General features: G+C 39.6%; 46 protein-coding genes and 1 tRNA gene. 27 read left to right on the top strand and 20 right to left on the bottom strand.

Annotated features, from left to right (window positions below; all coding sequences use genetic code 11):
• The 4 genes from ACRCA4_RS13285 to ACRCA4_RS13270 all read left to right on the top strand — a co-directional run.
• A partial coding sequence (locus ACRCA4_RS13285) for a TIGR04063 family PEP-CTERM/XrtA system glycosyltransferase (protein WP_433189489.1) occupies nt 1-1,056 on the top strand: 1,056 nt, incomplete at its 5' end.
• Entirely contained in the window at nt 1,046-2,146 is a 1,101-nt protein-coding gene (locus ACRCA4_RS13280) for a glycosyltransferase family 4 protein (RefSeq protein ID WP_433189486.1), read from the top strand. The genes ACRCA4_RS13285 and ACRCA4_RS13280, both read left to right, overlap by 11 nt.
• Nucleotides 2,146-3,501 (top strand): phenylacetate--CoA ligase family protein, encoded by a 1,356-nt coding sequence (locus ACRCA4_RS13275; protein WP_433189483.1) that lies wholly within the window; start codon nt 2,146-2,148, stop codon nt 3,499-3,501. Before ACRCA4_RS13280 ends, ACRCA4_RS13275 begins: the two co-directional genes overlap by 1 nt.
• 79 nt (nt 3,502-3,580) lie before the next feature.
• Entirely contained in the window at nt 3,581-4,870 is a 1,290-nt protein-coding gene (locus ACRCA4_RS13270; protein ID WP_433189480.1) for a putative O-glycosylation ligase, exosortase A system-associated, read from the top strand.
• 17 nt (nt 4,871-4,887) lie between these two features.
• Here ACRCA4_RS13270 and ACRCA4_RS13265 read toward each other — a convergent pair whose 3' ends face one another.
• Nucleotides 4,888-5,604, bottom strand: a complete 717-nt coding sequence (locus tag ACRCA4_RS13265) for a tetratricopeptide repeat protein (protein WP_433189477.1) — start codon at nt 5,602-5,604, stop codon at nt 4,888-4,890.
• Nucleotides 5,605-5,752: 148 nt separating this feature from the next.
• On the opposite strand from ACRCA4_RS13265, the gene ACRCA4_RS13260 reads away from it, so the two are divergent.
• Genes ACRCA4_RS13260 through ACRCA4_RS13235 form a run of 6 tightly spaced genes read left to right on the top strand, consistent with a single transcriptional unit; the run spans nt 5,753 to nt 12,602 of the window.
• Nucleotides 5,753-7,186 carry a lipopolysaccharide biosynthesis protein gene (locus ACRCA4_RS13260; RefSeq protein WP_433189474.1) on the top strand — a complete coding sequence of 478 codons (1,434 nt, stop codon included), beginning with the start codon at nt 5,753-5,755 and terminating at the stop codon, nt 7,184-7,186.
• Nucleotides 7,187-7,198: 12 nt separating this feature from the next.
• Entirely contained in the window at nt 7,199-8,104 is a 906-nt protein-coding gene (locus tag ACRCA4_RS13255) for a polysaccharide pyruvyl transferase family protein (RefSeq protein WP_433189471.1), read from the top strand.
• 1 nt (nt 8,105) lies between these two features.
• Nucleotides 8,106-9,056 (top strand): glycosyltransferase family 2 protein, encoded by a 951-nt coding sequence (locus ACRCA4_RS13250; RefSeq protein WP_433189469.1) that lies wholly within the window; start codon nt 8,106-8,108, stop codon nt 9,054-9,056.
• Between the two features lie 53 nt (nt 9,057-9,109).
• Nucleotides 9,110-10,825, top strand: coding sequence for an asparagine synthetase B family protein (locus tag ACRCA4_RS13245; protein WP_433189466.1), 1,716 nt, complete (start codon nt 9,110-9,112; stop codon nt 10,823-10,825).
• Nucleotides 10,818-11,747 carry a polysaccharide deacetylase family protein gene (locus ACRCA4_RS13240; RefSeq protein ID WP_433189463.1) on the top strand — a complete coding sequence of 310 codons (930 nt, stop codon included), beginning with the start codon at nt 10,818-10,820 and terminating at the stop codon, nt 11,745-11,747. The genes ACRCA4_RS13245 and ACRCA4_RS13240 overlap by 8 nt, the downstream gene beginning before the upstream one ends.
• Before the next feature lie 24 nt (nt 11,748-11,771).
• A complete protein-coding gene (locus ACRCA4_RS13235; protein ID WP_433189460.1) occupies nt 11,772-12,602 on the top strand; it encodes a polysaccharide pyruvyl transferase family protein in 831 nt (276 codons plus the stop codon).
• On the opposite strand, the gene ACRCA4_RS13230 is transcribed toward ACRCA4_RS13235, so the two are convergent.
• From ACRCA4_RS13230 to ACRCA4_RS13210, 5 genes are read right to left on the bottom strand one after another with little or no spacing between them, the layout of a single operon-like run.
• Nucleotides 12,595-13,404, bottom strand: coding sequence for an SGNH hydrolase domain-containing protein (locus ACRCA4_RS13230; protein ID WP_433189457.1), 810 nt, complete (start codon nt 13,402-13,404; stop codon nt 12,595-12,597). The two genes, ACRCA4_RS13235 and ACRCA4_RS13230, sit on opposite strands and share 8 nt — an antisense overlap.
• The gene (locus tag ACRCA4_RS13225) at nt 13,397-14,557 is read right to left on the bottom strand and encodes an acyltransferase family protein (RefSeq protein WP_433189454.1); all 1,161 of its coding nucleotides are present in this window, start codon (nt 14,555-14,557) and stop codon (nt 13,397-13,399) included. The genes ACRCA4_RS13230 and ACRCA4_RS13225 overlap by 8 nt, the downstream gene beginning before the upstream one ends.
• Nucleotides 14,558-14,579: 22 nt before the next feature.
• Complete coding sequence (locus ACRCA4_RS13220; protein ID WP_433189451.1) at nt 14,580-15,530, bottom strand: glycosyltransferase family A protein; 951 nt, start codon at nt 15,528-15,530, stop codon at nt 14,580-14,582.
• The gene (locus ACRCA4_RS13215; RefSeq protein ID WP_433189448.1) at nt 15,527-16,558 is read right to left on the bottom strand and encodes a GNAT family N-acetyltransferase; all 1,032 of its coding nucleotides are present in this window, start codon (nt 16,556-16,558) and stop codon (nt 15,527-15,529) included. Before ACRCA4_RS13215 ends, ACRCA4_RS13220 begins: the two co-directional genes overlap by 4 nt.
• Nucleotides 16,555-17,676 carry a DegT/DnrJ/EryC1/StrS family aminotransferase gene (locus tag ACRCA4_RS13210; RefSeq protein ID WP_433189445.1) on the bottom strand — a complete coding sequence of 374 codons (1,122 nt, stop codon included), beginning with the start codon at nt 17,674-17,676 and terminating at the stop codon, nt 16,555-16,557. The genes ACRCA4_RS13215 and ACRCA4_RS13210 overlap by 4 nt, the downstream gene beginning before the upstream one ends.
• Nucleotides 17,677-17,849: 173 nt before the next feature.
• On the opposite strand from ACRCA4_RS13210, the gene ACRCA4_RS13205 reads away from it, so the two are divergent.
• The 5 genes from ACRCA4_RS13205 (at nt 17,850) to ACRCA4_RS13185 (ending at nt 24,360) form a co-directional block, all read left to right on the top strand.
• Nucleotides 17,850-18,848, top strand: a complete 999-nt coding sequence (locus ACRCA4_RS13205; RefSeq protein ID WP_433189501.1) for an acyltransferase family protein — start codon at nt 17,850-17,852, stop codon at nt 18,846-18,848.
• 3 nt (nt 18,849-18,851) lie between these two features.
• Entirely contained in the window at nt 18,852-19,691 is an 840-nt protein-coding gene (locus tag ACRCA4_RS13200) for a glycosyl transferase (RefSeq protein ID WP_433189442.1), read from the top strand.
• 1 nt (nt 19,692) lies between these two features.
• Nucleotides 19,693-20,538, top strand: coding sequence for a hydrolase 1, exosortase A system-associated (locus tag ACRCA4_RS13195; protein WP_433189439.1), 846 nt, complete (start codon nt 19,693-19,695; stop codon nt 20,536-20,538).
• A 118-nt stretch (nt 20,539-20,656) separates the two neighbouring features.
• On the top strand, nt 20,657-23,065 hold the full coding sequence (locus tag ACRCA4_RS13190; protein ID WP_433189436.1) for a VanZ family protein: 2,409 nt from the start codon (nt 20,657-20,659) through the stop codon (nt 23,063-23,065).
• A 14-nt stretch (nt 23,066-23,079) separates the two neighbouring features.
• The gene (locus ACRCA4_RS13185) at nt 23,080-24,360 is read left to right on the top strand and encodes a hypothetical protein (protein ID WP_433189433.1); all 1,281 of its coding nucleotides are present in this window, start codon (nt 23,080-23,082) and stop codon (nt 24,358-24,360) included.
• A 15-nt stretch (nt 24,361-24,375) separates the two neighbouring features.
• Here the strand turns inward: ACRCA4_RS13185 and ACRCA4_RS13180 are convergent, their stop codons facing one another.
• The 4 genes from ACRCA4_RS13180 to ACRCA4_RS13165 are packed head-to-tail and all read right to left on the bottom strand — an operon-like array spanning nt 24,376 to nt 29,741.
• The gene (locus ACRCA4_RS13180; protein WP_433189430.1) at nt 24,376-25,767 is read right to left on the bottom strand and encodes an MBOAT family O-acyltransferase; all 1,392 of its coding nucleotides are present in this window, start codon (nt 25,765-25,767) and stop codon (nt 24,376-24,378) included.
• Entirely contained in the window at nt 25,764-26,810 is a 1,047-nt protein-coding gene (locus ACRCA4_RS13175) for an SGNH/GDSL hydrolase family protein (protein WP_433189427.1), read from the bottom strand. Before ACRCA4_RS13175 ends, ACRCA4_RS13180 begins: the two co-directional genes overlap by 4 nt.
• 56 nt (nt 26,811-26,866) lie before the next feature.
• Nucleotides 26,867-28,105: a pyridoxal-dependent decarboxylase, exosortase A system-associated gene (locus tag ACRCA4_RS13170; RefSeq protein ID WP_433189424.1), complete on the bottom strand. Its 1,239-nt coding sequence runs from the start codon at nt 28,103-28,105 to the stop codon at nt 26,867-26,869.
• On the bottom strand, nt 28,095-29,741 hold the full coding sequence (locus ACRCA4_RS13165; RefSeq protein WP_433189498.1) for an acyl-CoA ligase (AMP-forming), exosortase A system-associated: 1,647 nt from the start codon (nt 29,739-29,741) through the stop codon (nt 28,095-28,097). The genes ACRCA4_RS13170 and ACRCA4_RS13165 overlap by 11 nt, the downstream gene beginning before the upstream one ends.
• A 159-nt stretch (nt 29,742-29,900) precedes the next feature.
• On the opposite strand from ACRCA4_RS13165, the gene ACRCA4_RS13160 reads away from it, so the two are divergent.
• The 4 genes from ACRCA4_RS13160 (at nt 29,901) to pepA (ending at nt 35,252) form a co-directional block, all read left to right on the top strand.
• A complete protein-coding gene (locus ACRCA4_RS13160) occupies nt 29,901-30,143 on the top strand; it encodes an acyl carrier protein (protein WP_433189421.1) in 243 nt (80 codons plus the stop codon).
• A 59-nt stretch (nt 30,144-30,202) separates the two neighbouring features.
• Nucleotides 30,203-31,447 (top strand): UDP-N-acetyl-D-mannosamine dehydrogenase, encoded by a 1,245-nt coding sequence (wecC, locus tag ACRCA4_RS13155; RefSeq protein WP_433189418.1) that lies wholly within the window; start codon nt 30,203-30,205, stop codon nt 31,445-31,447.
• A 56-nt stretch (nt 31,448-31,503) separates the two neighbouring features.
• Nucleotides 31,504-34,266, top strand: a complete 2,763-nt coding sequence (gene prsT, locus ACRCA4_RS13150; protein ID WP_433189415.1) for an XrtA/PEP-CTERM system TPR-repeat protein PrsT — start codon at nt 31,504-31,506, stop codon at nt 34,264-34,266.
• Between the two features lie 230 nt (nt 34,267-34,496).
• The gene (gene pepA, locus ACRCA4_RS13145) at nt 34,497-35,252 is read left to right on the top strand and encodes a flocculation-associated PEP-CTERM protein PepA (protein WP_433189412.1); all 756 of its coding nucleotides are present in this window, start codon (nt 34,497-34,499) and stop codon (nt 35,250-35,252) included.
• A gap of 67 nt (nt 35,253-35,319) precedes the next feature.
• Here the strand turns inward: pepA and ACRCA4_RS13140 are convergent, their stop codons facing one another.
• The 5 genes from ACRCA4_RS13140 to ACRCA4_RS13120 all read right to left on the bottom strand — a co-directional run bounded on the left by ACRCA4_RS13140 (nt 35,320) and on the right by ACRCA4_RS13120 (nt 43,537).
• A complete protein-coding gene (locus ACRCA4_RS13140; RefSeq protein WP_433189409.1) occupies nt 35,320-37,284 on the bottom strand; it encodes a ThiF family adenylyltransferase in 1,965 nt (654 codons plus the stop codon).
• Between the two features lie 11 nt (nt 37,285-37,295).
• The gene (locus ACRCA4_RS13135) at nt 37,296-38,060 is read right to left on the bottom strand and encodes a PEP-CTERM/exosortase system-associated acyltransferase (protein WP_433189407.1); all 765 of its coding nucleotides are present in this window, start codon (nt 38,058-38,060) and stop codon (nt 37,296-37,298) included.
• A gap of 179 nt (nt 38,061-38,239) precedes the next feature.
• Nucleotides 38,240-40,543, bottom strand: coding sequence for an acyl-CoA dehydrogenase (locus tag ACRCA4_RS13130; RefSeq protein WP_433189404.1), 2,304 nt, complete (start codon nt 40,541-40,543; stop codon nt 38,240-38,242).
• A gap of 1 nt (nt 40,544) precedes the next feature.
• Nucleotides 40,545-41,231 carry a TetR/AcrR family transcriptional regulator gene (locus ACRCA4_RS13125; protein ID WP_433189401.1) on the bottom strand — a complete coding sequence of 229 codons (687 nt, stop codon included), beginning with the start codon at nt 41,229-41,231 and terminating at the stop codon, nt 40,545-40,547.
• 140 nt (nt 41,232-41,371) lie between these two features.
• On the bottom strand, nt 41,372-43,537 hold the full coding sequence (locus ACRCA4_RS13120; RefSeq protein WP_433189398.1) for a S9 family peptidase: 2,166 nt from the start codon (nt 43,535-43,537) through the stop codon (nt 41,372-41,374).
• Nucleotides 43,538-43,760: 223 nt separating this feature from the next.
• Here ACRCA4_RS13120 and upp point away from each other — a divergent pair, with 223 nt between their 5' ends.
• The 3 genes from upp (at nt 43,761) to ACRCA4_RS13105 (ending at nt 46,542) form a co-directional block, all read left to right on the top strand.
• Nucleotides 43,761-44,387 carry a uracil phosphoribosyltransferase gene (upp, locus tag ACRCA4_RS13115; protein WP_433189396.1) on the top strand — a complete coding sequence of 209 codons (627 nt, stop codon included), beginning with the start codon at nt 43,761-43,763 and terminating at the stop codon, nt 44,385-44,387.
• Between the two features lie 86 nt (nt 44,388-44,473).
• Complete coding sequence (locus ACRCA4_RS13110; protein ID WP_433189495.1) at nt 44,474-45,355, top strand: alpha/beta hydrolase; 882 nt, start codon at nt 44,474-44,476, stop codon at nt 45,353-45,355.
• A 68-nt stretch (nt 45,356-45,423) separates the two neighbouring features.
• Entirely contained in the window at nt 45,424-46,542 is a 1,119-nt protein-coding gene (locus ACRCA4_RS13105; RefSeq protein WP_433189393.1) for an META domain-containing protein, read from the top strand.
• A gap of 65 nt (nt 46,543-46,607) precedes the next feature.
• Here the strand turns inward: ACRCA4_RS13105 and rplT are convergent, their stop codons facing one another.
• The 4 genes from rplT to thrS all read right to left on the bottom strand — a co-directional run bounded on the left by rplT (nt 46,608) and on the right by thrS (nt 49,784).
• On the bottom strand, nt 46,608-46,964 hold the full coding sequence (rplT, locus tag ACRCA4_RS13100; RefSeq protein WP_433189390.1) for a 50S ribosomal protein L20: 357 nt from the start codon (nt 46,962-46,964) through the stop codon (nt 46,608-46,610).
• 16 nt (nt 46,965-46,980) lie between these two features.
• Nucleotides 46,981-47,178, bottom strand: a complete 198-nt coding sequence (rpmI, locus tag ACRCA4_RS13095; RefSeq protein WP_433189387.1) for a 50S ribosomal protein L35 — start codon at nt 47,176-47,178, stop codon at nt 46,981-46,983.
• Between the two features lie 110 nt (nt 47,179-47,288).
• Nucleotides 47,289-47,831 carry a translation initiation factor IF-3 gene (infC, locus tag ACRCA4_RS13090; protein WP_433189492.1) on the bottom strand — a complete coding sequence of 181 codons (543 nt, stop codon included), beginning with the start codon at nt 47,829-47,831 and terminating at the stop codon, nt 47,289-47,291.
• A 42-nt stretch (nt 47,832-47,873) separates the two neighbouring features.
• Complete coding sequence (gene thrS / locus ACRCA4_RS13085) at nt 47,874-49,784, bottom strand: threonine--tRNA ligase (protein ID WP_433189384.1); 1,911 nt, start codon at nt 49,782-49,784, stop codon at nt 47,874-47,876.
• A 311-nt stretch (nt 49,785-50,095) separates the two neighbouring features.
• On the opposite strand from thrS, the gene ACRCA4_RS13080 reads away from it, so the two are divergent.
• Together ACRCA4_RS13080 and ACRCA4_RS13075 are read left to right on the top strand one after the other, a co-directional pair.
• Nucleotides 50,096-50,857, top strand: a complete 762-nt coding sequence (locus tag ACRCA4_RS13080; protein WP_433189382.1) for a pteridine reductase — start codon at nt 50,096-50,098, stop codon at nt 50,855-50,857.
• Nucleotides 50,858-50,876: 19 nt separating this feature from the next.
• Entirely contained in the window at nt 50,877-51,071 is a 195-nt protein-coding gene (locus ACRCA4_RS13075; protein ID WP_433189380.1) for a CPXCG motif-containing cysteine-rich protein, read from the top strand.
• Nucleotides 51,072-51,073: 2 nt separating this feature from the next.
• Here ACRCA4_RS13075 and ACRCA4_RS13070 read toward each other — a convergent pair whose 3' ends face one another.
• The gene (locus ACRCA4_RS13070; RefSeq protein WP_433189377.1) at nt 51,074-51,697 is read right to left on the bottom strand and encodes a riboflavin synthase subunit alpha; all 624 of its coding nucleotides are present in this window, start codon (nt 51,695-51,697) and stop codon (nt 51,074-51,076) included.
• A gap of 49 nt (nt 51,698-51,746) precedes the next feature.
• On the opposite strand from ACRCA4_RS13070, the gene ACRCA4_RS13065 reads away from it, so the two are divergent.
• The 3 genes from ACRCA4_RS13065 to ACRCA4_RS13055 all read left to right on the top strand — a co-directional run bounded on the left by ACRCA4_RS13065 (nt 51,747) and on the right by ACRCA4_RS13055 (nt 54,310).
• On the top strand, nt 51,747-53,132 hold the full coding sequence (locus ACRCA4_RS13065; RefSeq protein WP_433189375.1) for an MATE family efflux transporter: 1,386 nt from the start codon (nt 51,747-51,749) through the stop codon (nt 53,130-53,132).
• Complete coding sequence (locus ACRCA4_RS13060) at nt 53,098-54,108, top strand: DUF3080 family protein (RefSeq protein ID WP_433189372.1); 1,011 nt, start codon at nt 53,098-53,100, stop codon at nt 54,106-54,108. The genes ACRCA4_RS13065 and ACRCA4_RS13060 overlap by 35 nt, the downstream gene beginning before the upstream one ends.
• A gap of 125 nt (nt 54,109-54,233) precedes the next feature.
• Nucleotides 54,234-54,310, top strand: a tRNA-Val gene (locus ACRCA4_RS13055).
• The last annotated feature ends 771 nt before the right edge of the window (nt 54,311-55,081 follow it).

The raw sequence follows: 55,081 nt of genomic DNA, 5'->3' as shown, positions 1-55,081 counted from the left end.
CAAGCTGAAGACTTTTTATTTTACCGCACTCAGCCTTGGCTAGCTAAATTTTGGCAACTACCGGTATTAAAGGAAATTGCGACGGTATTAGCGCTAAAAAAACGCATTTTAGAGGTAGTTTCAAAAGAGAAGCCCGATGTTATTCATGCTCACTCCCCTGCTCTAAATGGCTTAGCGGCCTTATTAGCCGCTAAAAATTGCAAACTACCTGTTGTGTATGAAATAAGAGCATTTTGGGAAGATGCCGCTGTAGATCATGGCAGCTGCAAAGAGCATGACTTACGTTATACCTTAACTAAAAAGCTTGAAACTTACGTAGTTAAAAAAGTAGATGCGGTAACGACTATCTGTGAAGGTTTACGCCAAGACTTACTGAGCAGAGGCATAGCCGAGTCAAAAATTACGGTGATCCCAAATGCAGTTAACCCTAAGCAGTTTCAAGTTATTGAGCATAAAAACCCCGCTTTATTGGCCAAGTTTAATTTACAACACAAAACCGTATTGGGCTTTTTAGGCTCTTTCTACGCTTATGAAGGCTTAGATTTACTGATTAAAGCCTTACCTATAATTCATAAAAAACTGCCTCATACCTGTTTATTATTAGTCGGCGGCGGCCCACAACAAGCGGCTTTAGAGAGCTTAGTTCAACAACTTGGCTTAACAGACAGCGTTATTATGCCAGGGCGTGTACCCCATGCTGACGTTAATCAATATTACAGCTTAGTAGATTTACTTGTTTATCCTCGAAAATCAATGCGACTAACAGAGCTAGTGACCCCTTTAAAACCGCTAGAAGCAATGGCTCAGGGAATGACTCAGCTAGCATCAGATGTTGGCGGCCATAATGAATTAATAGAACATGGTAAAACGGGCTGGTTATTTCAAAAAGATAATATTCAAGATCTTGCCGAACAAGCCATTCGCCATTTACAGAAGCTATCATCACAACAAGAGATTAAACAAAATGGCTTAGCTTTTGTTAACGAGCAACGTACTTGGCAGCTCAGTGTTGCGCGTTATCAGCCCATTTACGAGTCATTGCGTAATGAGCGCTGATTTTAGCTCTATTAAGGTCGCCTTAGTTGGACCTAAGGCGCCGCCTGCTGGTGGTATGGCCAATCAAACGGCACAATTAAAGCAACTGCTAGAATCTAGTGGTGCCCAGGTTTATTTTATCGCGGTAAACCCTGACTATAAACCGGCTTTTATCGGTAAGATCCCTGGCATCAGAGCCCTATTTCGACTACCTCAGTATTGCCTGTCGTTATTTCAAGGATACCGCAAAGTAGATGTAGTGCATTTAATGGCAAATTCTGGCTGGTCTTGGCATTTGTTTGCAGCACCTGCTATTTGGATAGCTAAATTACGCAGCAAACCTATTTTAGTTAACTATCGTGGTGGCCATGCCTTCGATTTCTTTAGCAAATCTTGGTCCCTTGTATCTGCTTCTATAAAGCAAAGTGCTGGCGTTATTGTTCCTTCAGTGTATTTACAACAAGTATTTAGTCAGTTTAAACAAGCTAGCACTATCGTTGCCAACACCTTAGATCCACAGTTATTTAAGCCAACAACAAAACAGGTTAACTCGGCGCAGTTGCATATTATCGTTACCCGAAACCTAGAAGCTATTTATGATGTGGCAACGGCGATCCGTGCTTTTGCCCTTATTTCACAATCTCACCCAACTGCTAAATTAACACTAGCTGGCGAAGGTCCTGAATTAGCGCAGCTTCAACAGCTAGTGACAGAGCTGCAACTTAATGCTGCAGTAAACTTTGTCGGCCGTTTAAACCGCAAAGACATGGCAGCCTTATACCAAAGTGCCGATATTATGCTAAATACCAGTTTAGTTGATAATAATCCAAACTCATTAATAGAGGCTATGGCTTCGGGCGTTGCTATTATCAGCAGCAATGTTGGCGGGATCCCATTTTTGGTTAAGCACGAATATGATGCCTTATTAACAGCGCCTAAGCAGCCAGAGCTTATTTATCAACAGCTCAAGCGCTTACTTAATAACCCCGCGCTAAAACAGCAACTTATTACTAATGGCCTAACCAGTAGTCAAAGATTTCATTGGTCTAATGTTAGTAAGATCTTGCTAGAGCAATACCAGCGAGCAATAACAGATAAAGGAATAAACTAATGGCATCATGGTATACCGCTTTTATTGCCAAGTGTATTTTCCCATTGCAAGAAAAGCTTAAAAAACACACTACCCTTGCGGTATTTAAACAGCTTGAGCAAAGTCAGTGGCAAGACGCAGCCTTATTAGCACAACAACAAGCAGATAAACTGCATCGTTTTATGACCAAGGTATACCAAAATGTGCCTTATTATCGCCAACTTATGCAGCAGCACAGTTTAACGCCTGAACACTTTAAGCACCCTAGTGATCTAAGCCAATTGCCTTTTTTAACCAAGCCAGTAATTAGCGATAACTTCGCTGCGCTTAAAGCCAGTAACGCGACAGAGCTAAAGCGCTTTAACACTGGCGGCTCAAGCGGCCAACCCCTTATCTTTTTGCTAGGTAATGAACGTGTCTCTTATGATGTTGCTCAAAAATGGCGTGCTACCCGTTGGTGGGGAGTGGATATTGGCGATAAAGAAATAGTGGCATGGGGCTCACCTATAGAATTAAACGCTCAAGATAAAGTGCGTATTTGGCGTGATAAGTTATTTCGCTCAACCTTAATCCCCGCTTTTGATATGACAGAGCAAAAGCTACTGGGCTTTTTAAATACCATAAAAAAAATCAAGCCTAAAATGCTGTTTGGTTACCCCTCGGTTTACCATCTTTTAGCCAAAACCGCTAAGCAACATAATATTGATATGTCGGCTTTGGGCATAAAAGTGATTTTTGTTACCTCAGAGCGATTATACCCCTATCAACGCGAGCTGATATCTGAAGTCTTTGCTGCCCCTGTCGCTAATGGTTATGGTGGCCGCGATGCGGGCTTTATTGCCCATGAATGCCCTCATGGCAGCATGCATTTATCCTACGAAGATATTATTGTAGAAATTATAGATCCCAACGGTCAGGTTTTACCTAATGGCCAATCGGGTGAAATTGTCGTCACTCATTTAGCTACCTCAGAGTTTCCATTTATTCGTTACCGCACTGGCGATATTGGTACCTTAGCAACAAAACCCTGCTCGTGCGGTCGCGGTTTACCGGTTTTAGAGGCCATTGAAGGTCGCAGTACCGATTTTGTCGTCGCAAGCGATGGCACCATGATGCATGGCTTGTCTTTAATCTATATTTTACGAGAAATACCGGGCGTAGAAGCTTTTCGCATCGAGCAACAAAGTTTAGCGCTTACCCAAGTTCAGGTTGTTTGGCCACAAGGTACTTTGCCAAATGAGATTAAATCTAAAATAGTCTCAGGTTTTAAAGCACGACTGGGTCAAGATGTGCAAATTGTCATCCAACATGTCGATACTATTGCTGCGGAAAAATCAGGTAAGTTTCGTTATGTTATTAGCAAGGTTGTAACATGATAGATAGTTTATATTTATTAGTAGATATCGCTGCTATTTGTATTTTATTTTATTGGTCGTCTTCTCAGGATGAGAAATAATGCGTGATATTTTATTAGTTCTATTTTTATTTGTTGCTATTTTTTATGCATTTAAGCGCCCCTATCTGGGTGTCGCTGCATGGGCTTGGATAGCGTTAACAGCTCCAGCAAACTGGGCCTTCGGCTTTTCTACCAGCTTTAGATTAAATTTAACTATAGTTTTAGTTACTGTACTCGCTTATATTTTTGCAGCTAAAAATAAAAAGTTTTCATTTAACATCGTTAGCTTTTGGGTACTTATGCTCGTAATTTGGACCCTATTATCGACGATAAACACCTTAAATATTATGCCTTCTCAGGTTTGGTATTATTGGAATCAATTTACAAAAGTATTATTACTGTATTTCTTTATTACTATAGTACTGCAAAAGCGCCTACATATAGACACCTTAATTTGGGCTATAGTGTTATCTATTTCATCTTATGCTGCTATGGAAGCTGTAAAGTTTATTATATCTGCGGGCGGCCACCGAATTGTTGGGCGTGCAGGAGCCATAGCCGATAGAAATGATCTCGCCGTAGCAATTAATATGTGCATCCCACTCATTGTCTATCTGATCCAAACAGTAAAGCATAAGTGGCTTACAATAGGTTTATGGGGACTACTCGCCCTTAATATTTTGTCAATTATTGGTACTTATTCACGAGGCGGCTTTATTGGCCTAGCTATTTTAGCCATCGCATTTTGGCTTAAATCTAAACGTAAGCTAGTATGGGCATTAGTTGCAGTGTTAATGCTTCCGGTAGCAATAAACCAAGCACCTGAAGATTGGAAAGAGCGACAAAATACAGTAGCAACGGCAACCACCAGTGATAGCTCATTTATTGGTCGTTTATGGGCATGGAAAATATCCATGATGATAGCTCGCGATAACCCATTAACAGGTGGAGGATTTAAAGCCGTAACTGATCCTGTGCAGTGGCACAAATACGCACCCTATACAGATAACTATTGGATTTTTCCAACACCTCCTATTCCTGCAAATTTGCAGCCAAAAGCGGCACATAATATTTATTTGCAAGTTTTAGGAGACCACGGTTATGCCGGACTGTTTATTTATTTATCATTTCTACTTAGCTGTTGGTTAGTTAATTATAAAAACAGAAAATTAGCCAAACAACATCAATCAGATTGGTGCTACAAGCTAAGTAATGCACTAGTATTATCCATGGTAGGTTATGGCATCACTGGCGCCAATGTAAGTCTAGCTTACTTTGAATTAGTGTTTGCCTTGGCTGGTATTGTTTCAGTTATTGCCATTAATAAGCTCTATTTAAATAATAACTAACTCTACTTTTAGTCTCATTAATGTACAGTTTGGCCGGCTGCTTTTAATCGCTGTTTTAAGGTGGGTACAGGATAACCTAACTCATACGCTTTAGCGGCGTATGAAGCAGCATCAGCCAAATTGCCTTGCTCCATTAAGTACCAGCCCAGAAAATAGTTTAGCTCGGCTGATTGTTGTTTTACTTCTAAAGGCGCCGATTGTAGCGTTAAAATAGCGTCATTTAATTGGCCATTTTGTTTTAAATAATATGCTAAAGCACTATAGGGTAATGAATTGATAGGATTATTTTTTATTAAACTTTGTAAAAGAGCGATAGCTTGAGATTTATCGCCACTTAAATAATACGCTTTTGCCATATTAACTTGAATTTCTGTATACCAACTATGTTCAGAATCTATATTTCTTGAGGTGAAATTAATCTCTGAAACCGCCCTTTTTAAAAAGCCTTCTCGTGTTCGACCTATACTAGACTGAGCACGGGACAGGTAAATCAACCCCATACAGTAGTGCCAAGCTCCCCCTGCGGCTTCACCAAAAGCTAGAGCTTGTGCACTTTCTGTTTTAGATAAAGCCTCATAAACACCTGGCACACCTTGAGGTTTAGCTGCGGTAAACGCTAATTTACATCGCGCATCCCATGACTGAAATTCTACTGGCGTTGGCGAAAATTTTTGGCCATAAACAAAGGTAGAAAACAGTAAAAATATAACATTGAAGATAAGTGTTTTTGTCATAACTTCATCCTTGTAAGTTGTATGAACTAAAGCAATCTTAGCATAATTATTGTTTTACCGTCAGTATCGTTAAAGCATGACTTTCTCTTTGTTCTAATAGAGGTTAGACTAGGGTCAGACGATAGTCTAAGAAGATTATGAGGAATGCATGGATAGCATATCCAGTCAGGCCAGAACGGCCTTCAAATGGACAGTTTATTTACGTTTACTATCACAAACTTTTACATGGTTTGTGTCATTATTTGTTATTCGTTTTTTAACTCCAGCTGATTACGGTATTGTTGCACTAAGTGAAATTATCTTTATGCTGGCGCTACAGTTTAGTAGCGCAGGTTTAGGTGATGCTCTTATACGCAGGCAAAACTTAGACAATGCTTATACCCGTAAAATACTTACCCTACTGATCATATTAAATGCAGCTGTTGCATTAATTCAGCTATCAAGTGCCAGCTATCTTGCTAATTATTATAATCAACCAGCGCTGGAATATGTGTTATATGCTACAGCCAGTATATTTTTAGTTAGCCCTTGGATTGTAATAGCATCAAGTCTGCTAGCAAAAGAGTTAAACTTTAAAAGTCGCTCGAAAGTAGACTTTTTTGCCGCTCTTTTAGGTAGTGTTATTGCACTTACTCTTGCAATTAAAGGTCTGGGTTTTTGGTCATTAGTTATTGCTAATTTAAGTGTGGTTTTTTTTCGTGCTTTTGGCTACAACATCGCGGTTAAAAAGCTTCACTTCCCCCTATGGCAATTTAATGAAATGCTTCCTTCTTTAAAGTTTGGTTTAACCTTAATGGCTACTGGAATCGTCTTTACGCTGTTTATGAAGGTAGATATTATTATCGCCGGTAAGGTAATCAACGCCTCAGAATTAGGTTATTATGCCTTAGCTATGCATTTAGCTTTAATGCCTATGGCAAAAGCTATGCCGTTGATTAATGAAGTGGCTTATCCAATGTATGCCGCCATACAACAAGATAAAGCCAGATATAGTGATGTATTTAACTATATTTTACGTATAGCAACCTTATTTTCATTTCCTGTGTTTTTTGGTTTTGCAGCTATTGCCGAAGAGTTAGTGTTACTGTTACTTGGCGACCAGTGGCAGCAAGCCATACTCCCGTTACAAATAGTCTTATTGACAATCCCATTACGAATGATTTCAAACCTGTTTACCCCATTGTTAAAAGCTTTAGGCTTCCCATCTACGGGCTTAATTCATATTATTTTTTCATTAGGCTTAATTTCTGCACTTATTTACATTGCTGCTCCTTATGGCATAAATGCTATTGCTATTGCATGGTTAATTGCAACACCACTTTTTTTCTTCTTTGCTGTTTACTTGTGTACTAGCCGCTCAGGCATTTTATTAAGCAGCATTATGCAAGCTGTTGCCCCCCCGTTATTATTATCAAGCTTAATGCTATTAGCTTTATTTTTAATTAAGTATTACTGGCTATCTCAGACACATCTTGTTTTTAATTTAATTTGCACAGTGTTATTAGGCGTTATTTTTTACGCTTTACCCTTAAAGTTGTTTTTTAGTACGCGTTTTAATGAAGCGCTTAAATTTAGAATATAGTAAGGATGCTAAGTGAAACTGTACTATTTTAAAGATCCAGAAGGTAATTTTGGTGACGATTTAAATCCATGGTTATGGCAGAATTTATTGGGTGATGTTTTTGACCAAAATACAGATGAGCTGTTTGTTGGTGTAGGCACCTTACTTAACCATCGAATTCCTAAAGCTAAAAAAGTGACCGTCTTTGGCTCAGGGCATGGTTATGGCGATATACCTCCGGTTAATACTCACTGGCAGTTTTATTCGGTAAGAGGCCCTTTAACAGCCCAGGCACTTGGCTTAGATCTCAGTTTAGCGATTACCGATCCTGCTATATTAGCGCCACTTTTCACTAAGCAACAAACAAATAAAAAATACCCAATTAGCTATATGCCTCATTGCGTTAGTGCACGTAATGGTGATTGGCAAAAAGTTTGTCAAATAGCAGGCATTCATTATATCGATCCAAGAAAACCTTATTTAGACGTTTTCAAAGCGATCCAGCAAACCGAACTATTACTAACTGAAGCTATGCATGGTGCTATTTTAGCGGATGCTTTTCGGGTTCATTGGCTACCGGTTAAAGCTTATAAACATATTTCAGAATATAAATGGCAAGATTGGCTGCAATCAGTAAAGGTTGAGGCGAAATTTAACCATATTAAGCCTGTTTGGCGAGGTGATAGCTTATATCCTATTAATACTAAGCTAAAACATAAATTAAAGCGTGTTTTGCATCAAACCCCACTATGGCAAACAAGTTGGCAATCTGCTCCTCCGGCTAAAAGCAGCATCCAACAGTTAGAGCAAACGGCAAGCCAGCTTAAAGTATTAGCAACATCAGCCACGCCACAGTTAAGCAATCAAACTCTGTTCTTAAATAACCAAGAAAAGTTATTAGATAAAGTCAGACAATTTAAACGCGATCATGGTATTTAATATGAGTATGCCCTTAGTAAGTGTCATTATGCCATGCTATAACAATCAAGATTTTGTTGTAGCTTCGGTGCAAAGTGTATTAAGCCAAGACTACCCAAATATTGAAGTTATTGTTGTAGACGACGGTTCAACTGATTTAAGCCTAGAAAAACTAGCTCAATTTGGTGATAAAATCACTATTATAAGTCAGGCTAATCAAGGCCCCGCTGCAGCAAGAAATACAGGTATGTTAGCAGCTAAAGGAGAATACATTGCTTTTAATGACAGCGATGATTTATGGTTGCCTGGTAAGCTAAAAGCACAAATTTCTTATATGCAAAAGCAGCCTGAGATAGGGTTATGCTTCACCGACTGGAGAGTGTGGAACGGATTAACCCCAATAGAAGAGGTGATTAAACAACGTCACAAAGATAAAATTCGTGTGGAAGTTGATCCCAATCAAACAGGTTGGCTGTATATTAAGCTGTTAGAAGACTCCTTAGTGCATACCACAACTGCCATTATAAAAGCAGAGATAATTAAAACGGTGGGGGTTTTCAATACCGATTATCGGGTCGGTGAAGATTACGATTATTGGCTTCGCATATCACGGCAATATCAAATGGCAAAATTAACCAATATTTATTCTTTATATCGTGATAATCCTACAAGCATTACTAAAAAAGTTCACCCTCATAACTTTAGCTTACTCGTTTTAGAGTCGACTATTGCTAATTTTGGTCTACAGTGTCCTTCAGGAGATGTTATTAGCCAACAAAAAATTGATTATTATCGGGGCATTCGTAATTTTAACTACGGCTTTCAATGTTTTTATGCCGGCCATAGAGAGAAGGCCTATCGTGCATTTAGAAACTGTGTTGGTTTACAGTATCGCACCTTTAAATCGAGTTTATATGCCTTACTAAGCAGCAATAACTTTCTATATAACCAATTTAAAGATAGAAAAAGTTGATAGCCTTAAAGAGCAATATTTACACATTCATATTTTAGTAAGAGGCACATGCCATGGAAAACACTATTACCTTAACCACTAAGCATTTAAAGCTAGTGGCAGATGACTCTGGTATTCTTCTTCATCAACAACAAGACGCAGCTTTAGCCTATAAAGGCGCATTATATTATGACAATCAAAGCTGCTCAGCCGAATTTCTACTACAACAATACTTACAAAGCCCCTGTGATGCAGACTTTTACCAGCACTTAAGTGGGCGATTCTGGCTAGCAATTTTAGGCGGTCGACATCACGCATTTATAGTAAATGATATTATGGGTATAGAGCCCTGCTACTATACCTTACAGCAAGGCACACTCTATATAAGTAGCCATTTAAAACAATTAAAGCGCCAACCTATAGCTTTGTCGCTTTCAAAACAGGCTATATATAACTATATATATTTTCATTGCATACCAGCCCCCACAACAATTTACCAACAAGTGAGCAAACTTGAACCGGCTAAAGCGGTCTACTTTGATAACCCAAACAAAGCAAATTCCGCTTTACTTTACAGCCCTGACTTCGTGCAACAAACCGGCGATCAAAGGCTACATTCTCAATGTATTGAGCATATTGAACAAGCCGTTAAACAGCATACTGGCGATAAAGTTGCTGCATTTCTAAGCGGTGGTTTAGATAGCTCCACAGTAGCCGGCATGCTGGCGAAACAGCAAACACCCGCGGCTACCTTTTCAGTTGGCTTTGAAGCCAAAGGCTATGATGAAACACCCTATGCGATGATCACCGCTAAGCACTTTAATACGAAACATAAAGTGCTTTACCTTAAACCAGAGCAAGCTGCCGAGGCCTTTGTTAAAGTTGCCCAATATTTTGATGAGCCCTTTGGTAACTCGTCAGCCATGGCCGCTTATTTTTGCGCCCAAGATGCAAAGGCACACGGTTTTGAAACATTATTAGCCGGTGATGGCGGTGATGAACTTTTCGCGGGCAATAGCCGTTATGCCAGACAAAAAGTATTTGAACCCTACTTAAAACTACCCAGCCCAATACAAAAACTGTTAAAAACCATTTTTCATGATAGTTTTCTGGCTAATATCCCAGGCACACAAAAGGCCGCAAGTTACATTAGCCAAGCCAGAACTGGGTTACCCTTACGTTTGCAAACCCATAACTTTATTAATCAACTTGGTGCTGAGGCTATTTTTACTTCGGAGTTTTTAACAGACATAGACCTAAAGCAGCCAGAACAACAGCTAGTACAACGCTACACTGAGTGCAAAAGTCAGCATCCTACTGATGCCATGCTATTTTTAGATTGGAAGTTTACCCTAGCAGATAACGACTTAGTTAAAGTTAGAAAAATGTGTGAACTAGCCAATATTAATGTCGAATTTCCTTTATTAGAAAAGCATTTAGTCGACTTTAGCTGCTTAGTCCCTGCCGATATTAAGTTACCCGGTAATAAATTACGCGACTTTTATAAGCAAAGCTGTAAAGGCTTTTTAGCTGATGAAACCTTGGCTAAAGAAAAGCAAGGTTTTGGCTTACCTTTTGGTGTTTGGCTGCATGAAAATGAACAATTAAAAACATTAGCCCTAACAACCCTACAGGCTTTTAAACAGCGAAATATTGTTAATCACAGCTTAATTGAACAAGTTATTGCTGCACATCAACAACAGCATACTAATTATTATGGTGAGTTGATCTGGTTACTTGTTGTACTTGAGTTATGGTTACAACAAGATGAAGTGACAACTCATGCATAGTCTTATTGCTCTGTTTGGTCGTTTATTTAGCAAAAATAAATTAAGCATCTTAATTTACCATCAAGTCTTGGCAAGCAAAGATCCCATGCGACCAACAGAGCCAACAGCAGATATTTTTGATTGGCAAATGCGCTTAATAAAACGCTACTTTACGCCATTAACTTTAGATGAAGCTCTAAACCATTTAAAAGCCGGCACTTTGCCTGCTAATGCTATCTGCGTCACTTTTGATGATGGCTACCTTAATAACCTTACCGTTGCTCAGCCTATACTGGCTAAATACGCTATTCCGGCAACGGTTTATGTTGCAACCGCATTTAGCCACGGCACAAATATGTGGAACGATCGTTTACTCTATTTATTCTCTGATCCTAAGCGGCAACAGCTGGTTTTAAATGAAACCAGACTAACATTAACTGACTGGGCGAATAGACGTGAACAAGCTCAGCAGTGGCTTAAACAACTTAAATACTTACCACCAACAGAGCGTATCGCTTTAATAGATAAATTCTACCAGCAAAATAACTGCACCGAACAAACGCCATTAATGATGTCTCCTGAGCAAATTAAACAACTTGCCGATAAAGGCATTACTATTGGTGCTCATACAGTAAACCATCCTATTTTAAAGGTTTTACCTGTTGCTAAACAACATCAAGAAATAGCTCAATCAAAGCAAGAGTTAGAGCAATGGACAGGTAAAGCAGTAGAGCATTTTGCTTACCCTAATGGGGTAGAAAATATCGACTTTGATCAAGAAACAGTAAACTGTGTGCAAGAGTTGGGGTTTAAAACTGCTGTTGCCACTAATTGGGGGGTATCAACCCAACAAACCTCTGTATATACATTAAAACGCTTTACACCTTGGGATAGCTCAGCATTTAAGTTTCATGCTAGGTTATTAAGCGTGCGATTAAAATGACTTTTTGTCAGGTAGGCTAACAGCATGAACTCATTGCAATATAATTTAACAAAAATAACATCGCACTTTATCTCTAAAGTACGACATAATCGACAAGATGCTTTTTGGTGGATTGATAAAAAAAATTTTGGGGACCTACTGACACCTGAGTTATTCGCCACTTTTGGTAAGACTGCTATTCATTGCTATCCCGATTACCACTTTAAAGCCGGACTCACAGCCGTAGGCAGTTTAATACAGATGTTACCAAGCAACTATCAGGGTGGGATCTTAGGTACAGGTCTAATTAAACAGCAAGCAATTCAGTTACCCGATGCTCACTTTTATTCAGTACGTGGTGAACTAACAAAACAAGCAATGGGGTTGTCAGCGACTACGGCCACCGGCGATTTAGGGCTTATTGCAGATAGGTTATTGACTAAAACTCAACATAAAAAATATTCATTAGGATTAATTCCACACTATGTAGATAAACATCATCCTGTTATTCAAAAATTAAAACAAAAATACCCGCAACAGATCCTAGTTATAAACGTAGAGCAAAGTGCAAAAAAAGTAGTTGAGCAAATAGCCTGTTGTCAGTGCATTGCCTCATCATCATTACACGGCATTATTGTTGCCGACTCACTAGGCTTGCCCTCTGTTTGGCTAAAGCTTTCAGAGCAAGTGGTTGGCGAAGGTTTTAAGTTCTATGACTACAACTCATCAATCAATGCTGAGCAGCAACCTATTACACCTAATGATTTTCAGTCTTTACTAGACTTAGAAAAATTAGCCGTAATTAAAGACCCAAAGCTTATTGCGCAGAAAAAAATAGCAATAACAGCATTAGTAAAACAAGCCCTAGCTAAATAGCTGCAGCAGAACTTTTTAGCAGCTGGTACAGCTTATACTTTTTTCCTATATACTGGGCACCCTCAACTGAGAGGTGCCCCTGATCACGATACAATAAAGTTGCACCATTAATAACCTGACAGTGTTGTTTGGGGCAGATAAACGCATCTAACCATATAATTGATGTATCGGCTTCTAGCTTGCGTAATAAACTGTTTATTTTTGCATGTAGCTTATTATTCTCACTCAGATGAAAATCACATGCTGTAGTCGCTTCTACATAAAAATATGTTTTTATGGCACAACGGCCTAAATCTTCACCATTTCTTGGCGGAGGAGAAACAATTACAGGTAGGAGCCCTATGGCTTTTAATTGGCTAATAGTATTTTTAAAGTATTTTAATACTAGTTCTGGATCCTCTTTTTCAATATTATTTTCCGTTAAAAACTGCCAGTTACTAGAGGTATACTGTAACAATGATGAAGATAAAACCACATATTTTATCGAAGAGCTTTGTTTAAGATATGAAAAAACTTGCTGGTTAAAATTAAGACACTGCCTAGCCCATTCTTGGTTATAATCTCGAACATTAAAGGGCGCTAAGCCCAATATTGGCCCACAAGCACTTTTAGTTAACTGGATCATAGCGACACTAGGGTTAGCTGCAATAATAGCTTGTGAAAGAGGCATAGCGTAAGAGTCCCCCCAAACCGCAATTTCCGGCTGTTCACTTGTTCTACATTCTTTAGATAATGTAAATTTATTATCACATGCTTTACTTAAACCATAATTAATTCTTAACTTATTATCTAACTCAGCCAAGCTCCCTTCTGCAGTTTGCCGCTGTGTAAATCCGCTTTGTTGAATGACCAAAGAAGCTACCACTAGTAACAATGAAGATGCCGCCCCCGAATAAATAAAAATTCGTTTTTGTGGCATATTTTTGTTTATTACGAAAAGGAGCCTCGATAAATCGCCAACTAAAATAAGAAAAAGCTAAGGTAAGGAATATTAAAACTATAAAGACATTAATGCTGGGCTCATGCAAACTGCGAATCCGCGCAAAGCTAAATAATGGTTGGTGCCATAAATAAATACTGTAACTAACTAAACCTATTCCAACAAAAGCTTTAGTACTGAGTAATCTACCTACAACTGTTTTTTTACTGGCAAAATGCAATACAAGAACGGAACCAATAACGGGTATCAAAGCATAAATACCTGGAAAAGGTGTTGTACTATCAAAGACAACTATACTGTAAATAATGAAACCTAAACCTAAAGTAGAAAAAATATTGGCAATTAAAACAGAGTTAACTTTGTCATTTAGCTGCTTTATAGGCTTAAAATGATACCAAGCTAAGAGAGAGCCAGCCATTATCTCCCATATTCTTGTCGGCACTAAATAAAAATTTGCAGAAGGCATGTACCGGCTAGCATATTCGGCTCCCATTAAACTAACCGTAAAAATAAAGATTAAAACAATAAGTAACCAAGAGCGGCAGAATCGCCACATTAACCATAGGGCAGGTGGAAACAAAATATAATACTGCTCTTCTACAGCTAAACTCCAAGTATGTAATAGAGGTTTTAATTCAACTGCTGTATCAAAATAATTAATATCTAACCAAAAGAATATATTTGAGACAAACAAAACTACAGCTATAACACTTTGGCTAAAATTGATTAAATCTGACGGTAGCAACCATTGCCAAGCTAAAATAGAGCTAAATAATATAACGGTAAATAAGGCGGGCAGTATACGCCGGGCTCTGCGCTCATAAAAAGTGACTAAACTAAATTGGTCTTTGCTAATATCATTTAATAAAATACTAGTAATTAAATAACCACTTATCACAAAGAAAACATCTACACCTACATAGCCACCACTAAATAAGCTAAAGTTAGCGTGAAAAAACAAAACAGGCATAACAGCAACAGCCCGCAGTCCGTCAACTTCACGACGATATTGCATAAACCTCCCTATAGACAGACGGCTAATACTTGCTTTTAAAAATTACCTTTCTTAAGTTTTGATTGCACCATAGTTGGCTTAATACCATTGGAATAATAGTTAACTTAAACCGCTTAAGCATAGATAAGGCATTACCTATATAAGCTTGGCGATTATCTGCCAAATATTGTTTAACTATCTCACTATTATCCTGTTGCAAGGGGATATGTTTTAGGATGTAACTTCGATAATTTATTTCATCTAATAACCTGACACACATATGTTTACTGCCCCAGACTGCACCAGAAAATAAATTAATACCTTCACCACAATGTGCCGTAATGCTAGCTGTAAAACTCATTTTAGGGCAGTGTGGTATAAGAGATAACCACATTAAATAGTCTTCTCCGGCAAAGGTATAATGCTCAACAAAACGAATATGCTTTGCGTTAGCATAGCGGTATACAACAGAAGTAGTGCCTATTACATTTGCGGTTGTTATTTGCTGAATCATATCAGTGCAATATTGGTATATATCAGGCGGGAGTAGTATTTGATGATCCGTAACGCGCAAAAAGCCTGCGCGCTCAAAAGCGCCTACTGTTTGGCCAATATGGGTAAAATTTGCAAAGTGGAAGTCGCTATTTTTATCTAATGCAGCTAAAGCCGAAGATAAATGTGTTTCTAGCCATACGTCATCAGGATCTAGAAAAGCAACATACTCAACCTCATCAGCCACTAGATCTAAACCCGTATTTCTTGCCCCAGAAACACCAGTATTAGCCTGCTCGACTAGTTGTAATTTACTTTTTAGCTTAGGATCAGCTAAAAACGGCTCAAGATCTAAAGCGGCTTTTCGTGGTGAACCGTCATCAACAACAATGATTTGGTGAATGCGTGCAAAAGCAATTTGTTGCTTAATGCTTGTTATAGCCGCGGTTAATAATCCGGCTTTACGCTGGTAATAAGGAATTATAACGCTGACTAATTTCATGACATATTGGCCTCTAGTTTTTTTGCACTATGTCGTTGTCTTGCTAACCAGCGCAAAATGCTATTAGGCTGCCAGCTTAAATGCACTATAGGCCTAAGCTCAGAGTTTAAGCGCTTATGCCAATCCATTGCTTTACCATAAAACTCTATATTCTTAACACCCAGCTCTGGTTGCTCTGAGTAATATTTTATCATCTGCATTTTTAGCAGTAAGGCGGGAGAATACCGAGAAAAACTTTCATCAAACGTTGTTTTTAAAATAATCAAGCTGCCATTATTGATTACACACAGATCAACCGCAGCCACTTGGCCTGAGACTAAAAAGTACCAAACACAAGCAGCATTGCGCTGTGCCAGCGTTGCCATCATGGCTTGATAAAACTTGCCTTGGCTATTTGTTGTACTAATAGCAGTACCCTGTTCAGCTTTCCAGCTATTGCTTTCAATTTCGCCATATTTTATAACCCCAGCTAACACGTCATCACTCTGGGTTAACACTTCAGTACTAAAGCTATCCCCTTCGCGTTCAGCACGGTTATAAGCTTTATTACAGTTCTGGCGTAAATTTTTGCCAATGGTTTTAAAAAACTCATCATAATGCGCAGGTACTAGCTTATTTCCTGTTTCAATATAAGGCAGTTGTTGAATATTAGGCTCTAATTTTAAATAACGCGAATCGGCTTGTAACAAATCAATTTGCAAAACAAAACCCGGCAAGACTTTAGCTATATTCAATAGCAACTTATGCTTAACACGCCCATCAGATGTAAGCCACAAGCCTAATGGTGCCTGTGAGGGCATAACACTTTGCCAGCGTCCCAACCCCACTTTTTCAAAAAATCCTATAAAAACAATAACATCATTATATTTAACAACAACAAGCTGCTCCTGCCCTGTAAAATAATGATTGATTAAGCATTGTACAAAGTCAGCTGTAAGAATAGCTTGATCATGAGTTTGCTGATTTAATTTATTCCAATCTAAAGTAAAGTTTGCAAACTCTGTAACCGCAAATAAATAGGCTTTCATTTGTTATTCACCAAACCTTTAACCGCGTTAATAATGGTATCTAGTTCCGTTTTTTTCAGTTTATGATGACAAGGCAACTGAATAAGTCGACTTCGATAATCTTCACTCACCTTACAAGCGCTATAAGCTACTTCTTCCCAACGTAACACTTGAATTTTTTGCATACGTAACTGTTGAAAGTCAGCAGCATCATCTAGCAAAAAAGGTAACACATAAGGCGTTTCAAAATCGGCATAAGCATACAAACACTGGCCTGCCCCCGTATTAGTTAATGCAGTTGCCAAATAATTATAATTTTCAATTCGTCGAGCTTGTATTTTTTTAAGATTGCTAGAACTAACAATTAACTTGGTATGACGAAAACTAGCGGAGTCTAAATCAGCCGGCTGAAAATAATTAAATTGCTTTTGTATAGGAGCGTTAACGTCTGAAACTGTTAAGGCCTGTTGCTTTTTTGGCTTTAAATATTGAATAAGCTGCGGGATCTTTAATAAAAATGCGATCCCCTTAACTTCTTCAAACCAACTACAGTATTTCGGGGTAGCATTAATCGCTTGCTTCATATAAAGCAAACCACCATCAATACTAGGTAATATTTTATTAATACTACAAATACGCGCTGTAACAGCAGGGTTTGGCATCTCAAGTTGCTGAAAAAAATCGACTAAGGCATGTGCGCAATCCTCAATCACTAGCTTACCCGCTTGGGCAGCCATTTCGATTAAGCAACTATTGTTTTGTTTAAAACCAAAAAAATTAACCACAAGGCAATGGCTAACATCTGCTGTTAAAAGCTGAGAAAAAATCGCTTTATCAACAGTTAGGTCTGGCAATACTGGATAAAAGCGTATTTCGTAACCCAACCAAAGAAAGGGCTCAACTAAAGCTGGACAATGGTAAGCTGGCAGTAAAACAATATTAGTTTTATTTTGCTGCATTAACTGTTGGGCAGCAAGACCTATTGCTCCGCGGCCATTACGAGTATAAATGCAATGAGAAAAATCCGTCGATTGCCCAAACTGACGAAAATCTGTCAGGCTAAATGCAGGGGCCGCTTTAATAATAGCAGCCGGGAAATGACTTGCATTGGCCATGACAGGGGCAAATTTCACATCCATGCTTGCCTAGTCCCTGATATATATAGTTGTCTATGCTAACACTAGCGCTAAAATCACACAACTGTGATAAAAATGCTAATATTTTAGTAATACTTGGTTAGTTTTACTTGCCGCGTTACTATAAAAGAATCACTCGTTTATTAAGCACATCGCAGGAGCGCGTAGTGGATAAAATGCTCAGTCAAAGAATTTGGCTAACCCGTTACCTAATGGTTATAGGCATAGTTATTTTGCATACACCGCCTTATCAATCTTTAACCGAGTTAGATTTAAGCTTCTTTAATTTTATTAAAGCCTTTTTTTCTCATGCTGTGTTTCGTACTTCAGTGCCCATGCTAACAGTAATTTCTGGTTATTTACTGTTTCGCTCTAAACTGATTGAACAGCCCTTACAGTTAATAACAAAAAAAGCTCGAGTTATTTTATTGCCCTTAATTTTGTGGAATATACCTGTGGTGCTGGGCATCTTTTTCATCCAACATTACCAATTAACAACTCATATTTTTTCAGTGCAACTTAGCCCGTTTGATAGCCTTAATTGGTTCAATGCTTTAACCGGATTATTAAGCAGCCCCGCAAATTACCCGCTTAACTTTTTAAGAGACTTATTTGTGCTTAGTTTAATCAGCCCGCTACTTGCGGTCTTACTAAATCGTGGGCCTTGGCTAGGCGCTATCATAGTGGCTTTAGTCTTTTACTTTAACTTAGATGGCGATATTATTTTACGCAATACTATGCTTATTAGCTTCTATATTGGCGGCTTAGCAGCAACACAGCGCTGGAATTTAACTAAGTTAGATCCTTACGCTATACCTCTGCTCATTATATTTATCCTAATTTGCAGTGCTATAGTTATTTTTGACCTAGAAAACCGCACCCCACTTCGTATAATAGCCCCATTTATGGTATGGCCTAGCATGTCGCTATTAATGAAATATAAAAACGGCGCTTTTTTAGAACGATATGTTGGCAGTAGCTTTTTAACCTTTCTCGCTCATGGTCCACTACTACTTGCTTTCTGGCTTATATATCAAACATTTTTGCCCAAGGTGCCTTATCCCTTATTTTGGTGTGCAGCACCACTGATCATTACAATTGGCTGTGCTTGGCTACATACTAAACTAAAACGTTATGTGCCCACCCTTACCTCTATTGCATTAGGAGGTCGCTAAACTGTGACTCACTTATCAAGCTTGCTACCTAAACTACCAAATCAGAGTTGCTTTTGCGCCATGCCATCTGGTCTAAACTTTCTTAGTGTAACTAAAGCAAAAACAGCTACCCATGCCGTTGTTATACTGCCTCCTTTTGCTGAGGAAATGAATAAGTCACGCCATATTATTAAACAATGCACAACGCAATTAGCCGAGCATAATTATTATAGCTTTATGCTAGATAACTACGGCACAGGAGATAGCGAAGGCGATTTAGATACAGCAACGATTGAGTTATGGCGTATAGATTTAGCAATATTAATGCAAAAAATAGCAGATTGGGGGTTTCAAAGTGTGAGCTTTATAGCAATACGCTTTGGGGCTTTGCAACTGTTCGACTTGTTGAACCTACACTCATTACCACTACCAATTAAACACCTTGTATTGTGGCAGCCTATGTTTGACGCTAGCCGTTTTTGGCAACAATTTTGTAGAATTAAAGTTGCTGAAGCCATGGCGAGCGGCGAAAAAACAAGTCAAAAGCAACTAGAGCAGCAGCTAGAACAAGGTCAAATTGTAGAGATTGCCGGTTATCCCATTAACAGCTCTTTTGTGCAAAGTATCTTGCAAATGGAGTCAACTTTCCCCGCGGTTTTAAACAACAGCCTATTAAGCTGGTTTGAACTCTCTAAGCTAGATAATATTGCCCTGCCTGTGCAAAAAATGCGTGATAGCCTAACCGAAAAGTGTTTACTACATTTTAACCAGATTAAAGCTGAAGCTTTTTGGCAAACCTCAGAATTAGCTGAAGCCAATAAGCTAATTGCGTTAACAATAAACCAGTTTGCAGGAGCTGAATAAGATGTCTGCTCAGTTTATAGAGATTAACTCTAAAACCAATAAGTTAAGCGCTATTTTGCATCCTGCCTCTGGCGCTATAGGTGTCCTTATTATTGTTGGCGGCCCACAGTACCGTGTTGGCAGTCATCGCCAGTTTGTTAAGTTAAGCCAGCACTTATCTGCACACAGCATCCCATCATTACGCCTAGATAGCAGTGGCATGGGCGATAGTAGTGGTGAAAAAACTGAGTTTTATCAGCAAACAGCTGATATAGATGCCGCCATCGAGACCATGTTTACCCAGATGCCACAGCTACAAAAAGTGGTGTTATGGGGGCTTTGCGATGCAGCAAGCGCTATTTTATTAAAAATGAATCACGCAGATCCGCGCATCGCAGGCTTAATCTTGCTTAACCCTTGGGTTAGACAAGAGCAAAGCCATGCCGCTACTATGCTAAAGCACTATTATGTAAAACGTTTAGTTAGCCGTGAATTTTGGCGAAAAATTTTTTCAGGTGGTCTAGCTTTTAAGCGCAGTATCACAGATTTCTGGCAAACCTGGCGCAGTAGCAAGCAGCAATCTACACTTAATTCTGCTAAGCAAACCGAGTATAGCGCCAGCAATTATGTTCAACATATGCTAACTGGCTGGCAAAAAACCAATGCTGAAACTTTATTAATTAGCAGTGGTAATGATTTAACAGCGCAAGAGTTTTTAGATCTTTGCCTGCAAAACGCACAATGGCAACAGTGCTTTAATAAAGCTAAAAGGCTGCATATTAACGAAGCTAACCATACTTTCTCCAGCGCTAAATGGCGTAAGCAAGTTGAACAAGCATCCAGTGATTTTATCTTAGCAATGAAATGATTTTTTTTATTGATTGTTAAACACAGTCTTTAACCTTAGCGTTTAAAATTCGTTTTTAACATTAGCATAATTTGCGCTGATAACAGTCAGCCATTAAATAGACAACTTAGGATGCATTATGCAATCCAGAACTGAGCAAGTTATACTCTATCGTTACTTGCTTCTAACCTTAATTGGCTATATTAGCTTTGTCATTTATGGCAGCTTAGTGCCTTGGCAATACCGCGCCCTGCCCTTAGATGCCGCATTACTACAATTTAGTAATATAAATTACCTTAGTTTAGGCATGAGCTCGCGTGCTGACTGGGTAGCGAACATTTTGTTATTTATACCGTTGTCATTTTTATTAATGTCTTATTTTATGCCCCCTGAACGTAAGCAGCTAAAGCTTAATATTGCAATATCAGTCGTATTAAGTTGTGTTACTCTGGCCTTAATTATTGAGTTTACTCAGCTTTACTTCCCTCAGCGCACCGTATCGATAAATGACATTATTGCTGAATCGCTTGGCGCCATGCTTGGTATAGTGCTTTTTTACCGCTTTGGTCAACGAATTTTGCACTATCTACAAGCCATAGTCGCAATGCGTGGTAATCAAACCAGCTTACTCAATTATTTATTAATTGCCTATATCGCTTTATTTACTCTTTATAATATCTTACCCCTAGACTTAACCTTAAGCCCGGTTGAATTATTTAAAAAATGGCAAGATGGCAGAATTACTCTACTGCCGTTTAGTGCTTATCGAGGATCTTTTTTACAGATTTTCTATGCTATTTTCAGTGATATATTGCTGTGGATACCAATAGCTGTTTTACTCTATCTTCAGCAGCATCAAAAAAAGTCTATTTATATAAGATTAGTGTTATTTGCTGCCCTAATTGAGTTTTTTCAACTTTTTGTCTACAGCAGAGTTACCGATCTTACCGACATTATACTGGCTTTTATTGCAGCTTGGTTAGGCAATAACCTAGGCCGCTTAATTTACAAACATCAAAACAGCACTGCGGATATAGAGCAGCCTAGATCTAGCCTGATCGTTAAACACCAGCTACAACTGAGGCTTGCTGGCGTTATTATTTTATATAGCCTAGCCATTTTACTCGTATTCTGGTTTCCCTATAACTTCGACTTTTCTTGGCAGCAAATTAACCAACAACTCAGCGTAAGCCGTAATAAAGTATTACTTGAGTCGTTATATTTTGGAACTGAGTTTCGGGCTATCACCTCTTTACTGCAAAAAATACTGCTCTTTTTCCCCTTAGGCATATTGTTTAGCCTTAGCTATCTGAAACTAAAGTCTAAGTGGCAAAAGCAGCTAATGCTAAGTTTTAGTGCCGGTTATATTTTACTACTAGCAGCAATCACCGAAGCGATGCAGCTTGCCTTGCCTGATAAAGTTGTTGATATCACCGATGTTGTGTTATCCGTTATCGGCGCGGCGCTAGGTTTCTTGCTAACACTTTACTGTTATAGCTTTAGTCAGAAACAAACAAAAATTGCTGCCACTTTCGATAATCAACCCCAAGCGGATACTGTGACAACAATAGCTTCTACCGCAGCGCCAGCAAAGCTTTTAACTGCTTCAGAACGTAAAATAACAAGCCATGCCAGAGTATTGCTGCCTCTTCACTTAGTTACTTCATTGCTTGGGCTATACGGTTTGAGCCAGTTGTCAGCACTTCCTTACAATATCAGAGAGCTATTAACAGACAACACCAGTGCAATAATAGGCCTTACTTTAGCTGCTTATATTATGTTCTTGGCTAACTGTGTCAGGTTTTCTCAATTTGCTCAGTTTATTTTGCTAAGCCCACTACTTTGGCTTGGTCAAAGTAGTCTTATATTTTGCTTACTTTATTTTAGCGTTGCAGCGGAATCGTTATATGATATTTTGGGCTTTCCTATCACCAGCTTGCCGCATTTTTTAGAATTATTACTCCGTTTTATTGGCTTTTTTAGCTTAATTCAATTTAACTGCTTAGCTGCAAAACAATTTATACAGAACCAACATAAAATAATAGCCGCCATTTTATGGCTAGGTAGCAATATTTGTATTGCCTCATTTTGGTATTGGGCAGTGGTATATTTAGCTGCAACCGATAACATAGTAGAACTATTAGCAGATAACGGCAGTATTATGGGTTTAATAGCACTAACAGCCTGGCTTGTGCTTTTATTTCTTAGCGCCGCCTATGGTGGAAAAATTATCGCCCAGTGTCTATTACAAGCTGGAGGCTTTAAACTCACTAAGTTTTTACTCGTTTTGGTTATGTTTGTTATTAGTATGGCTTTATCATGGTGGTTAATTAATATCGCTACGCAAAGTATTATCGTTAAATACCAACAAGTTTTTTCCGCCTTACAGTTTTTATTAAGTACGGACAGAAGCCAATATGCAACACCATTACAATTACTTATACGCTATTGCTTGGCTTATAGCGCAATTTTAAGCATACTAACTTGGTTTTACATTGCCACATTTATAGCGTCGAAACGCTTTTCAGGCTCTACCTCTTCTTATTAGTATTGAGTAAATTCATGTTAGTTAAGCTATTAAAAACACTATTTATTCTTGTCTTTATTTTCTTGTTAAGTAGTTTAACCTTGTTTTTTCTGGTCACTACAAAGCAACTTGAGCAACATAAACAGATATCAGCAGAAGATGTTAATACAGCACAACAGCTAGCATCACAATCTATTCGTAGCCTAGCTCGTGCTGATGGCGATATTAATGTGACAATAGATCAACAGCAGCTTAATGCCATTATGAGTGTAGCAAGTTATGCCTTGCCCGATGCTGACTTTAATGGTGTTATTACGCCTTTAGGCGTGTTATTGCAAGGTAAAGCTAATTTCCAACTTAGCTGGTCTAAACGTAGTGTTAACTTAACTTGTCTATTAACCCCTTTTAAAAGCGACTTTGCTATTGGACACTGCCAACTAGGTAAGATCCGCCTACCTCATTGGCTGGCTAATCCACTGTTTAAACGCTTTGTTCACTTTGCTGTTGCCGCCCCAGCTAGCCAGCAACTGCTAGATTTATTTGCCACAGGCCGGCTACAGAATAACCAGTTAGTTTTTAGTGCCAAAAATTTAGGCCCTATCAAATTAAAGGTACAGCCTCAACTATACCAGCCTTTAAACCTAATCAATGCAAACCAAGTTAAAGCTCCAGATATTGAATATTATTTATTACAACTACAGGCTTTGCAGCAGCAGTATCCTAAAGAGCGTCGCTTGGCTTTTTATATACATAAACTATTAGTTATAGCAACTGAACGAGCACATGAAAATTCATTAGACTCGGCGTATCACGATGCTATCTGGGCCTTAGCGGTTACTTTTGCAAATAAACGATTTATTCATTATGACAACCCTAATTTAACCACCAGACAGATCCCAAGAATACCGGTTAAGTTAATTTATGGTCGTCACGATCTTACCCTGCACTTTTTATATTCATCTGTACTACAAATTTTAGGTACAAGCGAGTTATCGCAACAAGTAGGCAATTTAAAAGAAATTATGGATGCAGGAGGTAAAGGCTCAGGCTTTAGTTTTGTTGATTTAGCAGCAGATCGGGCTGGCACCCACTTTGCTGAAAAATTAAATAGTATCAATAAAGCGCATCTCACAAGCTATAGTAGTGAACAATTTGAGCAAGCTATCATGCCCTCTATTCAAGGGCTTCCTGAGGGCTTAACAGAACAACAAGTCCAGCAGCAGTTTGGGGGTTACAATGGTGAAAAATTCAAACAACTTAGCCAAGAAATAGAGTTGCGAGTCTCTCAGTTATCGCTTTACAAATACCCTCAATAATTAGCTAGTTTTAATTTAAAACTGAAAGTAAATAAAAGGCGCTTCAGCAGAGCCAAAAATAATTAAGCTAAACAGCACTAATACAATACTTGCCGCTTGTAGCAAATGCGAAGAGCTAACAAACCACCGCTGCCAGTTTGCCATTATCTGTGCTGGAATAAGGTGTAATATAATGGCAGAAATTAATGCCACAGCGCCTACGGTTGTTAAGTCAAACGGTAAGTGGCTATTATGCCAAATAGCCAGCATATACTGATTCGCCTCAGCTAAGGTCTCAGACCGAAACATTACCCTTAATAAACAAACAATAAAAAACGTTCGCAATATAGCCAGAATATGTAGCCAGCCCGTATTTAATAAAAACCAACCATATTGCCGGCCAAACCGTTCAATACTCACCACAGCGCCATGACAAAAGCCGTACAATAAGAAATTCCAGCCTGCGCCATGCCAAAAACCAATAGCAATAAAAGTAATAAAGAGGTTGATATACACATTACCGTACCGACTCCCCCCCACGCCATGATATAAATAATCACGAAAGAATGAAGACATAGAGATATGCCAGCGCTGCCAAAAATTAGAAATGCTGTGGGCAAGATAAGGCCGGTTAAAGTTTATTGGTAGCTTATAGCCAAGCAGTAAGGCACAGCCTCTAGCAATGTCAGTATAAGCTGAAAAATCAAGGTAAACTTGGAAGCTGTAACCGACTAATGCCAAAATTAAAAAAGCAGAAGACAAACTGTCATAATTAGTAAAAGCAGGATCAACAAGATGTATAGCCAGTATATCTGCCAGAATAACCTTCTTTATTAAACCTTTAATAATTAACATCACTGCTTCTTGTTGTGCTGCAGAATCAACCCGACTTTGTTTAGTTAACTGAGGCAAAAAGTAACTTGCCCGCACTATAGGGCCGGCAACAAGTTGCGGAAAAAATGACACAAATAAGGCGAAATCAGCTAAAGAGCTCACAGGCTCTAACTCTTTTTTATAAATATCAATAGTGTAAGAAAGCGCTTGAAACGTATAAAAAGAAATGCCGACAGGTAATAATATCTGTAACAAGCCAAGGTGCGAAGATAAACCAAACCAAGCGGCCACCACATCTAGATTATCTAAGAAAAAGTTAAAATATTTAAAAAAGCCCAACAGGCCTAAACTAAATATAATCGACACTGCCAGCCAGCGTTTAGCATAAATAGAGCGGTGAATTTTCTTACCGCAATAAAAGTTAACGGCGGTCATAGCAAATAATAAAGCACCAAAACGCCAATCCCAGCTCATATAAAACCAGTAGCTAGCAGCGAGTAGCAGCAGTTTTTTATGTTTATTGTTGGAAATAAAGCGTAATAAACCCAGCAATAGCAGCAGAAAAAGATAAAAATGTAATGACGTAAAGCTCATGGCTGCACCTGCAAGGTATCATTAAGTGTTGCGATAAGTGCTTGCGCCATAACCTGCTCGCCTTTAGCAGAAAAGTGTACACTGTCAGTAAAGTTGTCTCGACCTCCGGCCACCTTATCCGACAAGGTTACATACTGAACATGGTTAAATTCATCGGCAACCTGTTGTAAAGTCTGATTATACTGTTCAAACACATAAGAGAACTGCTGCACAGACAAGCAAGGCGTATAATATAACGCTGTTTCAGCTAGCTGTCGTTGTAATTGCACCGGTTGCTCAGGGCGAAATGAACTTAGATTTTCTAAAAAATAGATTTGTTTTACTTGTCGGGCCTTAGCTTGCTTAATTAACTTTCTCAGCCCATCAGCATAGTTTTCAAGATAGGGCGTAAGATCAGGTAAGGCAGAAACCTTATAAGGTACATAACGTAAATTAATGGTATTTTTAAGCAATAAATCCACACTCAATAGCCATTTAGGTGCCTTTATTTGCGGCAATGCATAAGATTTAGCCGTAACAGATTTTCGACATAACTGACTCACATCATTGCTTAAGCCTGAATATAACATCAACACATCTTCCGATAAGCCGGCTAAATGTTCACTGTATAATAAATACTGACCATTAAGATCATTACCCGGGATCCCGGCATTAATCACCTCAAGCGGTAACTGCTGGGCTTCTTGTTGCAATAAAGCGGGAAAGGTAACACTATTATTGGCAGCATAAGCGCCATAAGCACTTGATGCACCAAGCACTATTACTCTAATAGACTCATTACTTTTAGCCTTAATAGGCTCTGAGCGTAAACCTAAACTATTACTTTTAATGCTGATGCTAGCGCCATCGACCGAGATATTTGGCTCTAATAATTTGTAGCCTTTGCGCTGAGTAAAAAGCTGAGTTTGTGCTTGAGCAGGTTTAAGTAAGCGACTAAAAATACTATTGCCAAACTTTAGCTCAGCGCGAATTTGTAATAGTAATTCCAGACTAATAAAAATAATAAAGGCAAAAATAAAAACTTTAATAATTGAACGTTGCACTTTGCTCACCAAATAAACGGAGAGCTATTATCTCGACTACTAAACGTGACAATACCTCAAAGTAAAATCTCAGTAACACCACCATGGCCCAAGAAATCTTGCGGACTAGCTGTAGGGCCATATGCGCCTGCTTGATAAACCACTAACCAATCACCTACTGTTGCTTTAGGCAGCAGCATTTTGTCAGCTAAAATATCTAAAGGTGTGCATAAGGGGCCAACTGCAGTAACGACTTCAGTGTCAACAGCCTGCATTTTATTGGCGATAGCCACCGGATAATTCTTACGAATAACTTGGCCAAAATTGCCTGAATTGGCTAAATTATGATGTAAGCCGCCATTACAAACCAGATAAGTTGTACCACGAGACTGCTTTTTATCTATAACTTGGCAAGCATATACCCCAGCCTCAGCCACGAGATAACGCCCCAGCTCTATCACAAGTTCTGTATCGGCTAACTCGGTTTGATATTGCACTAATAAAGCCTGTAAAGACGCGGCTATAGGCGCTAAATTTAATCTTTGTTCGCCAGCAAAATATGGCACGCCGAAACCGCCACCTAAATTAACCGACTCAATAGGATACGGACTAGCGGCTATTAACTTGGCAGCTAAAGCAAAGGTTTGCTGATGCGCTTCAACTAAGGCTTCAGGCTTTAAATTCTGAGAGCCACAAAAGATATGAAAACCACGCAGCTTAAAAGCACGATTAGCGCAGTGACGCACAATATCCACAACCATTTCTTCATCTATACCAAAAGGCTTAGCCCCACCTGCCATCTTCATACCCGAAGCTTTAAGCTCAAAAGCAGGGTTCACTCTAAGCGCCACCTTAGGCAAAATATCAGCACTTTGCCCTAACGCCTCTATGCGCGCTAATTCAGTGACTGACTCACAATTTATAGTCGCGCCAAGCGTTATCGCCGATAATAACTCCGCATCGGTTTTACCCGGCCCAGCAAAGCTAATATCAGTAACAGGCATGCCCGATTGTACAGCTAGCAAAAGTTCTTTTTGCGACGCAACATCAAAACCATCAACTAAAGGCTGTAAAAAGTTAACCACCGCAGGATTTGGATTGGCTTTAACGGCAAAGTGCAGTTTAATTCTCGCGGGGATCTGCTGGCGAAACTTTGCAACTTGCTGACGCATAACCTCACGGGAATAAGCGTAAAATACGTTTTTATCTAACATGGCACTAATTTGTGCCATAGTAAAACCGGCGATCTGCAGTTGGCCATTAACAGTGTCAAACTGTTCCATAACCTGATGACTGGGTGCTGTTTTAACTGTCATTGTTATCTCCTTTGCCCAGCATTAGCTTAGTCGGCTTTGGGCTAAGCTCTGTTTTAAAATAATCAGCATACAGCCCTGCAAGCGCATTTCTATCTATTTTGCCATTAGCATTTTTTGGCATAGTTTCTAACTGAATAAGCTGCTTAGGTAGCATGTAATTGGGTAAAACGCGTTTTAATTGCATTAACCAGTCCGCTGCGTTTACTTCAACCCCAGGCTGACAAGCAAACACCACCAAAATAGCTTGACCTAAATCTTCATGCGCAATGCCTAAAGCCGCCACATCTGTTAGCTCAGGGCAAAGCTGATACACAGCTTCTTCAACCTCAGTTGGGCTTATTCTGTAACCCGAGCTTTTAATCATTTCATCGCGTCTGCCGATAAAATATAAAAAACCATCTTGATCAAAGCGCACTGTATCACCTGACCACACGGCAAGCTGAGGCACTTGTATCCCTTTGGGTGCAACAGGATCAAACTTAAAACGCTCGGCGGTTTTATCAGCAGCATTCCAGTAGCCTAAACTTACTAAAGGCCCTCGATGAACCAACTCACCAGGCTCATTAACATCGCACAAGCTGCCATCTTCACGCACAACAACAATTTCAGCATTAGGGATAGCTTTCCCCATAGAGCCAGGACGCGTAGTTATTTCACTAGGCGCTAGATAGGTTGAACGAAACGCTTCGGTTAATCCATACATTAAATAAGGCTCTGCCTTAATAAAAATCTGCTGCAACTGAGCGAGTAAGGTTTGCGGCATAGCGCCGCCAGAATTAGTTATATAACGCACCGAATCAGCACTATTTGCCGACCACTTTGCCTTGGCTAATTGCGACCATAAAGGAGGCACAGCTGCAATGCCAGTAATCTTGAAACGTTCAACGGCACGCACCACATCTTGCACCAAGAAAAAATCAAGCAATACAACACTAGCACCAACATAAAATGCAGTCGTCAATTGGCTTAAGCCGTAATCAAAGCTAAGAGGTAATAATGCTAATAGAACATCTTGCTGGCTATTATTAAGGTAAGTTGAGACACTTTGTGCCCCCAGTAACATATTGCGATGTGACAATACAACGCCTTTAGGCTTACCGGTACTGCCAGAGGTATAAAGAATAGCTGCCATATCAGCATCTGTTGTCGCTTGGCTAACAAGAGGCTTGGTTGCAGCTTGGGCTTGGCTACAAAAAGACTGTATTTTTATGTGACCCAGCATAGTAGGCAGACTATCATCAGCATCGGTGACTAAAATAGTCTGTAACTCTGGGCAATCTATTAATGTTTCAGTTAAGCCTTTTAGGCGGTCTTTACTCGTCACTAAAACCTTAACATTACAGTCATGTAAAATATAACTAACTTGGCCAGCTTTTAAGCCCGCATTAATCGGAACAAATACGCCACCAGCCATAGAGCAACCAAAAATAGTAGATACCGTTTCAAACTGTTTAGGTAAATAAATACCAACACGGTCAAATCGCTTTATTTCAAGTTGTTGCAATAAACTGGCAACGGCTGTTATAGCAGAAGCTAATTCAGAGTAGGTTAAGCTGCTGGCTTTGTAATAGAGTGCAGTATGTGTAGGATACTTAGCAGCAGAGTGAAGTATGTAATCGTGGATATTTTTGGCCATAACGTCCTTTAGACCTTTCACATTTATTCCCTTTATGTGCAATAATAAATCAGATTTGCCATAAAGCCGATTTATATTTACTCGCTTAGGTTACTTTACCTGAACCTAAGGCTGACATGCAAATCAAGGAATCCAATTTACCCCTAAAGGAACAACATTATGCCACATCAGAATTTGCTTGCCGATATCCTACGCTCAGTACTACAAATTGATATCAAATTTGATGAAGACACTTTATTACTAGGTGCTATTCCTGAGTTCGATTCAATGGCAGTGATTTCAGTCATCACTGAACTTGAAGAACAGCTGGGTATTCAAATTGATGATGATGAAATTTCTGCCGATGTTTTTGAAACATTTGGCCAGTTACATACGTTTATTCAACAAAAGCAGGCAGCTTAACTATTTCAGCTGCATTTAACGTTTAGCGTTAAATACTACTGCGTAATCATGGATATTTTATGCATAATTTTTCTCGTGTTTCTGTTATTGGCTTAGGCTATATTGGGTTACCCACTGCTGCGGTTATTGCTTCTCGCGGTGTCGAAGTAATAGGAATTGATGTCTCAGAGCATGCGATTAATACCATTAATCAGGGCAAGGTACATATAGTCGAGCCCGACTTAGATATGTTAGTACAAGCTGCTGTTACCACAGGTAAGTTACGTGCCGCCTTAGTGCCTGAGCCTGCTGAAGCATTTCTAATTGCTGTACCTACGCCTTTTAAAGAAGGCAAGGTACCTGATTTAAGCTTTATTGAAACCGCGTTAAAAACCATTGCGCCTGTTATTGAAAAAGGCAATTTGATTGTTTTAGAGTCTACCTCCCCTGTGGGTACAACCGATAAAATATCACAATGGCTGGCAGAGCTAAGACCAGACTTAGTAATGCCACATCAAGATATGGACCATGCTGATGTTTTTATTGCCCACTGCCCAGAGCGAGTACTGCCAGGTAGAGTGCTACAAGAATTAGTGAGTAACGACCGTATTATCGGCGGCATAACCGAGCGCTGCTCTGAACGTGCAATCGATTTATATAACCTTTTTGTTCGCGGTGACTGTATTCAAACTAATGCTCGCACAGCAGAAATGGCCAAGCTAACTGAAAACTCGTTTCGTGATGTCAATATTGCTTTTGCAAATGAGCTATCGATCATTTGTGATCACCTAAAAATTAATGTTTGGGAACTCATTAAGCTAGCTAATCGCCATCCTAGGGTAAATATCTTATCACCAGGCCCTGGTGTAGGTGGTCATTGTATTGCTGTCGATCCTTGGTTTATTGTTGATTCTGCCCCTGAACAAGCACAAATAATTCGCAAAGCTCGCGAAATTAACGATAGTAAACCACACTATGTGATAGAAAAAGTAAAACAGGCCGCTGATCAATTTAAAAAACCGGTTATTGCTTGTTTAGGTTTAGCCTTTAAAGCAGATATTGATGATTTACGGGAAAGCCCAGCTTTAGATATTGCGATGCATTTATTAAAGGATAATATTGGTGAAGTTATATTAGTTGAACCTAATATTAAAAAGCTACCGTCAAAGTATGCTGCTTTTGACTCTGCACTAACACCTTTACCTCAAGCGTTAGAAAAAGCCAATATACTGCTGGTACTTGTTGATCATAAACAATTTAAAAGCCTACATTTAGCCGATGTAGCCAGTAAAGTTGTTATTGATACTCGAGGTGTTTTTGGTTAACCCAGTAATAAATTGTAAAATGACTAATTAAATAATTGGCTACAAGGAGTGTAACAATGAAAACAACAACCTCGATTGCCGCTGCGGTAATGCTGTCTTTATTAACGGCATGTGGCGGCAAAGAAGCTGCTGAACATTTTTCTGATGCGCAAACATTTATCCAACAAGAAAAATTTAGCTCAGCAGTAATAGAACTAAAATCTGCTATCCAGCAAGCACCTGATAATAAAGATTACCGATTAACACTAGGTTTATTATATTTAAAGCTAGGTAATTCAGTCGCAGCTGAAAAGGAATTACAACGTGCTTTAGACTTAGGTGAGACACCGCAATTAGTTGCCATTCCCTTAGTTCGCAGTGCTTACCAGGCGGGTAATTATCCTTATGTGTTAGAGATATTCTCCCAACAGGATGAGCTACCATTAGAGCAAGCAAGCTATGTTAAAGTATATAAAGCCTTAGCTGAGCTCGAACTAGGTGATGCAGATGCTGCCATTTCTTTATTTACTGAGTTAGCAACTCAGCCCGATTATGCTGATATTGCCAATTTTGCTCAAGCCCACTTATTAGTTGCTAATAGAAATAATCTTGAAGCAATTTCAACAGCAACTAAAGTAGCAAGCGATAGTCCTATCTATCAAGAAGCCCTCTTTCTAAAAGGACGCTCAGAACTAGCTGAAGAAGACAGTTTAGCGTCTATTGATACTTTTACTGAATATTTAACAATTGTCCCTAACAATGTTTTATCACGCTTAATGCTAACCCAAAGTTTAGTTAAAACTGAACAATATGGTTTAGCAGATAAACAATTAGCACCTTTACTTAAAGCTTACCCTGATCAGCCCTTAGCTAACTATTTAAAAGCCGTATTAGAATACGATAACGAAGATTATATACTCGCCAAAGAGCATGCCGAAAAAGCCATTAATAATGGTTTACGCTCAGAAAGTGCCCGTATCCTTGCCGCAATATCAGCCTTAAAGTTAAATTTAGAAAGCCAAGCTATTTATCATTTAGATAATATTAAAACCAGCTTAGTCAAGTATCCGCCCATTCAAAGTTTATATGCTTCTTTACAACTTAAGTCGGGGCAAACTGATGCAGCGAAAGATATTTTGCTTAACCAATCAGCAGAAGATATTGATCTACAACTGCTTGCTAACACCTCATTTCAATTAATAAAGCAAGGCTCTAACACAGCAGCAGAACAGTTAATTGCCAAGTATGAGCAAAGTTCAAGCGCTGACGTTAATTCACTTACTACACTAGGTATGCTGAAGCTAGGACTAGGAGGACAGCTTAACCAAGGGGTTAAAGATCTAGAACAAGCATTGCAGCTAGATCCTAGTCAGAATCAAGCCAGGATAATACTTGCTATTAGTTATTTAAAACAGGGCCAGTATGCTAAAGCCTCTGCTTTAGCTGATGAGTGGTTGGATGATCCTAAGCTAGCGATCGTTGGCTATAACTTAAAAGCCTATAGTGCTTTATTACAAAACGATACAACTAACGCTTCTACCTTTTTAAACCAGGCACAACAAGCGCAAGCCGATAATCCATTTACCTTATTACTACAGGCCATTATTGCTCAAACACAGCAGAACACTGAATTAGCTGAGCAACTATTACTTAACGCCATGCAGCTACACCCAACTTATCGGCCAGCTTTACAACAATACTACGGCCTAACTAAAGCGTCAGGAGAAAGTAATAAAGCCTTGGCGCAAGGTCAAGCTATGCTAGATAAAGCGCCAGAGAGCAATAACTTACGCTTAGCTATAGCTCGGATGCAACATCAAGAGAAAAATTATCAGCAAGCTATAGATATTCTAAGCCATAAATCCATTAATCTTAATAATGCACCAAGTGCCTACTGGGCCACACTAATAGATGCCCATGCTAGATTAGGTCATAATCAAGATGTCATAAAGCTAAGCGAGCAATGGTATAAACTTATGCCTGACAATCTACATGCCCAACTTTTTTATGCTAACAGCTTAGCGCTAAGCAAACGTTTTTCAGAAGCGGTCGCCATGTTAGACAAGCCGTTAAAACAACAACCTAAAAATAATATGCTGTTAAAAAATAAGATCATTTTTTTAGCCGAGGCTAAAGAGTATACAGCAGCACTCAACACCTTTGATCTTATTGATGAAGATATCGCAAATCAGCAAGATATGTTGTTTATTAAAGCGAGGATTTTGTTTCTTGATAGCCAAATCCCACCGGCGATTAAACTGTTTAATGAAAGTTATATTTTACAGCCAAACGATGAAACAGCGATGTTTATTGCTGAAATTTACGCTAAAGATTACTCCTATCAACGCGCCGTTAAATTTTTAGAGCAGCATTTTTCTAACCATCAAGCTAAAGGTAATTTAAAAGTATTTTATGCCAATTTATTGCTGCAATCAGACCCAGAAAAAGCCTTTAAATTATATGATGAAATTTTACAGCAATCGCCAGAAAACTATGTAGTGCTTAATAATTATGCTTGGGTATTAGCTGAAGACAACCAGTTAGATAAAGCACAGCGCTATATAGAAAAAGCCATTAAAGTAGCCCCGAAGCATCCTGATGTGCTGGACACTTACGGCAAGGTATTATTTAAGCAAAATAAATTAGAGTCTGCGATCACAGCATTTGAGCAGTCTTTAGCTATACGAGCTAATAATACTGAGGTTGCATTAAATTATGCTGAAGCCCTAATACAAGCGGGTAAAATACAACAAGCCACTGCTGTATTATCAAAGCTTGAGAGCCAAGATGTTGTTATCCAAAAACGAAAAGCAGATTTAGAAAGAAAGCTGACTCTGTAACTCAGTGTTTCAATTATTTAAGGCCTGTTATTACAGGCCTTTTTTATTATTAATAACTGTCATGTTTTTTTACAACCTCATCCTACACAAAAAAATACAAAACAATAACTCATTGAATAATAATGAACTTAATTAATGGCACGGCTTGTGCATTAATTAGATAGAAGTTTGAGTAAGTTGAAGGCTGAAACGCCCAAACTTGTCATTGTAACGTTATTAAGGAATTTATTATGAAAAAGCTATTAGCAGGATTAGCATTAGCAGGAGCGGCAGCGTTTAACGTAAATGCCTCGGTTATTACGTTTGACGACAGCAGTTTCGGTGGTTCAGGTTCAACTATGTTCGACGAAATTGACTGGGATCCAGATACTGCAAGTGTAACCCAAACCGATACCAATGGTAATGGTTCAATTTTCGGTGGACCAGATGCATTTATGGAGTATGGCCAAACATTATTGGTTAACTTTAAAAATACCGGTCTACCTAATGTTTTACCAACAGATTATGAAATGTATTTAGATTATATGTTTACTGGTACAGCCGAAACCACCGGTTCATTAATCGATGTATTATTCTCAGGTGGTAATGCTACCCTATGGGCTGATACAACAGTTAATGGCGGTGCTTTTGATGTTGGTACAGCTACATCACTAGGTACTTTCTCTTTTGTTATGGGTGACTGTTTAACCCGTATAACCGGTGTTGGTTCATGTGATATCAAAATGAAGTTTAACGCAAACCCTGGTTATTTCTATTACAATGGTAACGATATAGCAGGTAATGCTTTTGTACATTCAGATCTAATTGTTACAGTACAAGACATTATTGGTTTATCGCCAGACTATAATGGTGTTCCAGGTTCAGCTCAGAATTTTGAAATTCGCCATGATGGTAACCAAACATTCAGTGTACCAGAGCCAGCAAGCCTTGCAGTACTAGGTTTAGGTTTATTAGGCTTACGTTTAAGCCGTCGTAACAAAAGTTAAACTAAATTGCTAATAAAAAACCACCTGCTTAGGTGGTTTTTTTTATGCTTAACAAGTAAGGTCGTTCTTAATCGACCATTAATTGTTCTAATGGCAAACGTATTGAACGCGACTCAGGATGCTCTGAGCGGCCTATCCTTCCCATAAAAACTTTGTTTTTGAATACTTTTTCTGGCAATAATTGCCGTAACTTCATGTCCATTTTACGCGCATTTTCATTGGCTTTATCATTAGTGCTAAAATCTAGACCATCTCGTAAATAAGTAGAAAATAAAACTGGAGTTTGTTCTGGCTGAAAACCAAAATGTAACTTAGTTGCCGTTAACCAAAATCGCTGTAACGCTTTGCCCGCTTCTACTTGATGCTCTAATGTTAAAGGCACTTCATCACTTGCATAAAGTACAAAGTGAGCACTACAACGTAAAGATGTCATTAAATCTAGTTGCAACCTTGGCGCAATAGTGCCGCCCATATATTTAGCTAAAAACTCAAATCTTGGCCAACTTTTTAACGACCACTTCATCACTTTAGCCGTCATTACATCAACGCCTAATGCTTGTTCTGGAATTTTATCTTCGCTAAATTTTTTATTCCAATCAATAATTTGGCTATGAACATCGTACCCCTCTTTCATTATGAGTCGTGTATAGGCATTACCGTATAATAATTTGGCAATTTGCCAACGCTCAGCTATGGTTTCAAACCAATGCACTTTATAACCGTTAGGTAAACTGGCCTCTAGCTGCTGCTTTTCAGCTTTAGACAAGGCTCTGGTGCCCATCGGTTTGCGCTGTACAGTTCTGCTTTCTATATAGGCAGCTAAAGGTTCAGCTTTGATATCTGGCTCAGCGTGAAGCTGAATTTTATAAACAGGGTGCTCTGGATCTGTGCGATCTGTCGTATCAATATTAGCGATAAACCCTCGCTCAGTTGCCGCTAACCGAATAGTTTCTAACAAGGCTCCGTGCGCCATATTACTGGCAAAGCCATTTAAATCATAAACAACATGATCTCGCGTGTCGCTACCTAAAATAGTAAAAGATAAGTCTCCAGTGCGCTTAAACCGCCAACACTGGGCATTATCACCACTGGGTGCCCAACGAGCCTTATCTAACACATAGAGTAAGGGATCAGCTTCTGGTGCCGTTTTAGCTACAGCCTGAGGGGCTTGGTTAAGTAAATGTTTTTTACCTAGGTAGATAGCAAGTTTATTAATAGGGTTCGCATTACCAAAAGGCCGCCAGCTAACAACATATTTATTGCGATAGGCATCAAATTGTAAACAACGCGGTGCGGCTAACACTTTGCCACGATTAAGCATTAACTTTAAAGCCTGTGTTGCCGCAACGCCGGCACATAACTCACAAGCCATAATCGTTGATGGCCCCTTACGCTCAGGCAGGTTAATACTTTCAGGTACCACTAAATAAGCACTGTGCAGTCTTGCTGGCGATAAACCAACAAAAAAACGTAAATATTGTTCATTTTCACTGGCACCTTCAAATTGAAAGTACTGCTCAAATGTCATTTTACCAGGAAGAAAGTTTAAATTAGAAACCCCCATACCTAAAGGCGCAGCTGTAATAGCAGGAATTTGTGCTTCATAGGCTTTTTTAAACATTAAACTTCTAATTTTTAATGCAAAAAAATCTAGCCCATCAATATAAACATCCACTCCAGCCAAAAAATCATCAATATTATGCTCGGTTATCCCTTGAGCAAAAGTAGTTATTTCTGCATTAGGATTAATGTCTAATACCATTTTCACTACAGTGTCTAACTTAGACTCACCTACAGTGGATATCTTCGCACCAGCCTGACGATTAAAGTTTTCAATTTCAAAATTATCAAAGTCAGACAAATGAAAACGGCCCACACCCAATCGAGCAAGAGTCACAGCATGGGCCCCACCTACTCCACCACAGCCGGCAATTGCTACTTTTTTAGTAGCTAATAAAGCTTGTTCAGCCAAAGTTAGCCAACCGATATTTCGAGAAAAAGCATTAAAATAATCAAATGAAGCTTGGGTCATAGTTAATCCTATTATCGAATCAGGTAAGGAAGCATAAACATCTGTTTCTTTAACTGCTCTTCTAATAAATAGTAAAGTTCTAATATTTCCGGATTCAAGCCCGAAATAAATTTCTCTTTAGGTAAATAAAATAAAGCTCTATTGCCATGAAAATCATGTTCATCACCTATTTGCTCAAATAGAAAGCCTATTCTATTCAATCTTTTATTTAATCTAGGTTCAACCACAACAAACATGGCTAAATGTAAACACATTTTCGCTAATGCTATAATGCTAAGGTATAAGCCGATGGCGATATTGGGAAAATTACGACGCTCTTCAGCTGAAAAAACATCAGCGTCTAAACTTATATCATTGACAACAAAAGGAGTATTCTTTTCGCCTGCACGACGGCGAAAAGACTCAGGTACGGCTAATCGAGATATTTCGCTAAAACCACCACGGGGGTAGTTAGCCATATCAATCACTTCACGCCATATAGACTCTAAGCAGTGTTGTTCAAAGGGCAGTAACTTATCAGGGCCGTTAGGAGGCGGAATAACTAACCTTGCTGTGCCTGCATATTGGCCTGTTCTTTTGTGTACCAATAACAAAGCAAAAGAATACTCATCGCACTCATCCGTTTCTAAACCATCATCTTGCTTTGGCTCCCAGCCTAGTTCCTCACAATAGACTGAATGACGAATTTGATAACTCGCTCGTCGTAATTCTTTTGTATCGGCAAATTTGATTTCAAAGTACTGATCAAAGTTTGCAGCTAAAGATTCATTTTCCATATGAAGTCCACTCTATTAAATCATAATGTTAAGTGTAGATTATTTTCTTGTATTCTTAAGTCTTTTGTAACAAATAAATAGATATTTGATACATCAGAATTAACTTATTTTCAGTTTAAATAAAAACACCAGCTAAATGCTGGTGTTTTATTCAATATCCATTAAAACTATAAGCTAGCTTATGGTTTTAACCCTGTTGCCTTTAATTGTTCGGCTTTAAAACTATCAACACTGATAGCTTCAAAACGTAAGCCATTCATTTTTTGTAACTTCTGTGCTTCATCAGCGCTAATCACATTTTCAGTTAACGCTTGGTTTATCGTATCAACTAACGGTTGTTTACGAGCTACCTTACCTTCTTTTTGTGCTTGATATATCTTTTTCATTAAAGGTTGCGTTTGGTACATAGCAACAAAGGCTTGCTCCATTAATCCGGTAGGATCTTGCTCTGTCTCACCGATATAACATAAATGGGTTAACCTATCTCGTAAAACTCCCGGTTTAGACAAAGCATTACATATATCAACCGCAACCTGATCTTCTGGCATTTTATAGCCAATACCGAATGGGAAGATTAACGTCCGTAATAATCTAGCCACTACACGATTAGGGAAGTTTGCGAAGAAACCATCAAAAGCACGGCCAATTTCAAATAAAGCTAATTGAATGCTGTAGTGAACAAAAGGTAAGTCACATTGCTGACGGCCATTATCCTCATAGAATTTTAACACAGCCGAAGAGATATATAGCTGACTTAATACATCGCCTAAGCGAGCAGATAGCATCTCGCGACGCTTTAAGTCACCACCTAAAATTAGCATGGAGAAATCAGCACTTAATGCCAAGCCTCGGCTCATACGACTAAGTTGTTTATAATATCGCGCTGTTTCACCTGACACAGGAGTGCCATTAAATGCTCCTGCCGTTAAGCCTTGCCATAAAGCACCAAACGTATTACCTAAAGCAAAACCTACATGCTTAATGAATAAGCTATCAAATTGTTTTAAACCTTGATCAGCATCCGGATTAGCAGCAGCTTCTAGCTCAGCTAATACATAAGGGTGACATCGCGTTGCACCTTGACCAAATATCATTAGGTTTCTAGTTAAAATATTCGCACCTTCAACCGTAATAGCAACCGGGATCCCCATATAGCCATGGGCTAAATAGTTTTTAGGGCCTAATTGAATAGCCCGTCCAGCATGAATATCAAAGGCATCGTTCATAATAACCCGTGACATCTCTGTCATATGATACTTGGCAATCGCAGTAACTACACCTGGGCTTAAATTTAAATCGATCGAGCCGGCTGTCATTACTCGCATTGCTTCTAAACTATAAGTTAAGCCGCCAATACGAGCCATTGCCTCTTGCACACCTTCAAACTTACCAATAGATAAGCCAAATTGCTGGCGAACATAACAATAAGCACTGGTCATGCGAGTTGCTAAATGACCGGTTGCTGTCGCTAAGGCTGGTAAGCTAATACCACGACCTGCTGACAAACACTCGACTAACATCCGCCAACCACGACCTGCATAATCTGGCCCACCAATAATCCAATCTAACGGAATAAATACATCTTTACCGTAAGTAGTGCCATTCATAAAGGCTAAGTTCATTGGGAAATGGCGATCACCAATTTCCACACCAGGGTGATTGGTTGGAATTAATGCACAAGTAATACCTAAGTCAGATTTATCACCTAATAATGCCTCAGGATCATGTAATTTAAAGGCTAAGCCAAGCACAGTCGCAATAGGGGCTAAGGTAATATAACGTTTATCCCAGTTTAGCCGGATCCCAATAACCTCTTCACCATTATGTTCGCCTTTACACACTATACCTAAATCAGGAATAGCGCCGGCATCAGATCCTGCTTCAGGTCCAGTTAAAGCAAAGCAAGGCACATCGGTACCTTTAGCTAAGCTTGGCAGCCAATGTTGCTTTTGCTCTTCTGTACCATAATGCATTAATAGCTCACCTGGGCCTAAGGAGTTAGGTACCATAATGGTGACTGCTGCAGAGATACTGCGGGTCGCTATCCGTGACACTATAGTAGAATTGGCTATAGCTGAAAACTCCCGTCCCCCATAAGACTTAGGAATAATCATGGCAAAAAAGCCTTCACTTTTTATGTAGTCCCATACTTCTTGCGGTAAATCGCGCTGCTCTTGAACAATTTCATAGTCATCAAGCATCTTTAATAAGGTTTCAACCTGATTATCCATAAAAGCTTGTTCCGTAGCAGTAAGCTCAGCTTTTGGATAACTATGTAAAGTTTTCCAATCAGGATTCCCTTTAAATAGCTCGCCATCCCACCAAACGTCGCCGGCTTCCATTGCCTCACGCTCAGTATCTGACAACGGCGGTAATATGCGCTTAAATACCGTGAATATTGGTTTAGTGATCAGTTTTTGTCGTATATCTGGCACGCCAAAAATCACTGCGATTACAACTAATAAAATAATTAACACAACCATATTACCTTCCTTCGCTTGCCAATATTGGCGAGGCTTGACTTATTTGACTAACAATTGGGGGGGGAGCAGCGATGGCTGCCGTTAAGTAAGGCAACAATCTTAAAATAATGCCTTCAATATCAATGCTTTCATTAAAATCTGTTTCAGCAATTTCTGTGAGTGCTTCATTAGACGCCATAGTAAAAACAATAGTACCTAGTGAAAAATGTAAGCGCCAAAATAATTCACTAGGGGGTAAAGCTGGACAAGCTTGTTGCATCAACTTGGTTAATTGGCCAAGCACTGCACCGTAATTTTGATTGAAAAACCAACGCAAATGGCCCTGTACATCAGTATAGCTGCGGCCAAGTAATTGTAGAAATATTCTGGTTCCGTTTGGATAAACTTGCTCTAACTCTAGTAACGGCCGTACAAATACTGATAACACCTTAGACAAAGATACCGGAGCATCAGCCTGTAAGAGTATGGCAAATTCTTGCTCCAACCTTGGCATTAAAGTGACTAAATAACGTTGCAAAACAGCTTGAATAAGCTCTTTTTTAGAGCCAAAGTGATAATTAACCGCAGCCAAATTCACTTCAGCTAAGCTAGTAATTTGTCGTAAAGAGGTACCATTAAAGCCCGTTTCAGCAAACAAACTTTGCGCAGCATCAAGAATTTTTTGCTGAGTATTTTGTTTATTCGACATTAACCACACCAGATTTTAAACAGGTGTTTTAAATGTACGTTTGAACAAGCAAGCTGTCAAGAGCTTAGCTAGAGTTATTACTCTTATACCAAACACCTAGCTACAGCGTTAGTAACTTAGGTGCTTGGTATTTTTCTTAATTACTGCATAAAGTGTTTATTAAAAAACTCAGTAATCGTTTGATGTAAATGGGTTTGTACTGGTTGGCCAAACATAGAATGCTTGCTGCCTGGATAGTTCATCATTTCAAAGCTTAAGCCTTTATCTTGTAATTGCTTATATAACTTAGTGCTATGAGTAAATAACACATTGTCATCTGCCATGCCGTGATAAATGAGTAAGCCACCTTTTAAGCCATCGGCATAAGGAAACACTGCGCTTTGTTTATAGCCTTGTGCATTTTGCTCAGGATGACCTAAATAGCGCTCAGTGTAGTGAGTATCATATAAAGCCCAATCTGTTACCGGAGCGCCAGAAACACCAGCAGCAAAGTAATCACCGGCTTTAAACATTGCCATGATAGCCATATAGCCACCATAGCTATGACCATAGATGCCAATACGTTTAGTATCAACATAAGGTAAAGTACGCAGATACTCTACGCCACGAATTTGATCGGCAATTTCTACCGTCGCTAAGTTTTTATAAATAGGATCTTCAAAGGCTTTACCCCTATTATAAGAACCACGATTATCTAGCTGAAATACTAAATAGCCTTGCTGAACTAAATAATGTAAATAGAGATCTCGCGCACTCCAACTATTAGTTACCCGTTGGGCATGGGGTCCACCATAAACACTAACAATAACAGGGTACTGTTTACCCTTCTTAAATTGCTTAGGGGCAAATAACCGATAATGTAATATTTGACCATCTTCAGCCTTAAGCGTACCAAATTTAGGCGCCACTAAATCGCTATGGTAAGGTGTAAGTGGATGTTGCGCGTTAAGCTTGTTTTGCTCTAACCAAGTAAGAACTTTGCCATCTAAGGCTCTAAGCGCCACTTTGTTAGGTGTAGTGACATTAGAATAACTGTCAATAAAGCTGTTTGCTTGCTTTGGCATAACCACAGCATGATCATAATTAGCTTCAGTTAAGCGCTTAATATCCGCACTTTTTAAACTAACTTGATATAAATGGCGCTCTAATGGCGTGTCTTTGCGGCCGCTAAAATAAAGCAAGCCTTTAGCTTCATCAATTGCAGCGACTTCATCCACCACCCAGTCGCCTTGTGTTAACTGACGAATAAGCTTACCGCTAAAGTCGTAATGATATAAATGCTTAAAACCATCACGCTCTGAGGCCCAAATAAAGCCGCTGTTTTTGTTCAAAAAATACAAGTCATGATGTAAATTCAACCAAGTATCACTGTGCTCGGTTACTAAGGTTTGCTGTTGGTTATTGTTGGCTAAGTCAACTAAACGCAGCTCTAACTGTTGTTGCTGTCTATTTTGCCATTGATAGCTTAGATAACGGCTAGAGTCTGTCCACTTCACCCGTGGTAGATAAATATCGTCATTTTCACCATGCGAGATCCAAGTCGTTTTTGCCGTATTAAGATCAATCACGCCAAGTTTAATACTAACATTCGCCGTACCTGTATAAGGATAGCGCTGATTAAATAGCTTTATTTCATCGGCGTAAATTTCATTACGCACCACTTCGGCTACTGCACTTTCATCAATACGGGTAAAAGCAATTTTGCTATCATCAGGCGACCACCAATAGCCGGTCATCCGATCCATTTCTTCTTGGGCGACAAATTCGGCCATCCCATTTTTAATAACACCACCACCATCGTGGGTTAGCTGGGTTTCTTTACCTGTGGCAATATCTAAAATATACAGGTTTTGCTGGCGTATAAAGGCCACTTTTTTACCTGTAGGCGAAATGCTAGCATCAGTTTCAAATTCATCGGTGTCGGTAAGCTTTTTCGCCTTAGCCGTACTTAATTGGTAATAATAAAGATCACCATTTAATGGGAACAATAAGGCATCACTATTTTTGGACCAGCTATAACTAATAATGCCAGAGGCAAATAAACGCATTCTTTCCCGGCGCGCTTTTTCTTCATCCGATAATACTTCTGCCCCTGAGACTAAGCCATCAGCATCAACCAACAACCTATGCGCTGCATCTTTAATGTGATACTCCCATAGGTCTAACCTATCAGCGTCTTCAGCCTTCCCCTTTAAATAGGTCACACGGCTACCATCTGGTGCCATAGACAAAGAGCGAGGGGTCGTACCGCTTAAAGCAGGATCTGCAAATAATCGGGCTAATTCTAATTGTGTTGCTTGCGCCATTGTCCCTCCAATTAACAAAAATACTGCAAATAGATAGCCAGCTATATTAATTCGCATTTTTATATCCCATTTATGGTTATTATTAAGATGATCATTTAAATTTGTTTGCTTTTGTATAATGCATTAGCCTAAACGGCTTTACTGCTCAATAGTAGCGTTTCTTATCAATCTGACTAACATGACAGTAGCACGCTAAGTAATATAGCTCGAGGATAACAAAAACATGAAATTGGTAGAAGTAAATCACCCCCTAGTTAAACATAAAATTGGTCTATTACGTGCTGCCGATATTAGTACCCGGCAATTTAGGCAATTAGCCAGTGAACTAGGAAGCCTGCTTACTTATGAAGCGACTAAAGACTTTGATACTGAAACTGCGACCATTCAAAGCTGGAATGGTCCTATTGAAGTGCAGCGTATTCAAGGTAAAAAGGTCACTATAGTGCCAATACTACGGGCCGGATTAGGCATGTTAGACGGTGTATTAGAGCTATTACCTAGCGCCCGCATTAGTGTCGTCGGTATTTATCGAGATGAAGAAACCTTACAACCTGTTTCCTACTTTAATAAGCTGGCAGCAGATATTGATCAGCGGATCTCAATAGTCATAGATCCTATGTTAGCCACCGGTGGCTCACTAATAGCCACTATCGACCTATTAAAGCAACATGGTGCTAAACATATAAAAGCCTTGATATTAGTTGCTGCACCTGAGGGGATTGCCGCTTTAGAAAAAGCGCATCCTGACGTCGCTTTATACACTGCAGCTATAGATCAAGGACTAAATGAACAGGGTTATATTTTGCCAGGTTTAGGTGATGCCGGTGATAAGCTATTTGGTACTAAATAACCATTAGGCGCATTCAAGTTAGCCGTTAAAGCCAATATAATGGGCTTTATAACAATAAACTTATCTTGGTTTAAGGAATACAATTGATGCAATTAACGCCTTGGTCTTTTACAACGCGAATGGGCTTTACGCTAAGAGGCTATCGCAGCGAGCCAAGCGGTAAACCCGTTTTACATGTACTACATGGTAATGGTTTTTGCAGCGCTATGTATCAGCCTATGCTGCAACAGCTAGCCGCTGATTTTGATTTGTTTTTATCTGACGCCCAAGGCCATGGTGATAGCGATCACGGCGGCAGTTTTATTGGTTGGAACCTAAGCGCAGAGTTTGCTAAAGAAGCTTGGCTTGCTCATGCTAATTTATACCCTAATGTCGCAACTTATGGCCTTGGCCACAGCTTTGGTGGTGTATTAACGGCATTAATCCATAGCCAACAGCCAAGCCCTTTTAATGCCATTATTTTGCTTGATCCGGTACTCTTTACCCCCGCGATGATTACGGTAATGGCAACCCTAAGTGGGATTAAACTGTACCACAAAAACCCACTAGCTAAAGCCGCGTTACGGCGCAGACAACACTGGCCAGATAGAGACACCGCCCTTAGCTACTTTAAAAACAGAGGTTTATTTAAACATTGGCAGCCAGAGTCACTCGCAGCCTATATTGACCACGCACTTAAACCCTCTGCTGAAGGCTTAAGTTTAAAGTGTTTACCTGAACGTGAAGCCGATATTTTTTCATCCTATCCCAAACAGTTATGGCAACAACTTGCGCAGCCTTGCCCGCCGGTATTTGTGCTCTATGCTAAGCAAAGTTATAGTTTTATTACCAGCGCAGTAACTAAATGGCAAAAACGTAATTCAGCAGTAAGCATACAACAAGTCGATGGTGATCATTGTTTTATGCAGCAACACCCTAAAGCAAGTGCAGACAAGATACGATTAATTATCAATTCTATCTCTAAATAGGTAATTAACAGTTAATACCTCTGTTTATTTCCGATATAATTAGCAAAATTTTAATTCAGGAACTTCAGATGAAAAAGCGTTTATTATTCAGTGCGCTATTATTATCCGCTTGTACACCACTACCTCCAGTAGACAACGCTTCTCCTGCTCAGGTAAATAAATCTGAACCCGAACAGGCAACGTCTAGCGGCCAACCAATGCCTGATACTGCACAGACAGCAGATGCAAGCCTTGAAACATCAGAAGCTGCAGTTGAGCCCATCCTTATAACTATTGATAGCGATATGTCTTTTATTGGCACCTTACCATGTGCTGATTGCCCAGGTATTAGTTATCATATCAATTTATTTCGTGATGGCCGTTTTGAAGTACGTCAAGAGTATTTAGAGCGCGACTTTGTCAACATAGTTAAAGGGATCTGGCTATTAGACAATCAAAATCTACACTTAGTGAACCAACAAGAAAACTTACCCGGCTTTCACTTTGCATCGCCAACAACAATAACCATGTTAGGCTTAAATGGTAAGCCTATTACTAACAATTTATACCAACTTCAGCGCGAAACTGAATTTAAAAAGTTAGATACCCGCCAAACCATGTTAGGCCGTTATCAGCTTACTAACAACGTAGCTACCTTTACAAGTTGTGCAACGGGTGACGCTTATACGTTAGCCAATACCCAGCATCACCTACCGGTAATGCGTCAATACCAGCAAAATCATAAGTTTAAAAATCAAGCCGTCATAGCCACACTGACCGGCCGTAAAGGACAAGACGATCATTCAAACCAGTTATTTATTGACTCCTTTGATCAGTTCTGGCCAGGTGCCCACTGTGCTAAAGATGTCACTCCTGATAATTTTAAAGGGATCGTTTGGCGCGCTAACCAATTTTCCAATACTAAAATTCCTAGCCAATTAAATATTAAAGTCGTATTTACAGCAGATGACACTGTGTACGGCTTCTCAGGCTGTAATAATTTTAGCGGTAAATATCAGCAACAAGCTAACCAGTTAAGCATTCAGCCACTTGCTAGCACCCGTAAAATGTGTGCCACAGGCAATAAAGAAGAGCAGCGCTTTTTAGAAAACCTGCAAAATGCAGAACGAGCTGAAGTTAATGGCAACAAATTGCAGTTATTTAGAAATAACCGCGTGGTTCTTCAGTTTTCGGTAGCTAAAAACTAATAGCTTACCTAAAAGCAGGCATTAAAAAAGGCACCCTAGGGTGCCTTTTTAATAGCTTAAATAACTTAAGCTAATGCTTCTTTCGCTTTACCAACAAGTGCAGTAAATGCCACTTTATCGTATACAGCGATATCAGCTAAAATCTTACGATCGATTTCAATCGAAGCTTTTTTCAAGCCAGCAATGAAGCGACTATATGTCAAACCGTTCATGCGAGATGCTGCGTTGATACGCGCAATCCACAATTGACGGAATTGACGCTTACGTTGACGACGGTCACGGTAAGCATATTGGCCGGCTTTAATTACAGCCTGGAAAGCAACACGATAAACACGACTGCGGGCACCGTAGTAACCTTTAGCCTGGTTTAACACCTTCTTATGGCGCGCGCGCGCCGTTACACCACGTTTTACTCTTGGCATGTCAGACTCCTAATTATTATGCGTATGGCATGCAACGGGCGATACCCGCTACGTCAACTTTAGCGACTAAGGTTTTTGGACCTAACTGACGCTTACGCTTAGAAGACTTCTTCGTCAAAATGTGGCGAAGGTGAGATTGCTTACGTTTAAAGCCACCAGAACCCGTTTTTTTGAAACGTTTCGCGGCGCCTTTATTGGTTTTCATCTTTGGCATAGTTTAAAAACTCGCATTGTTAAATTAAAACGAATAATAAGGCGATAAATAAACACTAAGACATCAGTATAAACTGATGTCAAAGCTTTTATTTATTCTTGAATGCCCTATTACTTCTTGTTTGGGGCCAGCATCATGATCATTTGACGACCTTCCACCCGTGAAGGGAAAGATTCGCACACGGCAATGTCTGATAAATCTTCTTTAATACGATTTAACATCTCAATGCCTATCTCAGTATGCGCCATTTCACGACCACGATAGCGTAGCGTTACTTTAGCTTTGTCACCCTCTTCTATGAAGCGACGCAGGTTGCGTAGTTTTACCTGGTAATCGCCTTCATCAGTTCCAGGTCGGAATTTAATTTCCTTAATCTGGATCTGTTTTTGCTTCTTCTTTTGTTCTTTAAGAGCTTTACTCTTTTCGAACAGGAACTTACCGTAGTCCATCAACTTACAAACTGGCGGCTCAGCTGTCGGGCTAATTTCTACTAAATCAGCAGCAGCTTCACCAGCTAACCGAATCGCTTCAGCCGTCGTTACGATACCCAGCTGCTCACCTTCCATACCAATTAACCGCACTTCAGGCAGGTTAATTTCATCGTTTATCCTATTAGGACGGTTGGCCGGTAATGTTTTCTTTCCTACTTTAATAGTATGTTCCTCCAGAAATTATTCTTATACGACACTATTGTGTCAGACTCGGTCTGCTATTTCAGCTGTGATTTTATCAACAAAAGCTTGAATAGTCATTTTACCTAAGTCTTCGCCTTTTCGCGTTCTCAGAGCTATTTCACCTGATTCCATTTCTTTATCACCAACAACGGCAAGATAAGGAATACGCTTCAGCGTGTGTTCGCGGATTTTAAAGCCTATTTTCTCATTTCTCAAGTCACTTATGACTCTAATTCCATGAGATTTGAATTTTTTCACTAATTCTTGCACATATTCGGCTTGATTATCAGTAATATTCATCACCACAACTTGATTTGGTGCTAACCAAGTTGGGAATTGTCCCGCGTATTCTTCAATCAGTATACCAATAAAACGCTCTAATGATCCTAAAATTGCACGGTGAATCATTACAGGCGTTTGTCTTTCACCACTTTCGGCGATATAAGTTGCGCCTAAACGAGTTGGCATTGAGAAATCTAACTGCACTGTACCACATTGCCACGCTCTGCCTAAGCAATCATGCAATGTAAATTCAATTTTCGGGCCGTAAAAAGCACCTTCACCATGTAAGTAAGCAAATTCAATATTTTTAGCATTTAATACTTCAGCTAAGGCTTTTTCAGACTTATCCCAAATTTCATCTGAGCCAACACGCTTTTCAGGGCGCGTTGATAGTTTTACTTCAATGTTTTCAAAACCAAAAGTTCTGTAGGTTTCGTATACCATATCAATGCAGCCGCCCACTTCAGCAACAATTTGTTCTTCAGTACAGAAAATATGGGCATCATCTTGCGTAAAGCCTCGCACGCGCATTAAACCATGCAGCGAACCTGATGGTTCATTACGATGACAACAACCAAACTCAGCCATACGCAAGGGTAAGTCGCGGTACGATTTTAGACCTTGATTAAAAATTTGTACGTGACCTGGGCAGTTCATCGGTTTAATAGCATATTCACGCTTTTCCGACTCGGTAGTAAACATGCTGTCGGCAAATTTATCCCAGTGACCTGACTTTTCCCATAAGGTGCGATCCATCATTAACGGACCTTTCACTTCGTCATAATCGTAAGAGCGAAGCTTTTCACGTACAAAACGTTCTAACTCAGTATAGATAGTCCAACCATCGTTATGCCAGAACACCATACCTGGCGCTTCTTCTTGCCAGTGGAATAAGTTTAAGGCTTTGCCTATTTTACGGTGATCACGTTTTTCAGCTTCTTCTAACTGTAATAAATACGCGGCTAACTGTTTTTTGTCTGCCCAAGCGGTACCATAGATACGCTGAAGCATTTTATTGTTAGAGTCGCCACGCCAGTAGGCGCCGGCAAACTTCATTAATTTAAAGTGTTGGCAAAAACGCATATTCGGCACGTGAGGGCCACGGCACATATCAATATATTCTTCATGATGATACAAGCCTGGTTTGTCATCACGGCTAACGTTTTGCTCTAAAATTTCTAACTTATAGGTTTCACCACGGGCTTTAAAGGTGTCGTAGGCTTCTTGCCAGCTCACTTTATGCTTAACAACATCATACTCTGTTTTCGCAAGTTCTTTCATTCGCGTCTCAAGCGTCGCTAAGTCTTCCGTTGTTAAAGGGCGGTCTAAGTCGATATCGTAATAAAAACCGTTGTCTATTACAGGACCAATAGCCATTTTTACATTTGGCCAAAGTTGCTTAATAGCATGGCCTAATAAATGCGCACAAGAGTGGCGTATAATCTCAATACCCGCTTCATCTTTAGCTGTAATAATGCTTAAGCTGGCATCCGATTCTATGCTTTCACAAGCATCAACTAGTTGGCCATTTACCTTACCGGCAATAGTCGCTTTGGCTAAACCTGGACCAATATCTTTGGCAACATCTAAAACTGAAACGGCGTGATCAAACGAGCGCTGGCTGCCATCAGGCAGTGTAATAACTGGCATGCTACTTCCTTAATACAGTGGTGGCCCACACCAAGGGACACTTGTTAAACAATAGAACAGTTACTATGCAGTAAATCAATTGATGGCTTATACAAGAAGCCATTTGATAAACCGGGCATACTAACTGAAATAATTTTATGGTGAAGCGCCACCATAGCATATTATGCTTATATCTACCAGCTAAGCTGGTGCTAACTAAAGCTGTTTCTAGCAAATATCCCGTCATTCTCTAGCCTGGGCTAGGCTTTATGCATAAGCCGCCTTATGCTGTTATATAATGGCATTATTATTTTCACTCAGGATATCCCTTTATGCATACAAATCAGCATGCTGTCGCTTTAATTACTGGCAGCGCCAAACGACTTGGTCGGCAAATGATCCTAACCCTTCATCAAGCGGGCTATAACGTTATTATTCACTGTCATCAGTCGGTTGATGCTGCTAATGCCTTAGCCGAGCAATTAAACCAACAACGCCGCAACAGCGCTAAAGTAGTAACCGCTAACTTACTCGTAAAAGAACAAATTCATGGGTTAGCACAAAAGGCCCTTGCCTGCTTTAATCGAATAGATGTTTTGGTAAACAATGCATCTAGCTTTTACCCTACCCCTTTAAACCAAGCAACCGATGAGCATTGGTTGGATTTATTTGGCAGTAATGTAAAAGCGCCTTACTTTTTAAGTCAGGCCCTAGTGCCAGAGCTAACTAAGCGTAATGGCGTAATTATTAATATGGTAGATATCCATGCCGACAAGCCGCTGCAAGAGCACAGTATTTATTGTATGGCTAAGGCAGCCTTAAAAATGATGACAAAGTCGCTTGCTCGTGAATTAGCCCCAACCATTCGCGTTAATGGCATAGCGCCTGGGGCTATTTTGTGGCCAAGCGATAACGCACCAGCATTAGCAGAGAACGATAAAACGGCAATTTTGCAGCAGGTACCGCTAAATCGCTTAGGCGAACCATTGGATATTGCCAAAACTCTGCTATTTTTAATTCAGGCTCCCTATATTACAGGCCAAATTATTGCTGTTGATGGCGGTCGTAGTTTAGGTGGGGCCAATAAAGCTTAACTAAGCTTAGGAGAGCACTATGTTAAATCGCAACATCGATTGCCCCTTTTGCGGCTACCATATGCAGTTAACAATTGAAGTGACCGACGACGACCAAGATTATGTAGAGGATTGCAGTAATTGCTGCAATCCAATTCATATTAAGGTGCATAAAGATGATCAGCACCGCAGTATTCAAGTTTTTATAGACGCTGATGACGAACAGTATTACTAATATTAAACTTGTTTAAAGCGCTGAGCCATGACCCGCTCAACGGTTTTTATTATGGTTTGAGTTTGCTGATCTAGCTCAATATTAAGCTTATCATTCAATTGCTTTTGCCCCAGCGTTGTTATTGCTAGCGTTTCGGGTATTAAATGCAAATTAAAGCCATCAGCATGCACCTCGCCTACAGTTAAGCTGCAACCTTCGACCGCAATAAAGCCTTTACTTAAAATATACGGCATAAATTCAGCCGCTACGGCTAAGCGCATAAAACAGTTGTTATTATCTTTAACTAACTCTACAAGCGTTGCGGTGGTTTGAATATGGCCCGACACAATATGGCCACCTATTTCACTACCAAAGGTGAGCGAGCGCTCAAAGTTCACTTGCTGTTGTGGCGTAATTAAGCCTAAGTTAGTTTTAGCTAATGTTTCGGCTATAACATCAAAGCAAACCCAACCTGCGGCGGGATCAAAGTCGGTTACAGTTAAGCAAACACCATTAATAGCAATACTCGCGCCTCGGCTTAATTTTTCTAAAAACGCTACAGCAACACTCAAGGTTAGTCGGCGAAATTGCCCTTGGTCGTGAATTTCTGTTACCAAAGCTTTGGTTTGTACTATTCCAGTAAACATGTTCTCTCTCTTGTGCTACATTGCGCGCTATTATAGGTATTAAGCAAAAATGACTATGTTACCCTTTTCTCGGTTTGAAGCCAGAACCATATTAAAACTCTCCGGCCCTATTGTGTTAGCCCAGCTAACCCAAACGTTAATGTATTTTGTTGATACGGTTATGGCGGGTCGTTACAGCGCCGTCGATATGGCAGCCATCGCTGTTGCCTCAGGCTTATGGCTACCCGTAATTTTAACCATGCAAGGCTTAATATTGGCATTAACACCTATAGTCGCGCAATATTACGGCAGTAAACAGCATAAGCCAGTAACCCACTTCACCCTACAAGCTTTATATTTAGCTATGGCCTTAGCCATAGCGTTATTTCTGGTTATGCTGTTTGTTCATGTGCCTATCGACTTACTGCAAATGGAACCCGAGCTTAGGCAAAAATCATTAGATTACTTATATTATGTTAGCTTTGGCTTATTCCCTGCTGCCGGTTATATGGTTATGCGCAGCTTTTTTGAAGGCATAGGTAATACTACAGCCAGCATGTGGATCAGCTTTGTTGGTATCCTAGTTAACATTCCGGCTAACTACATCTTTATTTATGGCAAGCTAGGCATGCCCGCTTTAGGTGGTGCTGGCTGTGGTATCGCAACCGCTTTAGTTTTTGTCGCTATGTTTATCGCTATTATGATTTACGCTTGGTTTAATAAAAGTTCACGGCAATATCGGCAACGCCCTGAAAGCTATAAAGTGAACTTCAAAGACTGCTGGCAAATTATCACTATTGGTACTCCTATAGCCTTTTCATTATTTTTTGAAGTTACCCTCTTTGCCTGCATTCCATTAGCCATAGTCCATTTAGGCCCTATTATGGTTGCAGGCCATCAAATTGCTCAAAATTATAGCGGCATCGTATTTATGTTACCGTTGAGTTTAGGCTTAGCGACGACCATAAGAGTGGGCCATTTGGTTGGCCAAGCAAACCTAAAAGAGTTAAAAAAATCTATTTCTACCGCTGTTGTGTTAGCCGTAACCATGTCATTTGTAATTGCCAGCTTAACCTTTTTACTTCGCCATCATATTGCTAAGCTATACTCCCCCGATCCAGCAGTGATCGCATTAGCTAGCAGCCTACTTATTTTAGCCTGTTTTTATCAGTTGTCTGATGCCATACAAGTTGTATCAGCCTGTGCCCTACGCGGTTTAAAACATACTAAAGCCGTATTTTATATCACCTTAGTATCCTACTGGCCTATTGGCTTTGGCTTGGGTGCTATACTGGGGCTAACCGATTGGATAGTGCCCGCGATGGGCGCTCGCGGCTTCTGGATTGGCATTATCGCAGGCTTATCTGTTGCGGCAATGCTAATGGCCTATACTTTAATTAAAACATTAAAAAGGTTAGAAAATGAAGGCATTGCTATTGCCACTTCTGCTCATTAGCTTAGTAGCTTGTAGTGATAATAGCGGTGAAGCCGCGTTAAAAGACTATCAACAACGGCTTAATAGAGTACTAAAGCAACAGCATAAACCAATAAGCTTAGCGCCTGTTGAGCCTTTAGTTGCCGTGCGTGATTTAAAGCGTAGCCCTAGCGATATTCGTATTAATTTATCTGACGCCTACGCAACGAGGCAATGCGGTTTAGATCAGCTAATAGGCGAGCGCAATAGCAGCTTAGGCCGACTATATAGCCCGAGTAAGTTATTAAATTACGAACTGCGCTTATTAACCGCATTAGAAAACTGCTTACAACATACTTGGCAAGACAGCCAACTAGAGTCCAGCTTGCAGCAGGCTTATAATGAAAAACAAGCCGATATCCACAATGCATGGCAAAACATGCTGCAAACCGACAGCACGATTAGAAAAGAGCTATTAGGCTCATCAAAAACCTTAGCCTTACAAGCTGCTGGCTTTACCGAAACATGGCAAGCCCTAAGCCAACTACAACAACTGAAAACCCATATTGACAACAAAAACTGGTCACAAGCCAGTGCCATTAATATTGAACAGCAACTACAGTTACTCTATCAATATAACTTTATTGGCCGCTTGCAATACAGCCTAAGAGTCAGCAGCCAACAATTAGCGCAGCTCAATAGTCTAGTGCAAGCGAATACTGCACCATCGCTCTGCCCCAACCAACGCGAAACCGAGCAGCTAACTATATTAGCGAATGTGTTTCAAAAATATTATCTCGCTAAAGTGCAGGTTTACCTAGGCCAGCTTGACCAATTTCAACAACAGCTAGCACCGCTATTAACCTCACTTTATAAACAAAGCCAGCTCTACCCCATGATTGAACAACGCTTTATAACAAGCCACACCACTATGCGGCAACAACTTAAAGACCACGTTACTTGGTGGCAACACCTTAGTCGCACTTGTCCCATCCAGCTACAAGGCGCTGCTAATTAACGCTTTAGTGTTTAAAAATACACCAAACAAGCTTAAATTATATAAAAACACTTGCCATTAACTCAGCAGCAACCTAACATAGCCGCGGTTGTTCGCCGACAGGCAACAAGCAATATCAAAAATGTGCGTCCTTAGCTCAGCTGGTTAGAGCACCACCTTGACATGGTGGGGGTCGGTGGTTCGAGTCCACTAGGACGCACCAATTTTATTTCTCTTCTTTCTAATTCTAGTCAATCTCAGTCACCTACTGAAAACAAGCACAAAAGTAACAAGAGTTATTTAGCATATTTAATCTTTCTCACGCCTTTCTCGCGTTAAATTTTCTTAAACAAACCGAAATTTCAGCTCATTTTTTCTCCAGTTGTGCCCGAATCTGTGCCCAAGTGCCCAAAGCCGTTTTTGACTAATTATAAAAAATTAAATTTTGACCACCACCCTAGCAATTTTTTTGTGACCACCACCTCAAAATCCATAACAATTTTCGGTGCCTAAAATAAGAAATCTCTGAAAACTTTTTCTTGACCACCACCATAAATAAACAGTCTGTTGTGCCTTAATTTAGCCACAATAAAATGCAAAAATTGGTCATATCTGCAATGGTTTTATACTTGATGGTTAATTGCATGGATGAAGATATTCAGAAATTTATAGATCAGGGAATCAAAGAGCCGCCCATTTATTTAAACTTAGACTTGTATTGTCACAACGAACAAGTTAACTCTATACATAGGGATAACGATGAAGAAAAGTTAAAGAGGTTAGTGAAAATTGGTCGGCTTAGAAAATTTTTTTAAAATTACATCCGAACTATTTAAAAAGCAGTTGTAAGCCCCGTTAGTTAGGGGCTTTTCATATTGATCTTCCCAAGCTTTAACATTAATCTGAATCACTAATTAAAAGGAGGTTTATATGAGTTCTGATATAATTGGCATGCTTTTTTGGGGGTGTAACTACCCCATAAAATAATATGAAT

Origin of the sequence: Rheinheimera sp. WS51, from assembly GCF_050936095.1 — a bacterium.
In the GTDB taxonomy this organism is placed as follows: domain Bacteria; phylum Pseudomonadota; class Gammaproteobacteria; order Enterobacterales; family Alteromonadaceae; genus Alishewanella.
Note: the sequence above shows the minus strand (reverse complement) of the source record. Positions and strands in the feature narration are given on the sequence as shown.

What these genes read in the sequence shown, in the direction of transcription:
- ACRCA4_RS13280 (WP_433189486.1), top strand. Translation starts at nt 1,046, where the DNA reads ATGAGCGCTGATTTTAGCTCTATTAAGGTCGCCTTAGTTGGACCTAAG.
- ACRCA4_RS13275 (WP_433189483.1), top strand. Translation starts at nt 2,146, where the DNA reads ATGGCATCATGGTATACCGCTTTTATTGCCAAGTGTATTTTCCCATTG.
- ACRCA4_RS13270 (WP_433189480.1), top strand. Translation starts at nt 3,581, where the DNA reads ATGCGTGATATTTTATTAGTTCTATTTTTATTTGTTGCTATTTTTTAT.
- ACRCA4_RS13265 (WP_433189477.1), bottom strand. Translation starts at nt 5,604, where the DNA reads ATGACAAAAACACTTATCTTCAATGTTATATTTTTACTGTTTTCTACC.
- ACRCA4_RS13260 (WP_433189474.1), top strand. Translation starts at nt 5,753, where the DNA reads ATGGATAGCATATCCAGTCAGGCCAGAACGGCCTTCAAATGGACAGTT.
- ACRCA4_RS13250 (WP_433189469.1), top strand. Translation starts at nt 8,106, where the DNA reads ATGAGTATGCCCTTAGTAAGTGTCATTATGCCATGCTATAACAATCAA.
- ACRCA4_RS13245 (WP_433189466.1), top strand. Translation starts at nt 9,110, where the DNA reads ATGGAAAACACTATTACCTTAACCACTAAGCATTTAAAGCTAGTGGCA.
- ACRCA4_RS13240 (WP_433189463.1), top strand. Translation starts at nt 10,818, where the DNA reads ATGCATAGTCTTATTGCTCTGTTTGGTCGTTTATTTAGCAAAAATAAA.
- ACRCA4_RS13235 (WP_433189460.1), top strand. Translation starts at nt 11,772, where the DNA reads ATGAACTCATTGCAATATAATTTAACAAAAATAACATCGCACTTTATC.
- ACRCA4_RS13225 (WP_433189454.1), bottom strand. Translation starts at nt 14,557, where the DNA reads ATGCAATATCGTCGTGAAGTTGACGGACTGCGGGCTGTTGCTGTTATG.
- ACRCA4_RS13220 (WP_433189451.1), bottom strand. Translation starts at nt 15,530, where the DNA reads ATGAAATTAGTCAGCGTTATAATTCCTTATTACCAGCGTAAAGCCGGA.
- ACRCA4_RS13215 (WP_433189448.1), bottom strand. Translation starts at nt 16,558, where the DNA reads ATGAAAGCCTATTTATTTGCGGTTACAGAGTTTGCAAACTTTACTTTA.
- ACRCA4_RS13210 (WP_433189445.1), bottom strand. Translation starts at nt 17,676, where the DNA reads ATGGATGTGAAATTTGCCCCTGTCATGGCCAATGCAAGTCATTTCCCG.
- ACRCA4_RS13205 (WP_433189501.1), top strand. Translation starts at nt 17,850, where the DNA reads ATGCTCAGTCAAAGAATTTGGCTAACCCGTTACCTAATGGTTATAGGC.
- ACRCA4_RS13195 (WP_433189439.1), top strand. Translation starts at nt 19,693, where the DNA reads ATGTCTGCTCAGTTTATAGAGATTAACTCTAAAACCAATAAGTTAAGC.
- ACRCA4_RS13190 (WP_433189436.1), top strand. Translation starts at nt 20,657, where the DNA reads ATGCAATCCAGAACTGAGCAAGTTATACTCTATCGTTACTTGCTTCTA.
- ACRCA4_RS13185 (WP_433189433.1), top strand. Translation starts at nt 23,080, where the DNA reads ATGTTAGTTAAGCTATTAAAAACACTATTTATTCTTGTCTTTATTTTC.
- ACRCA4_RS13180 (WP_433189430.1), bottom strand. Translation starts at nt 25,767, where the DNA reads ATGAGCTTTACGTCATTACATTTTTATCTTTTTCTGCTGCTATTGCTG.
- ACRCA4_RS13170 (WP_433189424.1), bottom strand. Translation starts at nt 28,105, where the DNA reads ATGACAGTTAAAACAGCACCCAGTCATCAGGTTATGGAACAGTTTGAC.
- ACRCA4_RS13165 (WP_433189498.1), bottom strand. Translation starts at nt 29,741, where the DNA reads ATGGCCAAAAATATCCACGATTACATACTTCACTCTGCTGCTAAGTAT.
- ACRCA4_RS13160 (WP_433189421.1), top strand. Translation starts at nt 29,901, where the DNA reads ATGCCACATCAGAATTTGCTTGCCGATATCCTACGCTCAGTACTACAA.
- wecC (WP_433189418.1), top strand. Translation starts at nt 30,203, where the DNA reads ATGCATAATTTTTCTCGTGTTTCTGTTATTGGCTTAGGCTATATTGGG.
- prsT (WP_433189415.1), top strand. Translation starts at nt 31,504, where the DNA reads ATGAAAACAACAACCTCGATTGCCGCTGCGGTAATGCTGTCTTTATTA.
- pepA (WP_433189412.1), top strand. Translation starts at nt 34,497, where the DNA reads ATGAAAAAGCTATTAGCAGGATTAGCATTAGCAGGAGCGGCAGCGTTT.
- ACRCA4_RS13140 (WP_433189409.1), bottom strand. Translation starts at nt 37,284, where the DNA reads ATGACCCAAGCTTCATTTGATTATTTTAATGCTTTTTCTCGAAATATC.
- ACRCA4_RS13135 (WP_433189407.1), bottom strand. Translation starts at nt 38,060, where the DNA reads ATGGAAAATGAATCTTTAGCTGCAAACTTTGATCAGTACTTTGAAATC.
- ACRCA4_RS13130 (WP_433189404.1), bottom strand. Translation starts at nt 40,543, where the DNA reads ATGGTTGTGTTAATTATTTTATTAGTTGTAATCGCAGTGATTTTTGGC.
- ACRCA4_RS13125 (WP_433189401.1), bottom strand. Translation starts at nt 41,231, where the DNA reads ATGTCGAATAAACAAAATACTCAGCAAAAAATTCTTGATGCTGCGCAA.
- ACRCA4_RS13120 (WP_433189398.1), bottom strand. Translation starts at nt 43,537, where the DNA reads ATGGCGCAAGCAACACAATTAGAATTAGCCCGATTATTTGCAGATCCT.
- upp (WP_433189396.1), top strand. Translation starts at nt 43,761, where the DNA reads ATGAAATTGGTAGAAGTAAATCACCCCCTAGTTAAACATAAAATTGGT.
- ACRCA4_RS13110 (WP_433189495.1), top strand. Translation starts at nt 44,474, where the DNA reads ATGCAATTAACGCCTTGGTCTTTTACAACGCGAATGGGCTTTACGCTA.
- ACRCA4_RS13105 (WP_433189393.1), top strand. Translation starts at nt 45,424, where the DNA reads ATGAAAAAGCGTTTATTATTCAGTGCGCTATTATTATCCGCTTGTACA.
- rplT (WP_433189390.1), bottom strand. Translation starts at nt 46,964, where the DNA reads ATGCCAAGAGTAAAACGTGGTGTAACGGCGCGCGCGCGCCATAAGAAG.
- rpmI (WP_433189387.1), bottom strand. Translation starts at nt 47,178, where the DNA reads ATGCCAAAGATGAAAACCAATAAAGGCGCCGCGAAACGTTTCAAAAAA.
- thrS (WP_433189384.1), bottom strand. Translation starts at nt 49,784, where the DNA reads ATGCCAGTTATTACACTGCCTGATGGCAGCCAGCGCTCGTTTGATCAC.
- ACRCA4_RS13080 (WP_433189382.1), top strand. Translation starts at nt 50,096, where the DNA reads ATGCATACAAATCAGCATGCTGTCGCTTTAATTACTGGCAGCGCCAAA.
- ACRCA4_RS13075 (WP_433189380.1), top strand. Translation starts at nt 50,877, where the DNA reads ATGTTAAATCGCAACATCGATTGCCCCTTTTGCGGCTACCATATGCAG.
- ACRCA4_RS13070 (WP_433189377.1), bottom strand. Translation starts at nt 51,697, where the DNA reads ATGTTTACTGGAATAGTACAAACCAAAGCTTTGGTAACAGAAATTCAC.
- ACRCA4_RS13065 (WP_433189375.1), top strand. Translation starts at nt 51,747, where the DNA reads ATGACTATGTTACCCTTTTCTCGGTTTGAAGCCAGAACCATATTAAAA.
- ACRCA4_RS13060 (WP_433189372.1), top strand. Translation starts at nt 53,098, where the DNA reads ATGAAGGCATTGCTATTGCCACTTCTGCTCATTAGCTTAGTAGCTTGT.